Raw genomic sequence first — 54,839 nt, 5'->3', positions numbered from 1 at the left:
GGTGTACTGGCCGTAGACCAGCTCCGGGTCCCGCAGCCGTACCGCCCTGAGGAGACCGAGGGCCTGCCGGCGCGCCTCGCGCCGCTTCACGCCCTTCTTGACCCGGATGACCTCGGCTATCTGGGCGCCCACGCGGATCGACGGGTTGAGATACGACGCCGGGTCCTGGAAAACGGCACCGATCGTGGTGCCGCGCAGGGCGGTCCACTGCCGGGACGTCAGGGTCGCGATGTCGGTTCCGTCGATCTCGACCGAACCGCCGGAGACCTCGAAGTGCGGGGGCAGGATCCCGAGGACGGCCCGGCAGGTCAGGGTCTTGCCGCTGCCGGACTCGCCGACGATGCCGACCGCCCTGCCGGCGGCGAGCTCGAAGCGGACGCCGTGGACGATCTCCCGGTCGGTGACCCGGTCGGTGATCTGCACGTCGCGGACCGCGATCACCGGGGGAGCGGCGGGGGCGGCTGGATTCGCGGCCCCGGCGGGCGCGGACTCCTCGGTACGGTCGGGGACGGTGTTCTGGAACAGGGTCCTCATCGGGAGCCTCCCACGGAGACGGGGGCGGATGTGCCGGTGCGGGCCCGGGCCTTGCGCCGCTTGACCAGGGCGCGGCCCGCCTCACCGGAGACGTCGCGGATGGCGTCGGCGAGCAGGTTGCACGCCCAGACGGTGACCATGATCAGCAGGGCGGGCGCCACCGGCGCCCAGGGCTGGTGGCTGAGGTAGCCCAGGTCGGAGGCGAGCAGACCGCCCCAGGTGGGAGCCGGGGGCTGCACACCGATGCCGAGGAAGGTCAGGCTGGAGACGATGACGAAGCCCACGCCTATGGTCTGGGCCAGCGCCACCGCGATCGGCGGGAGCACCTTGACCCATACGTGGCGGCGTACGACCCAGCCGACCGAGGCGCCGGAGACGATCGCGGCCTCCACGTACGGCGAGCGGGCCACGGCCAGCGTCGCGGCGCGCGCCACCCGGTAGAAGAGCGGTGAGACCAGTGCGCCCGTGACGAGCATGGCCTGCGTGATTCCGTTGCCGAGCAGCGCGATCACGGCGATGGCGAACAGCATGAACGGCAGGGCGACCAGGGTGTCGGCCAGACGGAGGGTCAGCCATTCGAAGACTTGGCCCGAGTAGACCGACAGGATGCCGGGGGCCGCACCGACGACGAGGGCCGTCAGCGCGACCTCCAGGGACCCGAGCACGCTGATCCGCGACCCGTCCAGGAGGCGGCTGAACACGTCACGGCCCAGGTAGTCCGTCCCCAGCCAATGGGCGCCCGAGGCCGATGCGAGCGTGTTGTCGCTGGTGGCCAGGGGATCCTGCGGGGCGAGCCAGGGGCCGCAGACGGCGAGCAGGGCGATCAGCAAGAGGATCACCACGGCGATCCGGCCGGATGTGAGTGAGAGGACGCGGCGCACCATCGTCATACCCCCCGCTGGGATGCCGGCATCACACGCGCCAGCACCAGGTTGATGATCAGGTTGAAGGAGACGACCAGCACGATCGACACCGCGAGCACGCCCTGCACCGCCGGCACGTCACCGGCCTGGGCCGAGTCGTTGGCGAACCGGCCGAAGCCCTGGAGGCCGAAGATCCACTCCGTGACCACGGAAGCACCCACCAGCGCCGGGAACTTCTGTCCGACCGTCGCGAGGGCGGGCCCGAGGCCGTTGCGCAGGACGTGGGTGAAGAAGATCCGCCGTGGGCTCAGGCCCCGGACCACCGCGCCCGTCACGTAGTTCTCGCCGTAGGCCGCGATGAGGCTGGACCGCAACTGGCGGGCTACGTCGGCGATGACGTCGAAGCTCAGCGCGAGCGCGGGGAGCGTGATGTGGGCGAGCCAGGGACCGACACCCTGTGCGGCCGGGATGTAACCGGCCGAGGGGAACAGATCGAGTCCCACCGCGAGGACCGCCACCAGCACGATGCCCACGACGAAGGCAGGCATCACCGAGATCACGGTGACGAATCCGGTGATCGCCCGGTCCACGACGGTGGTGCGCCGGAGCGCCGCCACCGTGCCGAGGAGGAAGCCCACGACCACACCGATGACCAGTGCGAAGGTCGCGACCGAGAGGCTCACCCCCAGGCCGAGGCCGATCAGTGTCGAGATGTCGGCCCCGTTGACCCAGCTGGTGCCGAGCTGTCCGTGCAGGACCCCGCTGAACCAGTCCCAGTACTGGGTCAGGAAGGGCTTGTCGAGCCCCCACTCGGCCTCGACGCGCTGGATCGCCTCTGGGGTCGCCTCCTCGCCCAGCTGGATGCGCGCCGGGCTCAGCCCGCTCATGGACCGCAGCGCGAACGTCACGAAGGTGGCCACCAGGAACACCGGCACGAAGATCGCGACCGACCGGCCGAGTACGGCAGCCACCCGCCCCGCCGCATGCCGCGCCCTGGTCGTGGGGACCCGGCCGCGCTCAGGAGTGACGCGCTCCGGTGTGAGCTCCGGTGTGGTCGTCGTCATGGGGTTTCCTCCTCCTTTCTGCAGTGGTGGACGGGACGGTCAGGAGCCGTCGGCGATCTGCACGCCGGTCCAGTCGATGTGGGCGGGGTTCTTCGGCAGATCGGAGAGCGCCTTGCTCTTGGCGAAGAGGTTGGGCGACGAGAAGGTGAAGATCAGGGCCTTGCTCTCCAGGCCCGCACGCGTCGCGGCCTGGAGCACCCGCCGGTAGTCGGGTGCGTCCAGAGGTGTCTGACGGACCTTGGCGACGGCCTCCTTGAAGCCCTCCGGCTCGTACGGAGTGCTCAGGTTCAGCGGGCCGTTCGGACCGAAGTGGGCGGTGAGGGTCTGCACCGCGGAGTCGCGGCCCGTCGTCGAGTACAGGGAGAAGACCAGGTCCTTGGCGAAGAAGGGGGTGGCCCAGTTCTTGTCGATCTTGATGGTGACCTTGACGCCCACGGCCGCCAGCTGCGACTGGACGATCTCGGCCTGCGGATCCTCCGCCGGGATGACCAGGTTCAGCTTGATGTCACCGGGCCCGTGGCCCGCCTCGGCCAGGAGCTTCTTCGACTTCGCCGGGTCGTATGGATAGGCGTTCTCCGACTCGGAGTCGTAGGCCTCGTACCCTCTGGGGAAGGGCTGGTCGGTGGCCTCGCCATGACCGAACGTCAGCTTGTCGACGAACTCCTTGCGGTTGACCGCGTAGCGGAGCGCGTCGACGACCCTGTCGTCGTCGAACGGCGCCTTGTTGACGTTCAGGCTGATGTTGGAGGCGTTGAAGCCGGGCTGGGAGAACACGTCCAGGCCCGCCTTCTCGGCGGCGGATGCCTGGCTCGGGTCGAGGTCGGCGAAGTTGTAGACACCGGTCTGGAGACCCGAGACCACGGTGGAGGCATCGGGTGCGGAGACCAGCTCGACGTTGTCGATGTGGATGTTCTTCGCGTCCCAGTAGTCGGGGTTCTTCCGCAGGACCGCCTTGGTGCCCGGGATCAGCTGGTCGATGACGAACGGCCCGGCACCGACAGGGGCCTGGTCCAGCTTCGCGGGGTTCGCGGCCGCCTTCGGGCTGGCTATCTGCAGGACGCGCTCCCCGAGCAACTGCGGTATCTGGTAGTCGACCTGGGTGAGGTCGAGCGTGGCGTCGAGCCCGTCGGCCCTCACCGACCCGATGGACGTCAGGTCGCCGAAGAGCGCGGAGTTCTCCTGCTTCTGCGCTCGCTCGATCGCGGCCTTCACGGCCGCACCGTCGACCGGCTGACCGTCGCTGAATTTCAGCCCGGGGCGCACGTGGAAGGTGATCCGGTCACCCTTCTCGTTGTACTCCCAGCTCTCGGCGAGGTCAGGGACCGCCTTGCCCTCCTCGTCGGTGCGCGTCAACGAGGCGTATACGAGCGCCAGTTCGCGGAACTGCGCGCCGCTTCCCCCCACCACCGGGTCCCAGTGGCCCGGGAAGTAGGAGGAGGCCCATTTCAGGGTGGCGCCGCCGGCCGACGACGAGGCGCTGCCGCCGCAGGCGCTCAGAGCCGGCACGAGCAGGGCGATGAAGGCGGTTCCGAGGGCAGTGACCCTCAGGCCGCCTGCCTGTCGGGCCGACCGGGCGTCCGGTCGGCGTCGGATCGTGAGTCGTGCGGGCATCTCGTTCTCTCTGATGAGTCCCGGCCCGGAGCAGGGCAGGAGGAGGCGGGGGAGCGCGGAGGGAGGCGCGGCACTCGCACGGAACCGTCGTCGCGTCTGCGGGCATGCGTCGTCGGCGCACGGCTGGGCAGGAGCGGGTCCGGGCGGGGGCGTCGAGGAACTCACGGCCCCGTACGGGGATGCGACGGAAGGCGGGGAGCCGGCGCGACGCACAGGCGCGGATCAGCGGACCGGCGGACAGCCGGTGCTGCCGTCAGAGGTCAGGCAGCGCCTGTGGAGCGTGGGCGGTCAGCGACAGAGTGCGCTGGAGGTGCGCCGCAGGTCCACGTAGCGGCACACCACACCGGGGTGCGTCGTGAGCATGGGCTCATCCTTGCGGCAGCCGTCCTCGCCTGTCAATGGACACCCTTTGGTGTCTCATTCGGCGGGACGGGACTCAACCGCAGCTCAGTGCGGTGCGGCGGTGAACTCAGCGGCCAGCAGGGTGCGCTGACGCCTCGTCGGGGTGCAGCCAGAGGAGGCCGTTCGCCGTCTCCAGGGAGACCGCTCCCGGCGGAGGCCACGCGCCCTCCGCCAGCAGGCCTCGCTCCGGTCCGGTCAGGCTCCGGTGCCGCTCCAGTGCTTCGGCGGGGGAGAGCGGCGCGGAGAGGTCGAGAAGCCCCGGGCAGAGCTCGTCGACGGCAGCCGCGTACGTCCCGTACGGCCGCCAGCCGGGAACCGCGCGATACCCCGCGGGGCCGCGCAGCAGGAGCGTCGGCAGCGCGTAGCGGTACCCGCCGTCGGGGGTCTCCTTGGCCGTGCCGGGGTGCGGTGATCCGCTCCGTACGGACAGGACTTCGGGGACCGGGCGCCGCGCCTCCGCACGGTCGGCGCGCACCCGCTCCAGTACACCGGGCGAGGCCGCGTCCGCCCTCAACCGGCCCGGGTCCAGGCCCGGGACGCCACGCGTGGCGGCCACCGCGGCCTCCAGGGTGTCCGCCGGCTCGCCCAGGACGAAGACGGTCTCCCGAAGGCGCCGCAGGACCCGTTCGGCCACATCGGCGCCCTGGAGCTCGGCGGCCCCGGCCACGAGCGACGACGGCCAGGAGCTCGCCGCGACGCGGCTCAGCCGGGCCGCCCGTGGGGCACGGGTGTGCGCGCTGATCCTCTCGACGTAGCCGGCGTAGTACGCGGTTTCGGCCGCCGGATCGGGCGCCGGGTCGTCCTCGTCGTCGAAGAGGATCGCGTACGCCCGCCGCCAGCGGACCCGGCCGGCCAGCGCGGTCCGCAGTCTGCGGAAGGCGGGCTCCGACCCCCAGGCCCAAGGGCACATGGGGTCGGTGTACTCCACCACCTCCACCGGCGGCGCGTCCGGTCCGCCGGTCACGCGGCACCGATCGCGGACGGCTGTTCGTGCGCCTCGGCGGGCAGCAGCGAGGCCAGGGTCAGCCCTCCGAGGACCGCCGCGGCGTCCGACTCGACCCGCCTCCACACCCCGGGCAGACCCACCGCGGGGCCCGGGTAGTCGAGCCCTCTCAGTGACTCGCCCCGGAGAGTGATCAGCTCACCGTCGACGGCGCGCACGACATCCAGCAGGGCGATCTCCCCGGCAGGTCTGCCGAGCCAGTAACCGCCCTCGCAGCCGCGCTGGCTGCGCACCAGACCGGCCCTGCGCAGCTCGCCCACCACGGACTTCAAGAACCTGAACGGAATCTCCTGCGAGGAGGCGATGGCTTCGCAGGAGAGCGGACGGCCGGGATCACTCGCGAGCTCCAGAAGGGCACGCGTGGCGTAGTCCGCCTTCGCGGAGATATGCATGCCCACATCATGCCCCGGTGGTGCGCCGCAGGCGAGGCGCCGCCGGCCGTTCCCCGCCTGCGTCGCGCCGTGCATTGCGGGAACATTGCCGCAGATGAAGGGGAAAGGATACCTGTTGACATCCTTTTCGCCGCCGACCTAACGTCCCTGCCATGAGCGAGCCGTTGACGACCCCCGGAGAAGGGTTCCACCCTCACCTCCACGAAACCCCGGGCCGCGCGGCGGCCCCCCTGCGCGCCCGTCTGCACCACATCCGCGCGGACGCGCTGGACGGGGACACGGCGCAGACCGGAGGCATGCGGAGATTCAGTGCCGTCAGCGGCCGGACCGTGGGTTCCGAGAAACTGTGGATGGGCCAGACCCACGTCGCCCCCGCGACCGCGTCCTCCGACCACCATCACGGCGAGTCCGAGACCGCCATCCATGTGGTCGGCGGACACCCGGAGTTCGTCTTCCTGGACGACTCGGGGGACGAGCCGGAGGAGGTGCGGCTGCGCACCTCACCGGGCGACTACATCTTCGTCCCGCCGTTCGTGCCGCACCGTGAGGAGAACCCGGACCCCACCGAGGAGGCCGTGGTCGTCATCGCCCGCAGCACCCAGGAGGCGATCGTGGTCAACCTGCCGCGTCTGTACGCCCTGGACCTCGACGCGAACGCCTGACGGGCCCTGTCACCCGTGGACGAGCAGGCGGCACGGCCATGCCCGCTCGCTCGCTCGGCCGTCCCCATCGCGCTCCACCCGGTACAGGTGCGCGTCCGGGACCCGGGTGACGGATTCCCGAAGGCCGAGCCCGTCTCGCAGGAACGTCAGCGGGCCGAAGGAGTCGGTGTGCGAGCCCTCGGCCCAGCAGTTGGCGTCGGCACTGATCCCGCACAGCAGCGTCCCCCGCTCGGCCGCCTCCCGCAGCAGCTGGTCCACGCCGTGCACGCGCCAGACCGCGAGCATGTTCGCAGTGTTGCCGCCGCCGACGTACACCACGTCCTGCGAGAGCAGAAACGTCCGCAGAGCGGCGTCGTTCAACTCCCGCCGGAACAGCGGCAGTACGGAGGGCTCGCAGCGGCGTGACCGGAAGGCGCTCTCGAACTGCCCGACATAAGCCGGGGCGTCCCCGCTCGCCGTGGGGACGAAGCACACCTTGGGCCGGGCAACGCCCGCGTGGGAGAGCAGCCAGTCGTCCAGCAGCCCGTCCCCATCCATGGAGAAGCCGCCTCCGAGGAGTGCCACACGGTGAGCGGGGGCGTCGGCCACGGGAGGGTCCTCTCGACTGGCGGGGCCGGTGCTCCGCACTGTGCCCGGCCATGCGCCCCTGGCACATGGACAACCTGGTACAGGAAGCCCTGGGGCGCGAGGCCGCCCGGAGATTACCTCAGCGGTAATCGACCCTCTGCGACGAGTGCGGCAGGCTGCGGAGCGCAAGGCAGGGCGGCACACAGCCGGTGAGCCGCCGCCCGGCCAGGCTGCCCGCCGGTGAGGCGGGAGCACGGCCGTTGCCGCAGGCGCGCCGTCCGGCGCACCCGCAGAGACGAAAGGACACCGCTGTGACCATGCACGAGGACGCCGTCGAGCGCTACTTCACCGCTTGGAACGCTGCCACCTCCGAGGATCTGGCCAAGGCAGTCGCCGACGCGTTCACCGAGGACGGCACCTACACCGACCCGTTGGGTGAGGCGAAGGGGCACGAGGGGATCGCTGCGGCGATCACGGGCGCCCACCAGCAGTTCCCCGGCTTCGCGTTCGAGCTCACCGGTACGCCCGACGCCCACCACAACCTGGTGCGTTTCACATGGGACCTGGTCTCCACCGCAGACGGGTCCGCTCCCGCCGCCGGCTTCGACGTGATCACGCTCGCCGACGACGGCCGCATCAGCAGCGTCGCCGGCTTCCTGGACCGCCTGCCGGGTGCGTGACCCCTCCCTCAGCCGGCCTCCTGAAGGGCAGCGGCGGTCTCCGTGTCCGCGGGCAGGAACGTCTCGACCGCCAATTCGGCAACGGTCACATCCATCGGTGTGTTGAAGGTCGTCGCCGTCGAGATGAAGGACAGCACCCGGCCGCCCGCCTCGATCCGGAGCGGCAGTGCGTACGGGTGGGCTGCCGGGCCCCGCCCGTCCGTACGCTCACCCGGGCCGGCCGACGTGTCGCCCGACGGGTCCGGATATGCGGCCACCTCCTCGTAGAGGCCGCGCAGCGCTTCGGAGGAACGCAGCGCGGCCTGCCGCTCCATCCGTTCCAGGAGGTGGCCACGCCATTCGCCCAGATTGCGGATCCGCGGGGCCAGGCCCTGCGGATGCAGCGTCAGGCGCATGGCGTTCATGGGCGGCCGCAGCAGGTGACCGGCCACCCCGTCGAGCAGCAGTCGCACGCCCTTGTTCGCGGCCACCACGTCGTACATCCCGTCCATCACCAGGGCGGGAAAGGGATCGTAGGCGGTCAGCAGCTGGTCCAGTCCGGCCCGCAGCGTCGTCATCGCCGGTGCGGTCAGCGCTGTCTCCGGATACGAGGGGGCGTAACCCGCCGCCACGAGCAGCGCGTTGCGGTCCCGTACGGGAACGTCGAGGTGCTCGGCAAGATGTAACACCATGGACCGGCTCGGCGTGGACCGGCCGGTCTCGATGAAGCTGATGTGGCGTGCGGAACTGTCGGCTCTGAGGGCCAGTTCGAGCTGGGTGATGCCTCGCAGCTTGCGCCAGCCCCGCAGCAGGCTTCCGGCGTTCACGTCATCGACCGTCCTGGCCATGGCAGTCGTCATGGCCAGGACGGTACTAGAGGGCCTCAGGACCCCGCTCGCCCGTGCGGACCCGCACAGCGGTCTCCACGGGCATCGCCCACACCTTGCCGTCGCCGATCTTGCCGGTGCGGGCGGCGCGGACCAGTGCTTCGATCACCGGCTCGGCGTCCGCGTCCTCGACGAGGACCTCTATACGGATCTTGGGCACCAGGTCCACCCGGTACTCCGCACCCCGGTAGACCTCGGTGTGGCCGTGCTGGCGCCCGTATCCGCTGGCCTCGGTGACCGTCAGCCCGTTCACACCGAGGTCCTGCAGAGCGGTCTTCACCTCGTCGAGGCGGTGCGGCTTCACGACGGCGGTGATGAGCTTCATGGGGCGGTGCTCCTGTCCTGGGGAAGAAGTGCGGAGTGGCCCTGGGTCTGCGCGGCGGCGTGACCCAGGCCGCCGTGATCGTAGGCGCTCTCCGCGTGCACTGTCTGGTCCAGGCCCGTGAGCTCCTCCTCCTCGGACGCCCGCACACCCATCAGCCGGTCGATCGCCTTGCCGATCCCGTACGTCGCCAGGAAGGTGTACGCGGCCACGGCGAGCACCGCCACGGCCTGCCGGACGAGCTGGCCCGCTCCGCCGCCGTAGAGGAGGCCCTCGGCGCCCCCGGTCATCGTCGCCGTCGCGAACAGCCCTATGAGCAGCGTGCCGACGACGCCTCCCACGAAGTGCACACCGACGACGTCCAGGGAGTCGTCGTAGCCGAACCGGAACTTCCACGCGACGGCGTACGAGCACACGACTCCGGCCGCGAGCCCCACGACGGCCGCGCCGAGCACCCCGACGGTCCCGCAGGCGGGTGTGATCGCGACCAGGCCGGCGACCACACCAGAGGCCGCGCCGAAGGTGGTCGGGTGGCCGTCGCGCCGCTGTTCGACGAAGAGCCAGCCGAGCAGCCCGGTGCATCCGGCGACGAGGGTGTTGAGGACCGAGGCGGCGGCCAGGCCGTTGGCGCCGAGAGCCGAGCCGCCGTTGAACCCGAGCCAGCCGAACCAGAGCAGGCCCGCGCCGAGCATCACCATCGGCAGGTTGTGCGGCCGCATCGCGTCCTTCTTGAACCCGATGCGGGGGCCGATCACCAGGGCGAGGGCCAGGCCCGACGCTCCGCAGGTGATCTCCACGACGAGACCGCCGGCGAAGTCCAGGGCGCCGAGCGAGTCCTTGATCCACCCGCCGGGCCCCCATACCCAGTGGGCGACGGGAACGTATACGAGCAGGGTCCACACCGGCACGAAGACCAGCCACGCCGCGAACTTCATACGGTCCGCGATCGCTCCGCTGATCAGCGCGGCGGTGAGGATCGCGAAGGTCAGCTGGAAGGTGGTGAACAGCAGGGTCGGGACGCTGCCGGTGAGGTCGTCGGGGCCGATGCCGACCATGCCCGCGTGGCCGAGGCCGCCGATCAGCCCGGCGAACGTGTCGTCCCCGAAGGCCAGCGAGTAGCCCGCGACCAGCCACACTACGGTGACCAGCGCGATCGACACGAAGCTCATCATCAGCATGTTGAGGACGCTCTTCGTGCGCACCATGCCGCCGTAGAACAGTGCGAGGCCCGGAGTCATCAGCAGGACGAGAGCGGTGGCGGCGAGGAGCCAGGCGGTGTCGCCGGTGTCGAGGCCTGCCGAGGCCAGGGTGGTGGGGGTCAAGACGGGGTCCCTCCTCGGGGCACGGTGAGGTCCGGCCCAGAGAGGGTCGCGGGCGTGCGTTTCGCGGAGGACGCCGTCACGTTTCCGGAATGTTTCATTGCGGGAAGGTGACCGAAACCTCACCGGGAAACGACGCGACGGCCTCCGCCGCCCCGTCCGGATCGGACGGACGGACCGGCGGAGGAGTCGGTGGCTACGGCTGCGGCGTCACCTTGTTGCCCCCGAAGGTCACGACCAGGGAGCCGTCCGAGGCGAACGACCAGTCCATCGCACCGGCGTAGGCCGAGCAGGACAAGCCGTTCGAGCCGGTCCAGAACTGGTTGGAGCTGTCCGCGTCGCCCACCGTCTTGTCGTTGGAGCCGTCGTCGCTGCGGCAGGAGACGTTGCCGCGGAACACCGAAGTGCCCTTGTCGAAGGAGAAGTTGCGTTCGGCGTTGTCGATGCTGACGTTGCCCGACACCGTCATCGAGCCTGGGTTGCTGTTGTAGGTGAATCCGTGGTGGCCGTTGTCGTAGGCGATGTTGCGCCGGACGATGTGGTCCACCTCGATGTCGTCACCGCCGAGCTTGTAGCCGTTGCGGTCGCCGTCGGAGTTCACGGTCCCGTCGGACAGGGTCCCGTTCTCGTAGGAGAGGGAGTCCTCGATGGTCACCGGGCCGATCGGGCCCGTCTCGGACTTGGTGTAGAGGTCCCAGCCGTCGTCGATGTTGTTGTGGGACACGGTGTAGCGGAAGACGTTGCCGGGGCCCGAGGTGAGCTTCGATGCGAAGCCGTCGGCGTCCTCACCGTCGGAGTCCGCGTTGTCGTGCGACTCCGAGCTCAGGATGAGGTTGTCGGCAGGCCACTCGTCGTCGGGGGTGTCGGAGGCGATCCGGGAGATCTGCAGGCCCGAGTCGTGGTTGAAGCGCGTCACGACATGCTCGATGACGTTGTCGCTGCCGCCGACGAAGATCCCGTTGTCACCGGCGTGCTCGACGATGATGCCGTCGATGTGCCAGTACGCGCCGTTCACGGCGAGCCCGCGGTTCGCCGGATCCTCGCTCATGGCGGCGAAGTTGAGGACGGGGGTTTCGTCCGGGTAGGCGGCGAGCGTCGTGCGTGCGCTCGACGTGCCGTCGTTGCCCGGCGGGATGGTGACCGTCTCGGAGTACTCGTACGTCCCGCCGCGCAGGTAGATCGTCCCACCGGAGGTGACGCGGCTGATCGCCGACGAGAGCGTCGTCGGGGCCGACTCCGTGCCCGCCGCGTCGTCGCTGCCGTCGGGCGCCACGTACAGGGCGTCGGCGGCCACCGCGGCCGAGGCGACGGCCTTTCCGGTCGAGGTGGCCGCGTGGGGGGCGGACGTGGCCTGCGCCATGGTGCCGGACAGCGCGATGGTCGATCCGGCGAGCAGGCTGATACACGCGATGACGGACTTCTTCTTCTGCATCGATCGTCTCCAGGTCGGTTGGTTCGTCCGGCCGGTGGGCGCCGGGGCCGCGAATCCGGAACTCGGGCCAGGGGTGCGACAACGCGTCCTGTTCGAGCTTCTGAACAGACCGTGCCACCGGTGCCACACTGGGTGGGGGGCAAGCGCTTTCTAGGACCGTAAGCTTGTGTCGTGAACGCGTCAATAGATCTGTACGTGATCACCATTCATGAATCTGAACATCGACTCCGGCCGGGAGAACCGTGGGCGGCCGCAAGCCGTGTCGGATTTCCGCGCGACGTCGATGTCGGATTTCCGCCAGCCGACCGGCCTCTCCGTGCCCGATGCTTGGACCATGCACACCGACACCGAGCGCTGCGTGAGGGCCGTCCAGTCGAAGGACGCCCGCTTCGACGGCTGGTTCTTCACGGCGGTCCTGACCACCCGGATCTACTGCCGGCCCAGCTGCCCGGTGGTGGCACCGAAGGCCCGGAACATGACCTTCTATCCCAGCGCCGCCGCGTGCCAGCAGGCCGGGTTCCGCGCCTGCAAGAGGTGCCGGCCCGACACCAGCCCCGGCTCCCCGGAGTGGAACGCCCGCGCCGACTCCGTCGCCCGGGCCATGCGGCTCATCCAGGACGGCGTCGTCGACCGGGAAGGCGTACAGGGACTCGCCGCCCGGCTCGGATACTCCGCCCGGCAGGTCGAGCGCCAGCTCCTCGCCGAGCTCGGTGCGGGCCCGCTCGCGCTGGCGAGGTCCCAGCGCGCCCAGACCGCCCGCGTCCTCATCGAGACGACCGGACTCCCCATGGCCGAGGTCGCGTTCGCGGCCGGGTTCGCATCGATCCGTACGTTCAACGACACCGTGCGGGAGGTCTTCGCGCTCGCCCCGGGCGAACTGCGCACCCGGGCGGAACGCGGGGCCCGTAAGCCCGTGGCCCCGGGGGTCATAGCTCTCCGGCTCCCGTACCGCGCCCCGCTCAACCCGAGCAACCTCTTCGGGCACCTCGCCGCCACCGCCGTCCCGGGCGTCGAGGAATGGCGCGACGGCGCCTACCGCCGCACCCTCACCCTGCCGCACGGGCACGGCATCGTGGCGCTGTCCCCGCAGCCCGGCCACATCGACTGCCGGCTCTCCCTCACCGACCCCCGCGATCTCACCCAGGCCATCAGCCGCTGCCGCAGACTCCTCGACCTCGACGCCGACCCGGTCGCCGTGGACGGCCAGCTGCGCTCGGATCCGCTGCTCGCCCCGCTGGTCGACGCGGCCCCGGGGCGCCGGGTGCCGCGCACGGTCGACGCGGCGGAGTTCGCCGTACGCGCGGTGCTCGGCCAGCAGGTCTCCACGGCCGCCGCCCGCACCCACGCGGCCCGTCTGGTCCGCGCCCACGGGATCCCGGTGGAGGACCCCGAAGGCGGCCTGACCCATCTCTTCCCGACCCCCGAGGCGCTGTCCGGGCTCGACCCCGAGGCGCTCGCCCTGCCGCGCAGCCGCCGCGCGACGCTCACCACCCTGGTGGCCGCCCTCGCCGACGGGTCCCTGGACCTGGGGGAGGGGACCGACTGGGAGAGGGCCCGCGCGGAACTGGCCGCGCTGCCGGGCTTCGGCCCCTGGACGGTCGAGGTCATCGCCATGCGCGCCCTCGGGGACCCGGACGCCTTCCTCCCCACCGACCTCGGGATCCGCAGGGCGGCCGGACAACTCGGACTCCCGGCCACCCCCGCCGCCCTCACCGCGTCCGCCACGCGGTGGCGCCCCTGGCGGGCGTACGCGGTGCAGTATCTGTGGACCGTCGACGACCACCCCGTCAACCACCTGCCCAGCTGAGGACGACCATGACCACCACACCCACGGCGACCAGGCAGCACACGGTCGTCGACAGCCCGTACGGGGCGCTCACCCTGGTCGCGACCGACGGCGTGCTGTCCGGTCTCTACATGACCGGGCAGCGGCACCGCCCGCCCGAGGAGACCTTCGGCGTACCCGACGCGCGGCCCTTCGGCGAGACCGTCCGCCAGCTGCACGCCTACTTCGCGGGCGAGCTGAAGGAGTTCGACCTCCCGCTGCGCCTGCACGGCACCGACTTCCAGCGCGGCGTCTGGTCCGAGCTCGTACGCATCCCGTACGGCGAGACCCGCTCCTACGGGGAACTGGCCGACCGCCTCGGCAGGCCAGGAGCATCCCGCGCGGTGGGCCTCGCCAACGGCAGGAATCCGGTCGGGATCATCGTGCCCTGCCACCGCGTCATCGGAGCCTCGGGGAGCCTGACGGGGTACGGCGGCGGGCTGGACCGCAAGCAGCGACTGCTCGACTTCGAGCGGGGGAGTGAGTGCGAGGTGCCGGCCCTGTTCTGACCGGGGCGACGGCCGGGGCGGTCGGGGCGGGCCGCCCGGGCCGGAACAGGGCCCAGGGCGCCGGCCCCGGGGGGCCGGCGGCGCCGCTCAGGCCGTGAAGATCTCGACGACCGACCAGATGGCCAGACCGAGCATGCACAGCCCGCCGATGCGCTGCACCGTCTTCAGCGGCACCCGCTTGGCGATGAACCGCCCGGCCAGCAGCGCCAGCGCCGACACCGACATCAGGGCGACAGCCGCCCCGACGGCCGTGGACCAGGTGCCGTTGCTCGCGGCCAGGTTCGCGGTGGTGATCTGGGTCAGGTCGCCCCACTCGCTGATGAACACCGCCATGAAGGCGGTCGAATAGACCGGCCAGAAGCCGGTGACGGTCTTGATCTCGCCGTCCTCGTCGTCGTCACCGCCACCACTGCGCAGCAGCATGAACGCGCCGAAGGCGAAGAGGGCGGCCGAGACCAACTTGACGATCCAGTCGGGCAGCAGGCCGATCAGACCGCCCGCCCCGACCGCGATGGCGACGTGCACGATGAACGCGGACGACGTACCGAACCAGACGTAGAGCGGACGCATTCGCGTGCCCATGGCCAGCGAGGCGAACATCGTCTTGTCGGGGAGCTCCGCGAGGAAGATCAGCCCGAAGGCGGTGAGGATCGCCAGGGGGTCGAGAGACATTCCGGGTGGCCTTCTGTGAGAGCCGGGCTCCGGGACTTCCGCGAAGCGCCGCTCGGGCTTTTCGGAGGACCACTCGGCCCGGCATGACGGCAACGCCCGCAGGGCGCGGACGTGTCATACCTGACCGAAGGTCTCGCCCGCCCGTGGAAATCCACGAACCCGGCCACCGGGAACCCGGAGGCTCCAGTGTGTCGACGACCGGTTTGCAGGGCTACTCCCCTTCGCAGCCGTCAACACTACCTCACCGGACCCGTGGGGGAGCGGCTCGGTAGAGTCCTACGGTGATCAGCCACGCAGCCCCTGGGAGCGCACCCGCATGAGCCGCCGACCGCACAAGGCCGCCGGGACCGGCCCGTCCCGGCCCACGGTGAGCGTCTGCCGGGGCTGCTGCTGCGGCACCGAGAAGATCCCGGGAGTGGACCACGCCGGGCAGCTCGCGCAACTGCGGCAGTCCGCGGGCGCGGCCGCGACGGTGCGCGCGGTGGAATGCCTGGACGCCTGCGAGCACGGCAACGTCATCGTCGTACAGCCCTCGGCCGAGGGGCGCCGAGCGGGCGGCCGACCGGTCTGGCTGGGTCTGGTCAACGATCCGCACGCCGTCGCCGACATCGCCGCCTGGGCGGCGGACGGCGGGCCCGGCCTCGCGGACGCCCCGGAGATCCTGGACCTGTACGCCTTCAGCCCTTCCCGCCGGATCCGGGCCGGGCTGGAGGACTGAGCGCCTGCCGGGCGGCCTCCGGCCCGGTCCCCCCGTCGGACACTCCCCTCCAGCGCGGCAGCGTCTCGTGTTCGAGGTCCCTCAGTCGCAGTCCGGTGCGCGAGGCGGTGGTCGCGGGGCAGGATCGCGACGCGCCCCTCGACGTGCAGCGTCTCGTGCGCCAGGCCCGTGAGGTCGTCGAAGGGCGTGTGGAGCAGTGCCACATCCGCCCGGCCGTCATGCAGGCGTTCGACCCGGTCGGTGGCCCCGCCGAACAGGATGTCCACCTGGCGCGCGTCGGGCTGAAGGGAGTACCGGGCGAGGGTGCCGGACAGCAGGCCGGCATGGCCGCCCGCCTTGATCACCAGGCGCGACTCGACGCGTCGAACCGCCTTCGACAGCGCCGGCTGGGCGATCGACAGACGCTGGGCGGCACGGCCGAAGTGCAGCTCCTCGGCGACCGCGACGGCAATGACCCCGTCCCGGACGCCGAGCTCGACCGATTCCTGAAAGACATCGAACAGCTGATGCGTGACTCCGGGACGATCCGGACCTTCGAGGCCGAGCGCCACATCCGCGTGCCCGCCGACGACCACAGTCCGGTGTTCGCCGCCACGGCCGTCGTCCAGTTCGGCTTCGCCGACCTCGACGCCTCTCCTGACCGGCCCGACGTCCACCGCCGGCCCTGCCGGCCCGCGGTCAGAGGGCGCCGCTCCCCGCGGAGAGCCGCTCCAGCAGCGCCGGCAGGGCCGTCCCGATCGGTTCGCGTACGGTCTCCTCGGCCAGGTCGTCGTACGGGGTCGGCTCGGCGTTCACCACGACGAGCCGGGCCCCGTGCTCCACCGCGATCCCCGCCAGCGAGGCCGCGGGCTGCACCTGGAGCGTCGTACCCACGGCGATGAACACCTGGCTGGCCTTGGTGATCGCCATGGCCTCCGCGAGCACCCGCGGATCCAGGCGCTCGCCGAACATCACCGTCGCCGGCTTCAGGATCCCGTCGCAGACCGTGCACGGCGGGTCCGCCTCGCCGGCCTCGACCCGGGCCAACGCGTCAGCCATGGCCGACCGGGCGTGGCACCGGGTGCAGACCACCTCGCGTGCCGTGCCGTGGAGTTCGACGACCTTGCGGGCGGACAGCCCTGCCCGCTGGTGCAGTCCGTCGATGTTCTGGGTGATCACCCGGACCGGGGTGCCCGACCGTTCGAGCGCGGCCACCGCGCGATGGGCGGTGTTCGGCTCGGCGCCCCACGACGCGCCGGCGCGACGCATCTGCCAGGAGCGGCGCCGGATCTCCGGATCGGACATGTAGAAGTCGTAGGTGACGAGCTTCTCCGCCTCCGGGTCCTTCCGCCAGAGGCCCTGCGGCCCGCGGTAGTCGGGGATGCCGGAGTCCGTGGAGATGCCGGCGCCGCTGAGGATCGCGACGAGAGTCATGGCCCGAGCCTACGGACGGCTCCCGGCACCCGCGACGGTATTTCCGCGGGGGCACGGTTCAGGGCTCCTCCGTGTCCGTCGCCACCATGGACTCCGTCGTGCCGGCCGACAGCAGTCTCTCCGCGAGTGCGTGACACCGTCCCGCCAGCTCCGGAGGGTCGAGTACCTCGAAACCGTGTCCCAGCAGGAGTACCCGCATGAGCACGAAGTCGAGGTCGTCGGCGCCGCACAGGACCTCGCAGCGCTCGTTCTCCCGCGGTCGCACGACGGCCGCCGAGGCGGGGATCTGCGCACGCACCGTGCCGGCCGGCGCGTGCACGAGGAAGCGTGCCTGATGGGCGTAGACCCGGCTCGCCACACCCTCCTGCACGTACGTCGCCGCGTCGGGCGCCGCGCGCGGGGTGAAGCGCCAGGTCCGCGCGGAGACCTCGGTCATCCGGTCGACGCGGAAGCTGCGCCAGTCGTCGCGGTCGAGGTCATAGGCGAGGAGATACCAGCGGCGGTCGGAGGCGACCAGCCGGTAGGGCTCGACCCGGCGCCGTCGCACCTCGCCGCTCCCGGAGGGATAGCCGAAGCCCGCCTCGACCTCGTCGCGGCAGGCTCCGGCCAGCGTCATCAGGGCCCCGGGGCCGACCGGCACCCGGCCTCCGTCGAAGAACTCCACCGAGCCGGAGAGCGCGCGCACTTCGTGCCGCAGCCGGGTGGGCAGCACCCGGTCGAGCTTGGTCAGCGCCCGGAGTGCTGCGTCCCCGGCGCCGGGGACCGCGCCACCCGCGCCGGCGAGCAGCGAGACGGCGGTGGCGATCGCCTCCTCGTCGTCGAGGAGCAGCGGAGGCAGGTCCTGCCCGGGGCCGAGCCGGTAACCGCCGCCGACACCCAGGCCCGCGTGCACCGGATAGCCGAGCCTGCGGAGCCGCTCGACATCGCGGCGCACCGTGCGCGGCGTGACCCCGAGCCGGTCCGCGAGTTCGGGGCCGGTCCAGACATGGCGCTGCTGGAGCAGCCCGAGCAGGGTGAGCACCCGCTCCGTCGTGCTCCGCTCGTCACCGCCCGCCACGCCCATATGGCTCACCCTGCCAGAGAAGGCGGACCGATCCTGTCCTCCAGGGGTGCCAGGGTGGTTCCATGGAAGCAGACGAAATGGACTGGAACCGGACGTTGTGCGAGCAGTGGGAGTACCACTGGAACCATCAGATCCGAGCCCGGCTGAAGGGCCTCACCGACGACGAGTACGTCTGGTCGCCGGTGCCGGACTCCTGGAGCGTGCGGCCGCGCTCCACCTCGACGGCACCCGTACAGGCCGGTGCCGGGGACTTCACGATCGACTTCGCCTTCCCGCAGCCCGTCCCGGAGCCCTTCACCACGATCGCCTGGCGGCTCGGCCATGTCATCGTCGGCGTCCTCGCCGCGCGGAACGCGGCACACTTCGGCGCGCCGGCGGCGTCGTACGAGAGCTGGGAGTACGCCGGGGACGCGGCCACCGCGCTCGACCAGCTCGAGACGCAGCTCGACGTCTGGCTGGCAGGGGTGCGGAGCCTCGGCGACGCCGGGCTCCGGGTGCCGGTCGGCGAGAAGGAGCCCTACCCCGAGGCGCCCATGGCCGACCTGGTGCTGCACATCCACCGTGAGCTGATCCACCACCTGTCCGAGGTCTGCCTGCTGCGCGACCTCTACCTCCACACGCATCACGCTACGAACGGAGCAACCCGATGAGCCGCCACTTCCAGGTCACCTTCGACGCCCACGACCCGCGGGCGCTGTCCTCCTTCTGGCGCGACGTACTGCGCTACGTCCACCCCGGCCCGCCCGGGGTCGACCTGCCGGAGGGCGCCGACCCCCTGGCCGCCTGGGACGACTTCCTCGCGCGGATCGGCGTACCGGAGGAGCAGCGCAACTCGAGATCGGCGATCGAGGACCCCGAGGGTCACGGCCCGCGCGTGTTCTTCCAGCAGGTCCCGGAGGACAAGACCGCCAAGAACCGTGTCCACCTCGACGTCCGCGCGGCCCCCGGACTCCAGGGAGAGGAGCGGATGGCGGCGCTGGAGGCCGAGTGCGAACGGCTCGTCGCGCTGGGAGCGACGCGGGTACGCCGCGACGAGCCCGCTCCTCCGATGGGCGCCGGCTTCATCGTGATGACCGACCCCGAGGGCAACGAGTTCTGCCTGGACTGACGGCGCCGCAGGGCCGGTCACGTGGTTTCGGACAGCCATGGGCAGATCAGGGGTGGTCCGGATAAGGTCGGGGCGGCGCGACTGCCTGTTCGAAAGCAAAGGGATACAAGGTGACGGACGGAGCAGTGATGGAGACCCCCCACGTGCTCGTGGCGGCGGACAAGTTCAAGGGCTCGCTGACGGCCGTGGAGGTCGCGGAGCGGGTGACGGCCGGGCTGCGGCGCGCCGTGCCCGGGGTGCGGGTCGAGACCCTGCCCGTCGCGGACGGCGGCGACGGCACGGTCGCGGCGGCGGTGGCCGCCGGATTCGAGCGCCGCGAGGCGCGGGTGACCGGACCGCTGGGGGACCAGGTCACGGGGGCGTACGCGGTGCGCGGCACCACCGCAGTGGTGGAGATGGCCGAGGCCTCGGGCCTCCAGCACCTCCCCGCGGGGGAGTTCGCCCCGCTCACGGCGACCACGTACGGCTCCGGGGAGCTGCTGGCGGCCGCGCTCGACGCGGGCGCCCGGACGATCGTGTTCGGCGTCGGCGGCAGCGCCACGACGGACGGCGGCGCGGGCATGCTCGCCGCGCTCGGAGCCCGCTTCCTGGACGGCGACGGCAAGCCCGTCGGCCCCGGGGGCGGGGCGCTCGCCGAGCTGGCCGAGGCCGACCTGTCGGGGCTCGACCCCCGGCTCGCGGACATCGACCTGATCCTGGCCAGCGACGTGGACAACCCGCTGACCGGCCCGAAGGGCGCCCCCGAGGTCTACGGGCGGCAGAAGGGCGCCACCGAGGACGACATCGCGGTCCTCGACGCGGCACTCGTCCACTACGCGTCGGTGCTGGGCCCCGAGACCGCCGAGCTTCCCGGAGCCGGCGCCGCCGGAGGCATCGGCTACGGCGCACTGGTCGCGCTGGGGGCGCGCTTCAGGCCCGGCATCGAGGTCATGCTCGACGTCCTGGGCTTCGCCCCCGCTCTGGCCCGCGCCACGCTCGTCGTCACCGGCGAGGGCTCGCTCGACGAGCAGACCCTGCACGGCAAGGCCCCGGCGGGCGTCGCCGCCGCGGCGCGTGCCGCGGGGGTGGATGCCGTCGCCGTATGCGGACGCCTCGCGCTGCCGCCGGACGCCCTGGGCAAGGCGGGCATACGCCGGGCCTACGCCCTGACGGACCTGGAACCGGACCCCGCCGTCTGCATGGCACAGGCCGGCCCCCTGCTGGAACGCGCGGCCGAGGCGATCGCCCGCGACTTCCTGTCCTGACGTGCCGTCATGGGGGGGTGCCGGGCGGCCGGTACCCCCCTCACGGCTGCGAAGCCGTCAGTGTGAACGCGTCCAGCGCCAGCATCATCTCGATCAGCTCACGCGGCCGTGACAACGACCGAGAGGTCAGCCGCTCCAGCCGCCGCAGGCGGTTGAGCACGGTGTTGCGGTGGCAGCACAGCCGGCCGGCCGCCCGCCCCGCCGACCCCCCACACTCCAGCCACGCCTCGAGCGTCCGCACCAGCAGTGCCCTGTCCGCCGGATCCAGCTCCAGCAGCGGGCCGAAGACATCCACGACCAGCCGGGCCGCCAGCTCCGGCCGGCTCACCACCAGCGCCGCGGGCAGCCGCTCCTCCAGCCGGACGATCTCCGCCGTGCCCGGTGGACAGGTCAGCAGCGCCACCTCCGCCAGCCGGCGCGCGGCCCCCAGCCCCGCCAGGCCGTCCGCCACCGGACCGATTCCGCCGGGGCCAGGGCACCCCACCAGCAGGGCGGTGAGCACCGTTGGATCCCTGTCACCCAGAGCGACGACGACGGTCTCGCGGTCTCCTCGTCCCCGCCGGAAGCACCGCAGCCCCTCCGCCTCCAACGCCACGCACACCGGCCCGCCCTCGCCCGCCCGCACCACCGCCACCGCGTAACGCCCGCGCTCCGGCAGACCGAGACCGCTCGCCGCGCGCGCCGCGAGGCCCGGCTCCGACCGGCCCTCCAGCAGTGCGTCGAGCAGTGCCCGGCCCTGCTCGTCACCGCGCCGCCGCATGTCTTCGCTCCGTTCCGCAGCCGAGCCGCTCATGGCTGGTGAGGATGCCACCGGCCGCACCGGGGAGGACCGCGCATCACCTCCCTCTGTGCACCCGCACAACCTGGCCGTTCGAAGACTGGTCACCCGCAGCGATTGCGCCCGGGACCGTGGACGCGCGCCCCGCCCGCTGCTGGTCTGTGGCACCACAACGACCAGTCGGAAGGAGGAGGACGCATGGCAACGCTCGAGATCCGCGAACTGTCCGTGGGCTACGGCCCGGTACGGGCACTGCGCGACGTCTCCGTCGACGTGCCGGCCGGCGCGATCACCGCTGTACTCGGTGGCAACGGCGCCGGCAAGACCACGCTGCTGCGGGCCGTGTCGCGGACCCTCGGCTTCCACCGCGGCACGGGCACGGGCACCATCCGCTTCGACGGCCGTCCCCTGGACGGGCTCCGCCCCGCCCAGGTGGTGGCGGCGGGAGTGATCCAGGTACCGGAAGGGCGGCAGGTGTTCGCCCGGATGACGGTGGCGGACAATCTGCGGGCGGGCGCACTCGGGGCACGCGGCGGGCGGAAAGCGGCGGCCACCGCCCTCCGGCGCGTGCACGAACTGTTCCCCGTGCTCGCCGAGCGCGCGCACCAGCGGGCGGGTCTGCTCTCCGGCGGTGAGCAGCAGATGCTGGCCATGGGCCGGGCGCTGATGGCCGCCCCCCGCCTGCTGCTGCTCGACGAGCCGTCCCTCGGGCTCGCCCCGCTGATGGCGGCCAGGATCGCCGAGACGATCCAGGAGATCAACTCGGGCGGCACCTCCGTCATGCTCGTCGAGCAGAACGCGGCCATCGCGCTACGGCTCGCCTCCACGGCGTACGTCCTGGATGTCGGCGAGGTGGCGCTCGACGGCCCGGCCGACGAGCTCGCCGCCTCCGACGAGGTGCGCCGGCGCTATCTCGGTGTCGTCGACGAGACGGCCGCCGAGGACGCCGCCCAGGCGGAAGGCGTCACCCGCACCCTGAGCAGGTGGTCCGCGTGACGACCGCTCCGGCCCCTCTCGCCGTGCGCGACGTGACCGTGCGCTTCGCCGGGCTCACCGCCCTCGACGCGGTGTCCTTCACCGTCGAACCGGGCAGTGTGCACGCCGTCATCGGACCCAACGGCGCGGGAAAGTCCACCACGTTCAACGTGCTCTCCGGCGTCTACCGCGCCACCTCGGGCAGCGTGCACCTCGGTTCCACCGAACTCACCGGTCTCGCCCCGCACAGGATCGCCGACCTCGGCGTCGCCCGCACCTTCCAGAACCTGGCCCTGCCGCCGCACGCCACCGTCGCCGAAAGCCTCATGCTCGGCCGGCACCGGCTCACCCGCGCCGGGTTCATGGCCTCCGGACTGAGGCTGCCCTCCGCGACCCGTGAGGCCCACCGGCATCTCGAACGGGTGCGTGAGATAGCGGAGTTCATCGGACTGGACAAGGAACTCGACTTCCCCGCAGGTTCCCTCCCGTACGGGAAGCAGAAGCTCGTCGAGCTCGGCCGCGCCCTGTGCATGGAGCCCGAGGTCCTGCTCCTGGACGAGCCCATCGCGGGCATGACCGCCGACGAGCGCCGCCGCACCGCGGCCGTCGTCGCCGGTGTGCGCGACAGCCTCGGCATCTCGATCGTCATGGTCGAACACGACATGGGGGTGGTGATGCGGCTCGCGGACGCCGTGACCGTACTCGACTTCGGACGCAGGATCGCGGGTGGCACGCCCGCCGAGGTGCAGAACGACCCGGCCGTCGTGCAGGCCTACCTGGGGGCACAGGAATGACCACCTTCATCGAACTCCTCCTCGGCGGCCTCTCCATAGGGTCGGTCTACGCACTGATCGCCCTGGGCTTCGTCGTCATCTTCAAGGCGACCGAGGTCGTCAACTTCGCCCACGCCTCGCTGCTGCTGGCGGGCGGTTACGTCACCGCCGTGCTCCACGACGACATCGGCTTCTGGCCGGCCCTCGGCGTCGGCATCGCGGGCGCGGCGGTCGTCGGCTCGGCGGTCGAGTTCTTCGTCATGCGCCGCTACCGGGGGAGCGACCAGAGCGTCCTGGCCATCGTCACCATCGGCGTCGACATCATCCTCACCACCGAACTCACCCGGCGCATGGGGACGGACGTCATGTCACTGGGCGACCCGTGGGGCGACGACGTCGTCACCATCGGGGGCGTCACCCTCGCGGAGACCCGCATCGCGGCGTTCCTCGTCGCGGGGCTGCTCATCACGGTGTTCCTGCTCGCCTTCCGCTTCACCTCGTGGGGCGTCTCCATGCGGGCCGCCGCCGAGAACCCGCAGACCGCCGCGCTGATGGGCATCCGCCTCGGCCGGGTCTCCCTCTCCGCCTGGGCGGTCGCGGGAGCACTCGCCGCCGTCGCCGCGCTCTTCCTCACGGTGTTCCCGACCCCCGGCCTGGAACGGGCCACCTCACTCGCCGCCCTCAAGGCGTTCCCCGCCGCGATCCTCGGCGGCCTCGACTCGACGACCGGGGCGCTCGTCGGAGGCCTCGTCGTCGGAGTCACCGAGTCACTCGCCACGGGTTACCAGAGCGACCTCTCCTTCCTCGGACGCGGCATCGGTGACCTCGCGCCCTACCTGGTGATGGTGGTCGTCCTGCTCGTCCGGCCGGCGGGACTCTTCGGTACGAAGGAGCTGTCCCGTGTCTGAAGCCGTCAAGGACGTCACGGGGGCCGCACCCGCCGCCGGAGCGTCGTTCACCGACCGGCTGCGCCGGCCCGCCCCGTACCTCTGGCTCGCCTGCTCGGTGCCGCTCCTCCTGTTCCCGTTCTACCTGGACAGGTTCTGGCTCCAGGCCGGACTGTTCGCCATGGCCGCCGCGATCGGGGCGATCGGGCTCAACCTGCTCACCGGCTCCACCGGCCAGCTCTCCATGGGGCACGCCTTCTTCCTCGCCGTGGGCGCGTACGGCTACTGCATCCTGGGGGGTGAGGGCAGCACGGAGAACGGGCACGCCCTCACCGGCCTCGGCCTGCCCACCTGGCTCGCGGCCGTCCTCGCCGTGCTCCTGGCGGGTGCGGCCGGGGGGCTCTTCAGCCCCATCGCGGGACGGTTGAGCGGCGCCTACCTCGGTATCGCCACGCTCGCGCTCATCTTCATCGGCCAGCACGTGCTGTTCAACGCGGGCTCGCTCACCGGTGGCTTCAACGGCCGCCCGGTGCCGCCCCTCTCGCTCTTCGGGTTCACCTTCGACGACGCCGAAGTGGTCGTCGCCGCAGTGCCCTTCCAGTCGTCCGAGAAGCTCTGGTACCTGGGGCTGGCCGCCCTGCTGGCGAGCGGGCTCTTCGCCCGCGGGGTGCTGCGCGGCAGGCCCGGCCGGGCGCTCAACGCCATCCGGGACCACCGGATCGCGGCCGGCGTGATGGGGGTGCCGGTCGCCCGGTACCGGGCGGGCGTCTTCGTCCTGTCCTCGATGTACGCGGGCCTCGCGGGCGTCCTGCTCGCGCTGGTCTTCCAGCGGACCGTGCCCGAGTACTTCGGCATGATCCTGTCCCTCGAATACCTCGCCGTGATCGTCATCGGCGGGCTGGGCAGCGTCGCGGGAGCCGTCATCGGCGCCGCGTTCGTGTCGCTGCTCCCGCAGGTGCTCACCCACTACAGCGACTCCCTCCCCCTGGTGTCCGCCCCTGGTACGGGCGGCATCGCACCGGGCGAGGCGTCCCGCTATCTGTACGGCGCCGCGGTCGTCGCGGTCGTCCTGTTCCTGCCCGGCGGCATTGCGCGTCTGAAGAATCCAGGGGAGAAGAAGAAATGAAGCTACGTGTTGTCGGAGCCGTTGTGGCGGCTCTCACCCTCACCCTCGCGGGATGCAGCGAGAAGGCGAAGTCGTCGGACGACGGCGCCGCTGACAAGAACGGTGTGAAGAGCGGGGAGGGCGTCACCGACTCGAAGATCACCCTCGGGGCCCTGACCGACATGACCGGGGTGTACGCCTCGCTGGGCAAGAGCGTCACCCAGGCCCAGCAGCTCTGGGTGAAGGAGACCAACAAGGCCGGCGGTATCTGCGGCCGGCAGATCGAACTGGCCGTCCGTGACCACGGATACGACCCGCAGAAGGCGATCGGCGCCTACACCGAGCTGGAGCCGGAGGTGCTGGGCTTCACCCAGTTCATCGGCTCCCCCTTCGTCGCCGCCGTCGAGTCGCGCATCGACGGCCAGGACAAGGGCATCGTCCTGCCCCAGGCCTGGTCCGCGAATCTGGTCGGATCCAAGTACGTCCGCGTCATCGGTGCCACGTACGACGTCGAGACCATCAACCTGATCGACTTCCTGCTCGACGAGAAGCGCATCGCCAAGGGCGACAAGATCGGTCACGTCTACTTCGAGGGCGACTACGGCGAGAACGCCCTGGCCGGTTCCAAGCACGCGGCCGAGGAAGCGGGTCTCACCGTCGTCGAGCAGAAGATCAAGCCGACGGACAACGACATGACCGCCCAGGTCTCCGCGCTGAAGCAGGCCGGCGTCAAGGCGGTCGTCATCAGCGCCGGACCGCGCCAGGCGGCCTCCCTGGTCGGCGTCGCCGCGGCCACCGGCTTCGACGTCCCCGTCGTCGGCAACAACTCGGCGTACGCCCCGCAGCTCCTGGCGACCCAGGCGGGCGCGGCCCTGCAGAAGGACTACTACATCGGCGCCTCGACCCTGCCCATCGGTGACGCGGCGGTGGGTCCGGCGAAGCTCGCCAAGGCGTACGCCGCCCAGTACCCCAAGGACGGCCTCGACAACGGCGTCATCGCCGGATACAACGCGGCGTCCGTGTTCGGCGAGGCGCTGAAGAAGGCCTGCGAGTCGAAGGACCTCACCCGTGAGGGCGTCGACAAGGCCCTGCTCACCATCAAGGACTTCGGCGCCGACTTCGGTATCTCGCACGACTTCAGCGACCCCGCCGCGCCGTCCACCCGGCAGTCCGTCGTCATGAAGCCGGACGCCAAGACGCCCGGAGGCCTCAAGGTGGTCCGCCCGGCCGAGGTGGCCCCGGCCGCCGAGTCCTTCACGCTCAAGCCCTGACCTCCCCGCACGGAGACGGGCCCGGCCGCGGAGGCCGGGCCCGTCGTCATGTGCGCGATCAGCTGGTGTAGGCCTCCAGCTCGGACAACTGGCCTGCGGGCCAGCCGGTGTTCGCGGTGAACGTCAGCCGCAGATAGCGGACCGGCGTCCCCGGCAGCGTCACCGTCGCCGTGTTGCCGCTCGACGGGTTGAACGTGAATCCCGCCGGCGCCTTCAGCGAGCTGTACGCGGAGTTGTCGGTGCTGCCCGTGACGCCGATCGTCTGCGTCCGTGTCGCCCAGGAGGCGGCCGGAGGCAGCTTCAGCACCAGCCGCCTGACCGCCTTCGCGGCACCGAGGTCCACGGTGACGGACTGCGGGAACGCGTTGTTGCGGCTCTCCCAGTAGCTGTCGGCGTTGCCGTCCACCGCGTTGCCGGCGCCGTACACGTCGGCGTGGCTCGTCTCGGTGATCGGGCGCCCCTGAGCGAGGTTGCCCGTCTCCTCGGGCGGGTCGGTCGGGTCCGTCGGGTCGGTGGGCCCGCCGCTCCCGGGGACGCCGCCGTTGGTCCACACCGGGGCCGGCCAGACACCGGTGCAGGCCGGCGGATTCGCGTACCAGCCCGAGTTCCCGGTGCCCTGGGTGATCTGGAAGCCGCTTCCGACACAGTTGTGGATCGGGTTGGACTGGGCGATGTGCGTGGCGACGACCTTGTTGAACGAGGCGGTGCCCGGAGCCTGGATCTGCAGGGCGTACGTGCCCGCGCCGTCGATCTTGATGTTGTCGAAGTGCAGCCCGTTGCTCGCGCCCTCGATCAGATGGATCGCGGCGTAGGAGCTGTCCAGGATCTCGCTGTCCGTGATGTTGACGGTGGCGCCGCTGATCGGCTCGTTGAGTCCGCTGAACCAGATCGCGCCGACGCCGAAGCGCCAGTTGAAGTCGTTGTTCCCGGTGCGGATCAGGGTGTTGCGGGCAGCGGTGTGCGTGCCCGAGACAGCCGTGCCCTGGCCGGAGTTGACGCCCGGATAGCGGTTGGCGATGTGCAGTCCGCCGCCGTTGGTGACGGTGTCCGACATGACGTTGTCGGAGATCGTGATGTCCTTGCCGCCGTAGGTGACGATGTTGTTGGCGAGGATCGGCAGGATCACCGTGTTGAACGTGAACGTGTTCTTCACGTTCGGGACGTTCTCCGCCCACATGGCCAGGCCGTCGTCCCCGGTGTTGCGGACGAACGTGTTGGTCACCGTGGAGTTCGTGACGCCGTAGTGGAAGTTCACCCCGTCGGCGGTCTGGTCCAGGATCCGGCTGTTCCTGATGGTGAAGTCGTCCATCGGGCCGTCCATCCAGGCACCGCACTTGGTGTGCTGCATCCAGACGTTGTCGACGACCGAGTGGGACATGGCCCCGCCGATGGCGTTGACCTGGTCGTTGTCCACCCGCTCACGGATGTCGCCGATGATGGCGAAGTCCTTGAGCGTGACGTTGCTGCTGCCGCCCTGCGCCGAGTATTTCCCGTAGACCCCGACCGCCTTGCTGCGATCCGTGGGGTGACGTCCCGTCAGCACGCTGTACCAGGGACCGGCGCCGCGCAGGGTCACCTTGTCGACGACGATGTGGTCCTGGACCTTGAAGGTGCCCTGCGGGATGTACACCTCCCTGCCCTGCGTCCGGCCGGCGTCCACTGCGGCCTGGATCTTCGCGGTGGAGTCGGCCGCCCCCGTCGGGTCCGCGCCGAAGTCGCTCACCACGTCCAGCGCCCCGGACGGCTTGCCGACGGGGGCGCCCACCTGCTCGAAGTCCGCCAGGTCGATGGTGAACGACGGTGAGGCGGAGGTCGAGGTGACCTGGAGCCTGACCTTCGTGCCGGCGGCCAGGGTGGACCCGAACATGGTCCGGGTCTCGTCGTAGAAGTGGTGCGGGTTGGTGTCGCCCGGGTTGTTGTTGAAGGGATAACCCCCGTAGTACCAGCCGTACTTCGACGTCACGGGCACGCTCTTGAGCGAGGCGCCGCCGACCCGCAGGTCGAGGGAGGCGTCCCGGCCCGTCCCGGCCGCGTCGTCCGGCAGCGAGTAGCGGAACGTCATGGCGTTCGCGGGGGCGGAGAGCGTGAACTCGACGTACTCACCTGCGGCGTCGAGGGTCACCGCCTGCCGGCCGGACGCCTCGGAGGGCAGGGCGCCGTAGAGGCGGTCGGGGCCGATCAGGGTGCCGTTGGTGGCGGCGTACTCGGCTTCCTGTTCCTTGAAAGGGACGGTGGCGCCCCGGCCGGATATGCCGACCGGGGAGGGCGCGGGGACCGCGGCGGCCTGAGCGGCCGGAGCGCCGGCCATGACCACCGCCGCCGCGGTGCCGACGGCGGTGAGGGCCAGGGAGAGGCAGGCGGACACGGAGCGTCTGAACAGACGGTGTCTGGGTGGTGGGGTCACGTGTGGGTCGTCCTTGCGGCTCGTGGGGGCACTTCGGACGCCCCACAGGCTAGGAGCATCGATGCAAGGAAGTCCACGCTGCTGCGCAAAAATATGTCTCCCGAGCTCAAATTCATGACTCCACGCCGTGAAAACCGACCTCCCCGATCCGGTGGTCAACTGTCCACGCGATCCGGCAGTCCATGAATAATTCCTTCTGGTAGGTTTTTTTTGGGGATCCGGATCGGCCGAGGGGGAGATCATGGGTGTGGGGAACTGCGGGTCGGGGGAGTGCGGCGGGCGATACCTCGTCTTCTCCGACGTGGACGAGACCCTGGTGGGGCTGAAGACGATGTTCGACTTCCTCCGCTTCGTCTCGGTGCCGTGGTACGAGCAGGTGGCCGGCGGGATACGCGCCCTGAGCGCGGCCGGGATACCGCGGTCGGAGGTGAATCGCGCGTTCTACCGGCTGTGGGCCGGCCGGAGCGTGGAGGAGACCGAACGACTGGGTACGGAGTGGTATGCGCTGCGGTCCGCCGGAGCGGACTTCTTCCTCCCCGGCACCCGGGCCGAACTCGCGCGGCACCGCGCGGCCGGAGCGGGCGTCGTCCTCGTCTCCGGATCGTTCCCGCCGTGCGTCACGCCGATCGCCGCGGAGGTCGGCGCGGCGCACGTCCTGTGCACCGAACTCCTCGTCGAGAACGGGACGTACACGGGTGAGATCCGGGATGCGGTCATCGGCGAGGGGAAACGGTCCGCGGTGCGACGGACCCTGCGGCTCCACCCCGGCATCGACGCCCGCGAATGCTATGCCTACGGGGACCATGTCTCCGACATCCCGATGTTCGACTGTGTGGGCCGGCCGTACGCGGTCGGTGACGATCCGGCACTCGCGGCCTACCCGCGGTCGCCCGGGGCCGAGTCCACGCCGGACCCGTCAGCAGCCGCGCACGGGGCGGGCGGCCAGGAGGTCCGCGATGTGGGCGGTGATCGCGCGCCGGTGCCTGTGCAGGAAGAAGTGCCCCCCGGGGTACAGGCGTTGATGGAAGCCCGCTGATGTCAGCGTGCTCCATTTGCCGACTTCGGCAGGGCCGGCCAGGGGGTCCCCGCTGCCTCCCAGGGCCAGGATCGGACAGTCGAGCACGGTGGGGCGGGCCCGGTCGGTGAAGGCGGACGTCAGCCTGAGGTCGGCGCGCACCGCGGGCAGCCACAGGGGTCTCAGCGCCCGGTGGCGCAGGAGTCCGGGCGGCGTGCCGCCGAGCTTTTCGAGGCGGTCCAGGAGCTCCTCGTCCGAGAGGGCGGACGCAGCCGTGCGGCCACCCGTTCCCACCGGCCCGCTGCCGGACACCACCAGGAGCCGCGGCAGCGCACCTCCCGCTGCCCGCAGACGCCGGGCGGTCTCGTAGGCCAGACAGGCTCCCATGCTGTGGCCGAGCAGCGCGAAGGGCTCGTCGGAAGGCCGCCGGGAGAGATGGTCCAGGACCCCGTCCGCCAGCTCCGTCATCGTCTCCGCCAGAGGCTCGTCGCGGCGGGCCCCACGGCCCGGGAGTTCCAGGGGGACGAAACACGGACCCGTCCCCGTCGTGGACGGCAGCCACTCACGGTAGGCCTCGGCACTCCCTCCCGCGTGCGGCAGACAGTAGACGCGGATCCGGTCCTGCGGGCTCGGCCTACGGGGTGTCACGGTCCTGCCTGTACCGGGTGGAGGGCGGGAAGGGCGGTCGAGGGAGCGCGGTCCCTCGCACGGGAGGCGCCGGCCTTGCCCGGGGCACGGTGGATGGCACCCGACACGGCGGACAGCGGCAGGCAACTGCCCCCGCTCCGCAGCGCGATGATCTCGGCGGCGACGGAGACCGCGGTCTCCTCCGGCGTACGGGCACCGAGGTCGAGGCCGATCGGCGAGCGCAGCCGCGCCAGTTCGGCGGGGCCGAGCCCGGCTGCGCGCAGCCGCGCCAGCCGGTCCGCGTGGGTGCGGCGCGACCCCATGGCCCCCACGAAGCCGAGCGGCAGCCGCAGGGCCCTGACCAGCAGAGGGACGTCGAACTTCGCGTCGTGGGTGAGTACGCACAGCGCGGTGCGGCCGTCCAGCGCGGACGACTGCGCGTCCAGATAGCGGTGGGGCCAGTCCACCACGACCTCGTGCGCGTCGGGGAAGCGGGCGGTGGTGGCGAACACCGGGCGGGCGTCGCAGACCGTCACGTGATAGCCGAGAAAGCGGCCGGCGCTCACCACCGCCGCGGCGAAGTCGACAGCGCCGAAGACCAGCATGCGTGGCGGATGTGCCCACGTCTCCACCAGCACCGTGACCGTCCCCGGTACGTCCCCGGGGCACGGGCGGCCGTCCGGGGTGAGAGTGAACATGCCCGTGCGGCCTGCTTCCAGCAGGGTGCGCGCCTCGGCCTCGACGGCGTGTCCGAGGACGGTGCTCCACGACGGGAACATGCCGTGACAGCCCTCGGGTGTGACGACGAGCCCGAGTCCGAGCAGGCGGTCAGGACCGGCGGCCACCCGTGCCAGCGCGACCGGGAGCCCGGCCGCGATCCGGGCCAGCACGGTGCCGAGGAGCGGAGTGACGTCCCCTGTGTCCGCGGCCGGTCCTGCGTGTCCGACCGGCTGGACGAGGATCTCCAGCTCCCCGCCGCAGGTCAGCCCCACGGCGAAGGCATCGGTGTCGCTGTACCCGAACTGTTCACGCAGAGGCCGGCCCTCCGCGAGGGCCCGCAGGCACAGTTCGTACACCGACGCCTCCACGCAGCCGCCCGAGACGCTGCCGACGGCGCTGCCGTCCTGGCGGACGGCCAGTGCCGCGCCCGGACCGCGAGGGGCGCTGCCCGACACCCGCGTGACGGTGGCGACGGCGTACGGGTCGCCGGCCGCGTGCCAGGTCCGCAACTGTTCAGCTATGTCGCGCATGTGAGGCCTCTCTCCTTCTCGGAGCCGGCGGGAGCAGCAGTGCTCCGTACGGTGCGCCCGGCTCCTGCTCGCGCAGCCACTCCAGGGCGAGCGACCTGGCCGTCACCGGAGTCCCGGCGGCGCCGCGCCAGGCCACAGCGGCGACGTGGCCCGGGTCGCAGGGCAGGTCCCGTACGGCCCAGCCATCGGGGTGCCGTGCGGCTTCGGTGCCCAGGTAGTCGGCGCTCAGGCCGCGGCTCAGACCTGTGCCGATGCCCTTCAGGTAGGCCTCCTTGCGGGTCCAGAGGCGCCCGAAGGCCTGTCTTCGCGCGGTCTCGCCGAGAGCGGCCAGTTCCGTGTACTCGTCGGGGTGCAATGCCGGGGCGCAGATCTGTACCGTCTCCGCGCCGGGCAACTGTTCGACGTCCACGCCGATGGGCATGGACGAGAGCCCCAGCAGCACCAGACCGCTGCCGTGGGACAGGGAGAAATGGGTCGGCACGCCGCCGGCGCGCCCGGCCTGGTCCGGATGCACGGCTGGTCTGCCGTGCGGTTCGCCGCAACCGGGGCACGGCTCGCGTACGAAGAGGACCTCCCCGGCGGGCAGGCCGAGCCGGTGGCCGAGCAGACGGCGCAGGGCGACGTGTGCCAGCGCGTACAGCCGGCCGCCCGCGGAGCGGCGGCAGGCCCCGGCCCGTTCGCGCTCGGTGTCGTCGAGCACCGTGCGGTCGAAGTCGTCGGCGGCCGTGCCGGTGGAGGGCTGGCGGACCAGCCAGAGCTCCGTCCCGCCCGCGGCCCGGCCGGGCGCGCTCACGCCGCTGCCTGCTCGTACCGCGCGGTCACGTGGTCGATCAGGTCGTCGACGACGGCGGCGGTGAGCACGACGTGGAGGCTGACGGGGACGCCGAGCTCGGCTTCCAGGCGGCGTTGGAGCTCCAGGGCGGCCATCGATCCGACGCCCAGCTGCCGCAGGCCCGCCCGCCCGTCGGTCAGTCCGCCGGGCGGCACACCGAGCGTACGTCCCAGCGCGCGGCGCACCCGACCGGCGAGGTCCTCGCGAACAGGAGAGGTGGGAGAGACAGGAGGGGCGGGAGAGGCAGGGCGGGAGGAGTCGAGGCGGGGCATGGAGTTCTCTCTTTCTGTGCCGGGCCGGAGGGCCGGAGGCCGGGAACGGGGCCAGGAGGCCGGGAACGAGGTCAGCGCCGGGCGAGCAGGAGGTCCAGCACCCGCGGCGGGTGCAGCGGCAGCCTCCCGACGTCGCCCGTGAGCTGGAGGGCGTCACGCACGGCGTTGGCGACGGCGGCGCCCACGCCGGCGGTGCCGCCCTCACCGGCACCGCGCACGCCCAGCGGATTGCCGGGTGCCGGTGAGTCCTCGTACAACTCGACCTGGATGTCCGGCACATCGGCCGCCCGGGGCCACAGGTAGTCGCGGAAGGTGAGGGAGAGCGGTCTGCCGCGTTCGTCGTAGCGGAATTCCTCGAAGAGCGCCCCACCGATCCCCTGCGCGACGCCGCCGACGAGCTGGCCGTGGACGGATCGCGGGTGGACGGCGCGGCCGATCTCGTAACTGACCGCGTAACGCAGCAGGGTGACTCTTCCGGTACGGGGATCGACCTCGGCCTGCGTGTAGTGGGCGCCGTACGGATAGGTCATCCCGTCGGCGACGTACGTGCCACGCCCGATGAGGCCCGGCTCCTCCCCGGTGCGGATGAACCGCGGGGTGAAGCAGGCGGCGGCGACAGCCGCCAGTGGCACCCTCCGCTCCGGGGCGTCGGCCACGACCACCTCGCCCCCGGCCATGACCAGTCGGGACGTGTCGGTCTCCAGGAGCACGGCCGCCACCCGTTTCGCCTTGGCGACCACCGCCTCCGCGGCCAGTTTCACCGCCGTTCCGCCGACCACGGTCGAACGGCTGGCGAAGCTGCCCGCACCGTCCGGCAGGATGTCCGTGTCGGAGAGGACGACCTTCACGGTCCCGGCGGGAACATCCAGCTCCTCCGCCGTGATCTGGGCCATCACCGTCTCGATGCCCTGCCCCGATCCGGCCCCGCCCATCGACACACGCACCGCGCCGCCCACACCGATGTCCACCACCGCGCTGTCGTGGCCGAGCCCCGCCTTCTCCAGCAGGACCGCGCATCCGGTGCCCACCAGTCGGCCCGCCGCCCGCGCCGCACGGGCCTCGGCGCGCCAGGTCTCGTATCCCACGGCCGTCCGGGACTTGTCGAAGTGCTCCAGGTGGTCCTTGCCGTCCAGCAGCATCGGGGCTCCGAAGACCTGCATCGGCCGGCGGTGCGGAAGCTCCGTGGCGTCGAGCAGATTGCGGCGTCGCAGCTCGACCGGGTCGATGCCCAGGCGGGTGGCGGCCAGATCCATGGCGTGCTCGCGTACGAAATTGTTCTGGAAGCGGCCGGGGGCACGGTACGTACCGATCGGCGTCTTGTTCGTCATGACGATGTGGACGTCACTGCTGCACGCGGCGAGCCGGTAGGGGCCGCAGATCATGGCCGAGGTGAGGGCCGCGACGACCGCGCCGTGCGTGCGGATGTAGGCACCGCTGTCCAGCCACGCCTCGTCACGCAGCCCCAGCAGCGTCCCTTCGTCGTCGAAGGCCAGCTCGATGCGGTGGTGCTGCTCGCGGGCGTGGTTCGCCGCCAGGAAGTGTTCCTCGCGGTCCTCGGACCACTTGACCGGGCGGCCGGTCAGCCGGCACAGGAACGGAACGAGGAGGTCCTCCGGATAGAACTCGCCCCGTATCCCGAAACTGCCGCCGGCGTCGGACTCCAGCATGTGGATGCTGTGTTCGGGCAGGCCGAGCAGTGTGGTGAGCACCCTGCGGTTGAAGTAAGGGACCTTCGTCGCGCCCCAGATCGTCATGCGCTCCGCGCGCCCGTCCCACTCGGCGACCAGCCCGCGGGGCTCCAACGGGGTGCCGCTGTGGCGGCCGGTGCCGAGTTCGGCGGTCACCACGTGCGGGGCGGTGCGGAAGACCTCCTCCACGTCCCCGTACGCGAAACGCACCACGCCCACCTCGGCGTCCACGCCGCCCAGACTCTCCGGCCGCTCCCCGGTGGCGCCCCTGGCGTCCAGCGCGACAGGCAGCTCCTCCAGTTCCATGGTCACCAGATCGGCGGCGTCCTCCGCCACATAGGGGTCGTCGGCCAGGACGACCGCGACCGGTTCGCCCACGTAACGGACGAACCCGGCGGCCAGCGGGGACTGCAGGTAGGGCGTGAAGTCGAGCCCGGGGTGCGGCTGGCGCACCGGGATGCGCAGGTCACCCGGCAGGTCCGCGACGGTGTACACACCGGTGACACCGGGCAGTCGCAGAGCCTCCCGGGTGTCCACACCGACGAGCCGGGCGTGCGCGGACGGCGAGCGGACCACACGCATCCACAGCTGGCCGGGACGCGTCACGTCGTCGTGGAAACGCCCCCGGCCGGTCAGCAGGCGCTGGTCCTCCAGCCGGGTCACGGACAGCCCTATGGCGTTCATGAGGTCTCCTCGGGGGAGTCGGCCAGGGCGGCCACGGCGTCGACGATGCCGCCGTATCCCGTGCAGCGGCACAGGTTGGCGCTGACGCACTCCCTGATCCGCGCACGGTCGGCGGCGGGTTCCGCGCGCAGCAGACCGGTGCCGAGCATCAGGAAACCGGGGGTGCAGAAGCCGCACTGGAGGGCGCCGTGCTCGCTGAAGGACGTCTGCAGCTCGCCCAGTTTTCCGTCGGGGGCCAGCGACTCGACGGTTTCGACGACGGCGCCGTCCGCCTGCGCGGCGAGCATGAGGCACGACCGCACGGGGGCGTCGTCCACCAGGACGGTGCAGCTTCCGCACTCTCCCTGGTCGCAGCCGACGGTGGTGCCGGTCAGCCCCAGCTTCCGGCGCAGGGCGTCGGCGAGGCCGCGCCAGGGTTCGACCGAGATGGTCCGCTGCTCTCCGTTGACCGTGAGACGCACGGAGCGTTCCGCGGTGCCTGTGGGGGAGTCCATCGCCTGCCTGCTTTCTCTGGAACGTCGGGTGGGAGATAGGGAGTGACGGGCTTTCAGGAGGCCGGTACGGCGGCCCGGGCGCGGGAGACCGACCGCTCGAAGGCCTGCAGGAGCATCGCCTCGGCCGCGCGGCGGCGGTAGGAGGATTCCGCGAGTTCGTCGGACGGAGGCTCGGGCAGCTCCGCGACCGCCGCCCCGATCCTGTCCTGCCAGCCCCCGTCCGGCCGCGTGCCGCACAGGGCACGCTCCAGCACCGGCAGCCGCACCGGGCGGTCGGCGGCGCCGGCCAGGGCGGCCCTGACCGACACGGCGAGCCCGTCAGGACCGAGGCGCACCGCGGCACCGGCGGCCACCAGGGGCAGTCCGCCCTCCTGGAAGGCCGTTTCCAAGAGAGCGGCACTCGGCTCCGGCCGGGGCAGGTGCACGTCGGTCAGCAGTTCGTCATGGGCGAGGACGGTGCGCCCGCCACCCGCGAACAGGTCCTGTACCGGGAGCGATCGCGCCCCGTAGGCCCCGCGTACGGTGACCACCGCGTCCAGGAGGACGGCGAGCAGACACCACTCCGCCCGCGGGTCCGCGTGCGCCAGACTGCCGACCAGCGTGCCCCGGGACCGCACCGGCGGATGCCCGATGAGCCGCGCGGTCTCCGGCACCACCGCGAAGCCGGGCGGCATCCGCTCGGCCGTCTCCAGGTCGTGGTGGGTGGCGAGGGCGCCGATCCGCAGGCCTTCGCCCTCCCCGCCGAAGTGCCGCAGTCCGGGCAGCCGGCCGATGTCCACGACGGCCTCGGGCCGCACGGCGCGGCGGTTCAGCTGGGGGATGAGGCTCTGCCCGCCCGCGAGCACCCGCGCCGTGCCCCCGAGGGAGCCGAGCAGCGCGATCGCCTCGCCGACGGACGTGGGCTGGTGGTAGGCGAACCGGACCGGCTTCATGATCTCTCCTGAGCGGGGTGCGACGGGTACGGAGGGGAGGGACGGACGGTGGCGGCCCGCCGGGGCAGGGGGGCCGCCGGCCGGCTCAGGGCTGGGCGACGGGCGGCACCCGCAGGGACTCGTGTCCCAACTGCCGCATCAGGTCGACGATGTCGAAGTGGGCCGAACGCTCGACGACCTTCTCGCCGTCGAACCGGTCGATACCGATGGCGGTGAAGGTGACCCGCTTGCCGCTCGGCGGCAGGCCCCGGAACGGGCCCAGCTGGGTGCCGACGCACTCCACGCGGGTGACCACCAGGTCGCCTTCCGCGGTCTGCTCCTGGACGAGGTCGCTGATGTCCGGGAAGGCGGTACGGAAGGCACGCACCCACGTACGGACGCCCTCCGGGCCGCGCAGGTCGAACTGCGGCCAGTAGAAGTCCTCGGCGAAGATCTCGTCGGCCAGTTCCAGACGGTTGTTGGTGATGATCTCCTCGAACAGCAGCGCGATACGCCGCTTGCGGTCCGCGAGGACGGACGGGGCTGTCTCGGTCATGGTGAGGCTCCTTCGGGGATACGGGCAGGGGGCCGGGCGGGCTCGGCCCCCTCGGGCGGATGGTTCAGCGGGTGGCGGCCGGGGCGGTGGCCACGGGCGCCACGGGCTTGGGAGGACGCGGCAGCCGGGTGCTCATCAGGCAGGCGAGCAGGACCAGCGCCAGGTCGATGGCGGCGACCCAGGTGAGGGCGTCGCCGTAGGCGGCGGCACCGTGCCGGGTGCCGACCGCGGCGAAGAACACGGTGCCCAGCACGGCGACACCAGCGGCGCTGGCGAACTGCTGCGACGTGGTCAGCACTCCCGCGGCGGCTCCCGCCTGTGCCGGACGTGCACCCGCCAGCACGGCCCCGGTGACGGCCGGTACCGCCAGTCCGTTGCCGAGACCGATGAGGATCATGGGGGCGACCAGGCGCAGCGCCGTCGTGTCGTCCCCGGAGAGCTGGACGTCGATGACGAGTGCCAGCATGCCCACCGCGGCCACGGCCGTGCCGATGGTGATCAGCCTGGCGCCCTGCCGGGCGGCGATGCGGGGAGAGAGGATCGAGGCGATGGCGAACGCCAGGCCCAGCGGCGTGAACATGATGCCGGCCTTCAGAGGACTGAGGCCGAGGCCGGTCTGGAAGACCAGGGTCAGGGCGAACATGAAGCTGAAGAAGGCGCAGAAGGCTCCGAAGCACACGACGAGGCCCTGCACGAACACCTTGTTGCGCAGCAGGAGGGTGTCCAGCATCGGCTGCCCCCCTCGGCGCAGCAGGGCGTTCTCCCACTTCAGGGTCAGCGCCATCAGGGGCACCGACGCCACGAGGCAGATCCAGGCCCAGACCGGCCAGCCCTCACTGCGCCCGATGACGAGGGGCAGCAGGAAGAGGGCCAGCGAGACCGAGATCCCGAGGGCACCCAGCGGGTCGAGCCTGACGCCGGCGCCCGGCGCCCGGCGGGGCAGCAGACGCATCGCGAAGCCGACGGCGGCCAGCCCGATCGGCACGTTGACCAGGAAGATCACGCGCCAGCCGAGGCCGAGCACGTCCACCTGGAGCAGCACACCGCCCAGGACCTGGCCCGCCACGGCGCCGACGCCGATGGTGACGCCGAACCAGGCGAGTGCCTTCGCCCGCTCCGCCGCGGGGAAGACGCTCGTGATCGTGGCCAGAACCTGCGGCACCATGGCCGCGCCGGTGAGGCCCTGCAGCAGGCGGGCGCCGACGAGTTCGCCCGAGTTCTGCGCGAGTCCGCACAGCAGCGAGGCGAGGGTGAAGGCGAGCGTGCCGTAGAGGAACATCGCCCGGGAGCCGAGCAGGTCCCCGAGACGTCCGCCGGTGATCAGTCCGCTGGCGTACGTGAACCCGTAGCCGGCGACGATGAGTTCGAGTGCGGCCTGACCGGCGCCGAGGTCGTGTTCCAGCGACGGTGCGGCGACATTGACGACGTAGAGGTCGAATTGGGCCATGAACATGGCGGCGAGGAGGACGGGCAGCATCAGCCAGCGCTTCGCGTAGGGCGCCGGCGGCTGGGCTGCGGGTGGCTCCGGACGCGGCTGGGCGGCCGTGTCGGTGAGCTGGGACATGATGGTGTTCGCTTTCTCGGGATCCTGGGCGGTGCCCCGGACGGGCCGGTGCGGCGGGGGGCCGCACCGGCCGGCTGATGGGTGACGTGCGGTCAGGCGGCGGACACGGTGGGGCGTCGGGCCTTCTCCAGGCGCCAGTCGACCTTCGCGTAGTCGGCCTCGGCCAGGGTGATCGCCTCGTCCAGTCCGCGTACGACGGGCAGACCGAAGTGCCCGACGATCGTCGTGAGGCGCTCGGGAACGGAACCGCCCACGGGCAGGTACGGGATGGCCAGGTCGTCCAGGGCGCGCAGCAGCAGTTCGTCGCACCGTGCCCGGAAACCCTCGTTCATCGGCCGGTGGCCGTCGGCGCCGAGCGCGAACTCGTTGCGCAGGTGGACGAAGCCGTCGAAGCCCTCCTTGACGTGCTGGCGGAAGGCGTGGCCGAGCTGGTCGGCGACCTCGCCGAAGAAGAGCATCTCGGCCGTGGGAGGGGACGGCACACCGGTGTCCGCACCGGGGTCCATGCCGAACTCGACACGGGCCGCGGCGTACGTCCACTCCTGCAGCGACGAACCGTCGGCCACGAAGTTGTCGCCCAGCAGTGCCTCGCTGACGGCCCGGCCGACATGGCGGCGGACCGCGAGCTGGATGTACTCGGCGGGGGTGACCTCGGTCAGGGCCTTGCCGGGAACGGCGTCCGGCATGATCTCCCGGATCGTCCGTGCGGGCGATCGCGGAATGCCGGTGTAGTGGGCGAGGGCCATGGTGGTGAAGGTCTTGCCGGCCGAGTACGTGCCGGATATGGACAGTCGCATGGGTGTACTTCCTGTAGATGGGGGGCCGTTCAGGCCGTGGCGGCCTTGGCGTCGGCGGGCAGTTCGTGGGCGAAGGTGGCGCGCATCCGGATGCCCGCCAGCTCGCCGCTCAGCTCGACGCTGCGCCAGACCGCGCCGCGCAGCGGGAGCGTGCGCTTGGCCGTCACCGCGGTCGTGGCGGTGAGGGGCAGGGCATCCGCCTGGTCTCCGGCCGTCAGAGGCCCGGGGGTCCTGGCCGCCTCCAGCGAGGTCTGCATCATCCAGAGCGTGTTGCTGTTCTCCCGGGAGACGGAGTCGAGTTCGTACATGAGCACCTGGGCGAGCTGGAGGGTGACGACGAAGCAGTCGATCAGGGAGACGGAGGGCTGCCGCGCCCCCTCGATGCCCTCGGTGGGAGCCGAGCTGCCGGCGACCGGGGCGAAGGCGACCGCTCCGTGCGCCGTCAGTTCGGGGACGGAGACCCGTACGTCGCTCACCGTGTGCCTGCGGAGCTTGAAACCCTCGCCGTAGAAGCGGGGTTCCCCGGGGCCGAGGAGGTCGGCCAGGGAATCGTGGACGACGCCGGTCGTCGCCTCCGCCACGACCGGGTGGACCAGCTCGCACCGCACCCGCAGCCCGCCCACCGAGCAGTCGTAGACGGACCGGTGCAGGCCCGGCTCGTCCGGCTCGGGGCCGGTCCGCGTCAGGGAGGCGGACAGCGGGATGTCGGTGAGCACCTCCTGAGGAGCTGTTCCCGCACGCAGCACCACCTTGGCCAGCCGTACGGTCCTGCGCTCCGCGGCGCCCAGGCCCCAGGCGTGGGCCGTGTGGGCCTCTGCCAGCTGGACCCCCAGCACCAGCGCGTCGACGGTGCTCAGGTGGGGCCGCAGGTCGACACCGGCCTTCTTCTTCGACCAGTCGGCGGGATACGTGATGTCGGCGGTCGCGGTGACCCCGGCGTCGCACGCCCGGGCACCGGTGACGGCCACCGTGTGGACGTCGTAGACCGCGCGCTGGTAGCCCCGTGAGAAGAAGCGGCCCTCGGCCGGGCCCAGGTAGTCGTCGATGGAGCGCAGCAGCAGTTCGGTCACAGCCATGTCAGACCGCCGCACCGGCTGCGAGAGCCTGGTCGTAGGCGTCCACGAGGTCCTGCACCGTACGCACGTCGGTGATGGAGAACTGCTCCTCGAACGGGTCGACGTCCAGCTCCGCCTCCAGCTCGATGAGGAGCTGGGCGAGCATGAGGGAGTTCAGACCCAGCTCCATGAGGGGGACCGGCGGGGCGACGGCTTCGGCCAGCTCCGGATCGAGCACCAGATCGCGTACCCGGACGACGACGAGTTCGGTTATCTCGGCCTTGCTCAACATGTGATTCCTCCATCTATGACAAGGGACTGACCGGTGACGAAATGGGCGCGGGGAGAGGTGAGGAAGAGGATCGCGTCGGCGATCTCCTCCACGGTTCCGAGCCTCCCCAGCGGGGTGCGGTGCTGGATCTTCTCCCGGTTGCCGGCGGTGACCTCGGCGGTCATCTCGCTGTCGAAGAAGCCCGGGACGATCGAGTTGACCCGGATGCCGAACGCCCCGAGTTCGCGGGCGAGGCTGCGGCTGAACCCGTCGAGTCCCGCCTTCGCCGCCGCGTAGACGGAGACTCCCCGGTAGCCGCGGATGGCGTTGATCGACGAGACGTTGACGATGTTGCCGCCCTGACGGGTCATCAGCCGGGCGCACGCCTGGGTGAGCATCATGGGGGCGAGCAGATTGGTGGTGAGGAGGGTGTCGATCCGCTTGGGTGCGGTCGTCAGGAAGAGCTCCTGGTGGAGAACGCCCGCGTTGTTGACCAGCAGGTCGGCCCGCCCGAAGCGCCGGTTGACACCCCGTACGAAGGCCCGCATGGACGCCGGCTCGGTGAGATCGGCGGCCTCCCAGTGGAAACGGGTCGGGTGGAGCCGCTCACTGTCGGCCGTGAACTCGTTGGCCGTCCGGCTGAAGGTCGCCACCCGCCAGCCGTCGGCGAGCAGGCGCTCCACCACGACGCGCCCCAGACCACGGCTCCCGCCGCTGACCACCGCGACGCGGCCGTCGTCGGGAGCTCCGTCCGGAGTCGCGGACCCGGTCACGGTGCCGGCCGGCGCCGTCACACCAGGCTCCGGGTCTTCTTGAAGCGGTCGTTGTGGTGCTCGGCCTCGGAGATCTCCACGACCGCCGGGACCTTGTACGCTTCCAGCCTGCCCCGGCAGTGGACCCGGGCCCGGCGTCCGAACCCCTCGTGGTCGGCGCCGGCGATGAGGCGGACGACGGCCTTGACCACCATGCCGGTGACGTGGCTCGGACGCCCCGAGACCGTGACGTCCGCCACCTCGTCCAGTTCCAGAAGGACGTTCTCGACCTCGCCGGGGTAGACCTTCTCCCCGGCCACGTTGATGATCTCCGAACGCCTCCCCAGGATGCGGACGTACGGGCCGTCCACCTCCACCGCGTCCTGGGTGTTGAAGAATCCTTCGTCGTCGAAGGGCGCCGGGGCGTTGAGATAGCCGAGCATCGCCATGTCCGAGCGGATCCAGAGCACGCCCTCACGCACCTGGTACTCGAACCCGGGCCCTCCCAGGCGCACCCACAGGGTGTCGTCGTCCTTCGACCTGGTCGGCAGGATGCCGAGTTCGGAGAGACCGTACGTCTGCTTGAGGCGGACGGCGGGCAGTGCCGCCTTGAGCCGCTGGAGCGTGCCGAGCGGCATCGGCTCGGTGCCGTAGGTGACGAGGGTGAGGGAGCTGAGGTCGTGTCGCTGGTGCGCACCGGAGATCAGCAGCATGTTGAGGAACGTGGGGGTGGTCGGCAGTACCCGTATCCCGAAGCGCTCGATCGCCGCGCAGACGGTGTCCGGTGTGCGTTCCGGCAGGGTGACCACGGTGCCGCCCTGACCGATCGTGTGGAGCAGTGTGTTGATGCCGCCGATGTGGTCCAGGTTGAGGAAGGCCAGCGTGGACTGAGGCCTGGTGGGTTCGCCGTACCGGGCGAGTACCTTCGTGAAGTCCAGGACCGTCGCCTTGCTGCGGCCGGTCGTGCCCGAGCTGAACAGCACCAGACCGGCCCGCCCGGCCGAACGCAGCCGCCCGTACAGCTCGTGGTCCGCGGCCCGTCCGGACCGTGCGAAGGAGCGGCCGGTGCCGTCCGCGCCGATGGTGACGACTGCCTCGACCTGGGCGATCTCGTGGAACTCCGCCCGCTTGGCCTCGGGGAGCGGAGTCAGCGGCACGAGGACGACGCCGCGCTCGACGAGAGCGAGCAGGGCGGCGCAGGTCTCGAAGGACCCGGCCCCCTCCAGGGCCACGACCTGGCCCGCGGTGACCTCGTGGTCGTCCAGGAACGCCCGCCATCGCGCTATTCCGGCGACCAGACCGGTGTACGTGTACCGCACCGAATCGAAGACGATCGCGTCCGCGTCACCGAATCGGTGCAGACGCGCCAGGAATGATGTGATCATTTCGTTTCCCCCTTTTGTGCCGCAGCTGTGCGCCGACTGCTCGGGTCGCGTGGTGAACACGGCGACCGTGACGAGAGCGGCGGGAACGTGAGAAAGGTGTGTCGGGGACACCGGACCGCACGGTCCGGGGAGGACTTCGTCGTCCCCCCGAGGAGGCGGTCGTCGGGCCGGGGACGGCGCCGCGGTGCGTGCTCCGGCGCAGCTTCCGGACGCCGCCTGCGAGCGCGGCTTCCGTGCTGTGACGATGACGCTACGAAGTTCAAGTGCGCCTGAAGCAAGCCCAGTTGTGAGTGTCGAGCGTCACTCGGTGCTGCCGCGGGCGGGCCGGCGGCCATCTCCTCAGGCGTAGGCCGGGACAGACGCCCCGGTCGGACGGCCCGTCGCGGACGCCGGCGGGACCGGATGGCCGCTCCGGCCGCTCGTCTGCTCGGCGATGAGGGAGAGTCGCTGTTCCGCCCGCCTGTAGGACGCGAGCCTGTCGTCGACGTGACGCAGACACCGCTCCAGGCGGGCGGCCTGGTCGTCCAGCCGGCACCTGTGGGCCTCCAGGAGGGCGAGGCGCTCGGCGACACTCTCCTCGCCCTCGCGCACCAGCTCCACGTACCGCGTCAGGTCGGCCACGGTCATCCCCGTCTCCCGCACCTGAGCGAGGAAGTCGAGCCAGCGCAGATGAGAGGCCTCGTACGACCGGCGCCCGCCCGGGCCGCGGCCCACATCCGTGACCAGCCCCATCTCCTCGTACCAGCGCAGCGTGTGTGCCCGCAGCCCGGTGAGCTGTGCGACTTCGGTGATCGTGTAGCGGTGTTCGTCCGGCGGACGGTTTCGCTCAGGCATCGTCTGACCCCCTGGTAAGGACAACGCGTAAGAACCTGACCGGCGGACTCAGCCGATCGATGAACACGATGCTATCTAAAAATTCGTCCGCGAAGGTTTGTTTATGCCCCGGAACGGCGTGACATTGCCTTCCCTTGGTGTGCCCTGAGTGCGGCTTGGTTGCGTCTCACCTGGGGGTACGGTGCTCCGTGCCTGACCTGTACTCACATTCGTTCTTGAACGTTTATTTACAGACGGCTCGTCCCCGCTCGCACGCATGCGAACGGGGACGGGTGGTGGGCGCTACCTGGGCCGACCCGCCACTCAGCCGAGATCCGGCCAGGACTCCTCCGCCCGCGCGTACGAGGTGGCGGCCGGCTCCATGCGGAGGACGCCGTGGCGGGCTGCGGTCTGCACGTCGCGCCACAGGCGCTGGACGTCGCCGGCGGCGTCGCGTACGTGCGAGCCGCCCGCCCCGAAGAGCTGGTTCGCCGCCTCCAGCAGGAGACCGGCGGCGAACGCCGCGTCCCGCTGGTTGGCGGCCGTGAGGGACTCCGTGACCGGTTCCGTGTCCGCGCGGAACGCGGCACGCGCCAGCAGGAGATGCGCGGCGTCGATGCGGGCCGAGGACACCGCCAGCGCATCGCGCACGGCCGGGCTGTCGTACGGGCCGCGCCCGCCGGTGCCGACGGCGCCTCCCGTAGCCCAGCCGGCCCACGCCCTCCGGAGCGCGTGTGCGGCGCCCAGCGCGGTCGCGCAGAAGATCAGGCCGCCCGCCAGCTGCGCCGGGGCGCGGTGGGGGCGGTCGGCGCCGTGGTTGCCGGTGCCGTCCAGCATGCCGGCGAGGGGGAAGGAGCGGTGGGCGGGCACGAGGACGTCGCACACCTCTACGGCATCGCTTGCCGTAGCCCGCAGCCCCGTCGCGTTCCAGGTGCCGTGGACGGTCAGCTCGCCAGCCGGTACGGCGAGAACCCGGGTTTCCGGCCGCCCGTGGTCCGGAGTGTGCCCGGTCACCGGCGTCGCCAGCAGGACCCAGTCCGAGTACCGGGCGCCGCTGACGCACTCCCACACGCCGTTGAGCCGCAGGCCCGTCGCCGTCGCCACCGCGGAGCCGGCCGGGGGCGCGACCGCCGAGGCGATCCGCACATCGGGGCCGGAGGCCCACAGTTCGTGCCGGCCGCGCTCAGGAAGGCAGGACGCGAAGCGCCCGTGCGCGGCCCACAGCGCACCGCACCAAGCGGCCGACGGGCATTCCTGGGCCAGAGCGGTGACGTCTGCGAACAGTGTGGAGAAGCTCCCGGCTCCCTGTCCGCCGCGTCCCACGAAGTGGGCCGGCAGACCGGCATCCGTCACCGCCTCGACGGTCGCGGGGGACAGCCGTCCCTCCCTGTCGGCCCGACAGGCGTCCGCGCCTGCGACGGATGCCGCCCGCAGGACCTCCGGGCGGGGTGCCGGAAGCCAGGCCCCCGGGACGGCCGGCGGGGTGAGGAGGGGGTCCGTGGCGTACGGGGGCGTGATCGCTTGTTCCGTCATGTGAAGTGCTCCCTGGATCCGGCTTCCGATGTGGACTGAACATTCATGGGAGAAGGTATTTTTATGTACGATGGTCGTTCTCCAGGTCTGCGGAGGTAATGGGATGGCAAAGCAGGAGCGTTCGCGGCGTACCTACGAGCAGTTTCTGGACGCCGCCGCGGAGGAGTTCGCGCAGTACGGCTACTCGGACGCCAACCTGCAACGCGTGGTCGACCGGACCTCCCTGACGAAGGGAGCGCTCTACGGGCACTTCGCGCGGAAGGAAGACCTGGCGGAAGCGCTCAGCGGTCATCTGGCAGCGTTCCTGGACGAGCTGGGCGAGCGCTGTGCAGGGCGGGGCCTGGTCGAACTGCGGTCGATGACACTTGAGTTCGCGCGTGAGGTGGAGGCCGATCCGCGGGTCAACGCGGGGCTGCGCCTCATGCTCGACGCCGCGCAGACGGAGCCGGGGGTGCCCGGCCGTCTACGGTGGCCGCCGCGTTCCGCGCACTCCGCGAGCCGCGCCTCGCCGGATGCCGCGGCATCCGGCGAGGCGCACCCGCATCAGGCCGGCGGGCCGGCCGACCTGGCCCTGGTCATCCTGGTGGGCGCGTACGTCACCGCCTCCGCGACGGACCGGAAGGGCCTGGCCGAGCGCGTGGCCGCGCTCTGGGGCGCCGTCCCGGCCGCGTCGCGCGACGAGGGTCAGGCCGGGCCGTGATCGGCGGCCGCCCCGCTGGCGGCGAGCTCCCCGGGCGGGCCGGGAGGGCAGGCCCACGTGGAGAGGCAGGTGGCCAGCAGTGTGCCGTTCTGGACCGCCTCGACGGTCAGCGTGCCGGACGTGTCCGGGCCTTCGCACGGCTGCCGCCCGGACACCACCAGGCTGATCGGCGCGTTGAGTTCGCCGAAGGCCCGGCAGTCGACCGACATCCCGGTCAGCACGGTCTCGCCGTCCGCGGCCCGCGCGTCCGTCGTCGCGCTCCCGGCGTCCCCGTTCACCAGGAGGTGGCCGAGCTGCCGGAAGCCCTCCAGCATGACCATGAGCGGCACGTGATCGCTGGGGTGGTCGAAGTAGATGGCGTGCCGGAGGTCGACCAGCAGCTGCCAGGACCCGTCGGCGCCCAGGCCCAGAACACTGTCCTTGGTGCGCAGCCGCCCGACGGACGACGGCGGGATCCGCGTCGTCCCGATCGCCGGGCTGCCGGTGTCCGCCGATGCCGTGCCGTGCCCGCGCAGGGCCTTGTACGTACGGTCGTTGACGGCGACCGCGCTGATCTCCCCCTCGCCGCACACCTGGCCGCCGATCGTCAGCACCACCGTCAGGCGCATCCCGTAGCGGCGTGGCGGACGGTTGCCCACCCACTCCCAACGGGCGTCGAGCACCACCGGCAGTGGCGCGTCCCCGATGCGCAGCAACTCCGGCCGGGTGATGCGGAATGCCGTGCCGCTGCCGACGAACCGGTGGGTGAGCGGCACCCCGTAGAAGCGGTGGGCGAGATAGACCAGGGTCTGACGGACCGTCTCCGCCAGCAGCAGCGGATCGCTGATGCCGGAGGAACTCGGTGAGTAGAGGGCGTGATCCCGGGGCCACTGTGCCGCCACCAGGAACCGGTCCTCGCCGGTGCGGACCGAGTCGGTCACGAACACCTCGGCGACGGCGGCGCGGTGCACCATGTGCCGGGGGACGGGCTGGAGGTAGTCGAGTGCGCGCGGGGCGAAGCCGTTCGTCGGCTCGCCGCCGCCCGCACCGGGTCTGGTGCCGACTCCCTGGTTCTCGTGGTCGTCCGTGCGCTGATCACTGCTCCGAAGCATCTCAAGTCCCCCCAGGTGGACCAGCGGAGGCAGAGCGCCTCAGCGGGCGAGCAAGATGATACCGTTACGAAGGTATATTTCAAGAAGGTACTTGGATCCGGTGGTCCGCATACCGAGAGGTAGCGATCTCCGAACCGACCACGACCCACCAGGAAGGTCGCTGATGGCCGCCGAGAAGAAGACTGCGACGCCTTCCCCAGCCGCGCGAGAGGGCGGCCGGGCGGAGCAGGCGTCAGGACCCAAGCAGCAGCGCGCGGTCCGTACCCGCCTGCAGGTACTGGACGCGGCCGCGGAGGCCTTCGCCGCCCGCGGCTATCCGAGTGTGACGATCATGGACGTCGCCGAACTGGCCGGGATGACGAAGGGCGCCGTCTACTTCCACTTCGCCAACAAGGAGGCGCTGGCGCAGGAGGTGGCGGCGAAGTTCTACGAGAGGCTCGGCGTGGTGGTCGAGTCGGTGCGGCAGGACGGGCTGTCGCCCCTGGACGAGGTCTCCGAACTGCTGATGCGCACCGCCCAGGCGTTCCGCGAGGACGTGGTGGTCCAGGCCGGTGCGCGGCTGCAGATCGAGTACGCGCTCATCGGTGCCGACCTCCCCGCGCCGTTCGAGGGGTACACGGAAGCTCTGTGTGCGAGCTTCCGCCGGGCGCGGGCCGCCGGCCTCCTGGCTCCCGGAGCCAACCCCGAGGTGCTCAGCAGGGTGCTCGCGGCGGCCTTCTTCGGTGCGCAGCACATCTCCTGGATCCAGCGGGGCCGTGCGGACCTGGGGGTCCGAGTCCAGGAGCTGCTGTCCACGCTCCTGCCCCGGGTCGAGGTGCTTCCCTGACCGCTCCGGCGGACACGTCCGGCGGGGCGGGCGGAGGTGCGTGGGCTGTCCGCCTCCGCGGTCCTGCGCGGGGGCCCGTCGGCCGCGGCGTCTTCAAGAAGTGAAGTTTGACATGTCCATTGACACGTCGACCGTCGTGCTGGCTTCATGTGGGTAATGCGTGGGAGCGCTCCCAGGCGTCTCTGCCCGCCTTACCCCCCTGAAGGGCGACGACGGATGAAGTCACCGACGAGAAAGTGGCTGGGCCCGGTCCTGGCCGCCATCACCGCGACAGCCCTGCTGATGGCGCTGTCCGGACCTGTCGCCGCGCAGCCGGCGGACCGGGACCCCGCGCCCGGGGCAGCCGCCAGCACCGGCACGGACTGGCTCCACACCGAGGGCAACCGGATCGTCGACAAGCAGGGCGACCGGGTCTGGCTCACCGGTGCCAACTGGTTCGGCTTCAACGCGACCGAGCGGGTCTTCCACGGTCTGTGGTCCGCCAACCTGGACACGATCACCCGGCAGATGGCGGAGCGCGGCATCAACATCATCCGCGTACCGATCTCCACCCAGCTGCTGCTGGAGTGGAAGAACGGTCAGGCGGCCGTCTCCAGCGCGGTCAACACCTGGGCCAACCCCGAGCTCGAGGGCGAGACGACGCTGGGGGTCTTCGACGCCTTCCTCGGGGTGGCGGAGAAGTACGGCATCAAGGTGATGCTCGACGTCCACAGTGCGGAGGCCGACAACTCCGGCCATGTCCACCCGGTGTGGTGGAAGGGCGCGATCACCACCGAGCAGTTCTACTCCGCCTGGGAGTGGGTGACCGCCCGCTACAAGGCGAACGACACCCTCGTGGCGATGGACGTCAAGAACGAGCCCCACGGCAAGCAGTCCGACAGTCCCCGGGCCAAGTGGGACGGCACCACCGACCAGGACAACTTCAAGTACACCTGCGAGACGGCCGGCAAGCGCATCCTCGCGATCAACCCGGATGTCCTCGTCCTGTGCGAGGGCATAGAGATCTACCCGAAGGACGGCGCGAACTGGTCCTCCACCTCCGCGGCCGACTACCACGGCATGTGGTGGGGCGGTAATCTCCGCGGGGCGAAGGACCACCCGGTCGACCTCGGCGCCCAGCAGGACCAACTGGTGTACTCCCCGCACGACTACGGGCCGCTGGTGTACCAACAGCCCTGGTTCGCGGGGGAGTGGGACCGCACCACGCTGGAGCGCGACGTCTGGGACCCCAACTGGCTCTACCTGCACAAGGACGGCACCGCGCCGCTGTTCATCGGTGAATGGGGCGGTCACCTCGACGGCGGCCCGAACGAGAAGTGGATGAAGGCGCTGCGCGATCTGATGGTGGAGAACGGCATCCACCACACCTTCTGGTGCCTCAACCCCAACTCCGGCGACACCGGGGGACTTCTGGGCTACGACTGGGCCACCTGGGACGAGGCCAAGTACGCCCTGCTCAAGCCGGCCCTCTGGCAGTCCGGCGGGAAGTTCGTCAGCCTCGACCACGAGGTCAGGCTCGGTGGCGAGGGCAGTGCCACCGGTATCAGTCTGGGTGACCTGTACGGCGGCTGAACACCGCCCCCGCGCCCTCCGCACCATCCCCTGAACGCCCTGGGGTGCCGATGAAACCCCACCGCCTCGGCACCCCAGGGCTCTCCATCGCTCAAAGGACTCGGCGTTCTTAGGGCGGCCCGGCCGACTGCGCCGCCAGGAATTCCCGGCATCTGCACGCCTGCGCCAACCGCCTGCCGGACGCGATCCGCGACGCGACGCGCGGTGCGACGCATCCGCAACGGCCGCCACGGTCGCCGCCCCCACCCCCTGGCTCCACGCGGCCCGCACCGGCATCTGCCCGTGGCCGTCGGCGACACCGCCGTCCGCCGCGCGGACCGGGTCGCCCTCAGCCGCCCTGCCGCAGGGCGTTGATGAGCAGCAGCGCGATGTCGTCGGTGCCGGGTGTGGCCCGCTTCGCGTACCGCACGAGCGTGTCGGCGACGGATTCCATGTCCTGTTCCAGGGCCAGGGCGAAGTGCGCGGCCAGCTCCGCCGTGGCGTCGTCGAAGTCCACGCCGGGCGCCTCCACGAGCCCGTCGGTGTACAGGGCGAGCGCCGCGCCTGGAGGCAGTTCGACGGTCGTCGTCGGATACCGGGAGGCGGGGTCGATGCCGAGCAGGAGGCCGGGCGGCAGGTCGAGGACCTCGGTCTGTCCGTCGGGCTGCCGCCTCAGCGGCCCGGGATGGCCCGCGGTGGCCAGGCAGGCACTGTGCCCGGCCAGATCGAGGTGCGCATAGAGGCAGCTGGTGAACAGGCCGGGGTCGAGGTCGGTGAGCAGCCGGTTGGTGCGGGCGAGGACCTCGTCGGGCGGAGCGCCGGCGGAGGCGTGCACGGCGGTGCGGACCTGTCCCATGAGGGCGGCGGCGTTCTCGTTGTGGCCCTGTACGTCGCCGATGGCCGCTGCGGCCGTCGTGTCGTCGAGCCGGATGAGGTCGTAGAAGTCCCCGCCGACGCCCATGCCCCGGGTCGACGGGAGGTAGCGGGCCGCCACGTCCAGACCGGCGATCGCGGGCAGCGTCTGGGGCAGCAGGTGGGCCTGCAAACTGTGCGCGAGCCGTTCCTTGGTGTCGTAGAGGCGGGCCCGGTCCAGTGCCTGGGCGAGCAGGCCCGCGATCGAGGTCAGCAGGGCGCGTTCCTCGGGCTCGAAGGGGTGCGGCCGGTCGTAGGCGAGGACCAGGCAGCCGATCGGGCGTCCGGAAACGATCAGCGGGAGGAAGGCGCAGGCGGCCACGGCGTTGCGGAGTCCCGCCGACGGGTAGGCCCGCTCCAGATCGCCGAAGGTGGGGTAGAAGTCGGGAATGCCTGTCGTCAGCACGTGCGCGGCGGGTGTGGCCGAGACCAATGGGGCGCCGTCGAAGCGGTCCATGAGCGCCGGATGGCTGCCCCTGCCGCCCTCGACCCGCAACCGCCCCTCCACCGACGTCATGACCAGGAGTGTCTGTACCCGGAAGGCCGGCATCAGCTGGTCGCCCGCCAGCTCGATCACCTCCTCTGCGCCGACCGTCTCGGTGAGCGACGCAGCCAGATGCATCAGGTGGTAGAGGGCGGTGGCCCTGCTGGGCGCCGCCGAGGTGGTGGGCAGCGCGGGGGCGGGCACGTCGCGGGGCCCGGGCCGTGAGGTGGGTACGATCCGGGCGCTGATACCCGTCTCGTTCGGGAACAGGTGGAAGGACAGCCACCGGTCCGGTGGCCGCAGAACCGTGAAGGAGGTCTGCTGACGGCCGATGACAGCAGCCCGGTAGTGGTCCTCGACGGCCGGGTTGTTCATCCAGGGAAGAGACACCCAGGGCAGTGTTCCCATCACGTCCTCGGCCCGGGCCCCCAGGAGGGCCGCGGCGGCGTCGTTGAGGAAGACGACCGTCCCGTCGATCGCCAGCGAGCAGCTTCCGCCGGGCAGCCGCCGGACGAACTCCGCGATGGCCGTGGCCTCGAGGGGGCCGGGGGTGGCCGGCCTCGGTGGGGACAGCACCCGTGGCTGGGCGCCGGGCGTGATCGGGTAGCCGCTGCTCTCCGCCTGCTGCAGGAGTGTGCCGATGCCGTGGCAGCCCCTGACGACAGCCTCACGCTCGTCGGGCAGCAGTTGCGACGCGTGTGAACCGGGCCACAGCAGAGTGAGACCGCCCCGGACCGTGGCGCCGGCATGGATGGGGGCGGCGCCCAGAGCGAATTGGTACGGCAGGACGAGTGCCGGGCGCGGATAGCGTCGAGCAAGCTCCTCCTGGCTGCCGAGCCAGATCAGGCAACCCAGACGCACGGAGTCTGCCACCGGTATCGGGGCGGACAGCGGCACCCTGGTCCACGGAGTGGCCAGCTGGCCGGGCACCCCCGCGAGCACGGCCAGGTGCAGTGTGGTCTCGTTCGGCGGCAGCAGGTACAGCATCGCCACGGACGCGCCGGTCTCCTCCACGACGTGGGCGACGGCGCTGTCCAGCAGCTCCGTGCCCGAGCCCGTGGCGGCGACAGAGGCGGCATGATCCTGCACGCCTTCCAGCGTCCCCCGTGACAGGCGGCCGCGCACCTGCTGCGGGTCACGGTGTGCAGGCACCCACGGTCACGACACGACGTGGACGAGCGCAGGTGATCCACGCTCCGTCGACCCCTGGTGTGTGGGATGGGTCACATTGACACGCCCCAGGATTCTAGATCCTATATGAAATAGAGAAAGGGAGCCCGAGATGACTCACACCGCAGAAACCTGGCCGATCGCCGCTGCCCTCCTGCAGTTCCCGAACGTGGGCGCCGACGGTGTCTCGACACAGGAGCAGACACCCCAGCAGTGGGCGGAGACGCTGCAGGAGGTCGCGGACGCCGGGTTCACCGAGGTCGACCTCACGGACGGCTGGCTGCGACCGGGCGACCTGGCCCCCGCACGCATCGAGGAGCTGAGGAAGACGGTCTCCGGAGTCGGCCTCACGGCTCCGGCCATCTCCGCCATCCGCCGCAGCGTCATCGACCCCGTCGACGGCGATGAGAACCTCGCCTATTCGCACCGCACCATCGAGGCGGCCGCAGCCCTCGGCGTCCCGCTGGTCTCGGTCGGCCTGCACCGGCCGCTCACCCCCGAGCAGAAGGCCGTCCTCTGGTTCTGGACGGTGCCGGGTCCCAAGGACCCGGTAGGTGACCGCGAGACCTGGGACAAGGCCGTCACCCGGCTGCGTGAGCTCGCCGACCACGCGGCCTCGGTGGGCGTCGAGCTGTCCCTGGAGATGTACGAGGACACCTACCTCGGCACCGCCGACTCCTCCGTCGCCCTGCTCACCGACATCGGCCGGGACAACGTCGGCCTCAATCCGGATCTCGGCAACCTCATCCGGATGCAGCGCCCCATCGAGTCCTGGGAATCGATGGTCACCAAGACGCTGCCGCACGCCAACTACTGGCATGTGAAGAGCTACTACCGCGTCGAGGACCCCGCCACGGGGACCGTGCTGACCTCCCCCGCCCCCATGGAGTCCGGCTTCGTCAGCTACCGCCAGGCCGTCCGGATCGCTCTCGCACACGGCTACACCGGCGCGTTCTGCGTGGAGCACTACGGCGGCGACGGCCTCAGTGTCGCCGCTTCCAACCGCGACTACCTCCGGCGCATCCTGCCCCGCCGTTCCGGCGCCTGAGCAACGCACCGCCCACGACCTTCGGCCGCCCGCGCCTCTCCGACAAGGAGCCCACCTTTCATGACCCGGCTGTTCGACGACCCCGACCGCTTCAGCGAGGACCAGTTGCGAGGCTTCGCCGCTGCCTATCCGGAGCACGTCACCGTGGTGCCCGGGGGTGTCGTCCGCACCCGCCGGCCGGCTGCGGGCCGGGTCGCGGTCGTCGTCGGCGGAGGTTCCGGCCACTACCCGGCGTTCAGCGGGCTCGTGGGCGAAGGGCTCGCGTCGGGCGCTGTGGTCGGCAACATCTTCACCTCGCCCTCCGCACGGCAGGCCGAGACCGTCGCACGGGCCGCCGAGACCGGTGGCGGGGTCCTCTTCTCGTTCGGCAACTACGCGGGTGACCGCATGAACTTCGGCATGGCCCAGGCACGCCTGCGTGGCGCCGGCATCGACACCCGTACCGTCCGGGTCACCGACGACGTGGCCAGCGCACCGGCCGGGGGACGCGACGAACGCCGGGGCATCGCAGGTGACTTCACCGTCTTCAAGGTTGCCGGGGCAGCCGCCGAGGAAGGGCTCGGCCTGGACGACGTCGAGGCCGCCGCCCGCCACGCGAACGACCGTACGTACTCCTTCGGCATAGCCTTCGACGGCTGCACCATGCCCGGCGCCGACACCCCGCTCTTCACGGTCCCCGAGGGCAAGATGGCCATCGGCCTCGGCATCCACGGTGAACCCGGTGTGCGCGACGCCGACATGGCCGATGCCCCCGCCATCGCCCGCACCCTCGTCGAACGACTGCTCGCCGAGCGCCCCGAGGGCTCCGGACCGCGCGTCGCGGCGATCCTCAACGGACTGGGTGCCACGAAGTACGAGGAACTGTTCCTGCTGTGGGGGCACGTCGCCGGCCTCCTGGCCGACGCCGGACTCACCGTGGTGCGGCCCGAGGTCGGCGAGCTCGTCACCAGTCTCGACATGGCCGCCTGCTCACTCACCCTGATGTGGCTCGACGAGGACCTGGAACGCTGGTGGTGCGCCGACGCCGACACCCCCGGCTTCAGCCGTCTGCCCCTGCCCGAGCCCTCGGACCGGGCCCACGTCCTGCCCGACGCACAGCCGGGTGTCCAGGTCACCGAGGGGGACGTCGCGTCGCGCGCGGCATCCGCCGACGTCCTGGCCGCCCTGCGTGTCCTGCGCACCGCACTGCACGAGGCCGCCCCGGAACTCGGCCGCGTCGACGCGGTCGCCGGGGACGGTGACCACGGACGTGGCATGAGCAAGGGGATCGACGCCGCTGTGCGTGCCGCCGGGGAGGCGGACTCGCGGAAGGCGGGCGCCCGTTCGCTGCTGAGCGCGGCAGCGGACGCCTGGGCCGACGAGGCCGGCGGCACCTCAGGAGTGCTGTGGGGTGTCGGTCTGCGGGCCCTCGCCCAGGAGTTGGGCGACACCGGCCGGGCCGACGGCGTACGCTTCGCGGCCGGTGCCCGTGCCGCACTCGACGCCGTGACCTCGCTGGGCGGCGCGAAGCCCGGGGACAAGACCCTTGTCGACGCCCTCACCCCTCTCGTCGACACCTTCACCACCGGGGTCGCACGCGGTGGCGACCCCCGGACGGCCTTCGCGGAGGCCGCCGTTGCGGCCACCGAGGCCGCGGCATCCACCGCCGCCCTCACACCGCGCCTCGGTCGTGCCCGCCCGCTTGCCGAACGCAGCATCGGCACCCCCGATGCCGGGGCGCTCTCCCTGGCCCTGTGCGCCCGCACCGTCGCCGCACTGCTCGGCGGCTGAGCGGAAGCCGCGCAACCGGCCCCACCCCCGCGAACCACATCCACCACACCACGGGACATCCGACATGACGCAACCTCAGCCCCTCGCTCCGCTCCGCATAGTCATCGGCTGCGACGACGCCGGATACGAGTACAAGGAAGCCCTCAAGGCCGATCTGGAGGCCGACCCGCGCGTCGCGTCCGTCCTCGACATCGGTGTGACCGCCGACGAGCACACCGCCTACCCGCACATCGGCGTGGCCGCCGCCCGCCTGGTCGCGGGCAAGGAGGCCGACCGCGCCCTCCTGCTGTGCGGTACCGGACTCGGCGTCGCGATCAGCGCCAACA

At 71.4% G+C, this 54,839-nt stretch carries 54 protein-coding genes and 1 pseudogene (2 of these 55 running past the window's edge); 20 read left to right on the top strand and 35 right to left on the bottom strand.

Features of this window, described 5'->3' with window-relative positions; all coding sequences use genetic code 11:
- The 6 genes from ACIBCU_RS13915 to ACIBCU_RS13890 all read right to left on the bottom strand — a co-directional run.
- Window positions 1–534: the 5' portion of an ABC transporter ATP-binding protein gene (locus tag ACIBCU_RS13915; RefSeq protein WP_399231420.1), read on the bottom strand. It extends 438 nt beyond the left edge of the window; only the first 534 of its 972 coding nucleotides appear in the window; it begins with the start codon at window positions 532–534; the stop codon falls past the left edge of the window.
- Entirely contained in the window at window positions 531–1,418 is an 888-nt protein-coding gene (locus tag ACIBCU_RS13910) for an ABC transporter permease (protein ID WP_399231418.1), read from the bottom strand. Before ACIBCU_RS13910 ends, ACIBCU_RS13915 begins: the two co-directional genes overlap by 4 nt.
- A 2-nt stretch (window positions 1,419–1,420) precedes the next feature.
- Window positions 1,421–2,461, bottom strand: coding sequence for an ABC transporter permease (locus tag ACIBCU_RS13905; RefSeq protein ID WP_362932228.1), 1,041 nt, complete (start codon window positions 2,459–2,461; stop codon window positions 1,421–1,423).
- A gap of 39 nt (window positions 2,462–2,500) precedes the next feature.
- Window positions 2,501–4,072, bottom strand: coding sequence for an ABC transporter substrate-binding protein (locus ACIBCU_RS13900; protein ID WP_399231416.1), 1,572 nt, complete (start codon window positions 4,070–4,072; stop codon window positions 2,501–2,503).
- A gap of 469 nt (window positions 4,073–4,541) precedes the next feature.
- On the bottom strand, window positions 4,542–5,384 hold the full coding sequence (locus ACIBCU_RS13895) for a DsbA family protein (RefSeq protein ID WP_399231686.1): 843 nt from the start codon (window positions 5,382–5,384) through the stop codon (window positions 4,542–4,544).
- A gap of 50 nt (window positions 5,385–5,434) precedes the next feature.
- A complete protein-coding gene (locus ACIBCU_RS13890; RefSeq protein WP_362932232.1) occupies window positions 5,435–5,869 on the bottom strand; it encodes an Rrf2 family transcriptional regulator in 435 nt (144 codons plus the stop codon).
- A gap of 152 nt (window positions 5,870–6,021) precedes the next feature.
- On the opposite strand from ACIBCU_RS13890, the gene ACIBCU_RS13885 reads away from it, so the two are divergent.
- Complete coding sequence (locus ACIBCU_RS13885; protein ID WP_359475943.1) at window positions 6,022–6,531, top strand: cupin domain-containing protein; 510 nt, start codon at window positions 6,022–6,024, stop codon at window positions 6,529–6,531.
- A 9-nt stretch (window positions 6,532–6,540) separates the two neighbouring features.
- On the opposite strand, the gene ACIBCU_RS13880 is transcribed toward ACIBCU_RS13885, so the two are convergent.
- On the bottom strand, window positions 6,541–7,119 hold the full coding sequence (locus ACIBCU_RS13880; protein WP_399231413.1) for a Type 1 glutamine amidotransferase-like domain-containing protein: 579 nt from the start codon (window positions 7,117–7,119) through the stop codon (window positions 6,541–6,543).
- Between the two features lie 290 nt (window positions 7,120–7,409).
- Between ACIBCU_RS13880 and ACIBCU_RS13875 the strand changes: the two genes are divergently transcribed.
- On the top strand, window positions 7,410–7,778 hold the full coding sequence (locus tag ACIBCU_RS13875) for a nuclear transport factor 2 family protein (RefSeq protein ID WP_362932238.1): 369 nt from the start codon (window positions 7,410–7,412) through the stop codon (window positions 7,776–7,778).
- A gap of 8 nt (window positions 7,779–7,786) precedes the next feature.
- Here ACIBCU_RS13875 and ACIBCU_RS13870 read toward each other — a convergent pair whose 3' ends face one another.
- The 4 genes from ACIBCU_RS13870 to ACIBCU_RS13855 form a co-directional block, all read right to left on the bottom strand.
- A complete protein-coding gene (locus ACIBCU_RS13870; RefSeq protein WP_399231684.1) occupies window positions 7,787–8,605 on the bottom strand; it encodes a helix-turn-helix domain-containing protein in 819 nt (272 codons plus the stop codon).
- 25 nt (window positions 8,606–8,630) lie between these two features.
- Window positions 8,631–8,969: a P-II family nitrogen regulator gene (locus ACIBCU_RS13865; protein WP_362932240.1), complete on the bottom strand. Its 339-nt coding sequence runs from the start codon at window positions 8,967–8,969 to the stop codon at window positions 8,631–8,633.
- Window positions 8,966–10,288 carry an ammonium transporter gene (locus ACIBCU_RS13860; protein ID WP_399231410.1) on the bottom strand — a complete coding sequence of 441 codons (1,323 nt, stop codon included), beginning with the start codon at window positions 10,286–10,288 and terminating at the stop codon, window positions 8,966–8,968. The genes ACIBCU_RS13865 and ACIBCU_RS13860 overlap by 4 nt, the downstream gene beginning before the upstream one ends.
- A gap of 193 nt (window positions 10,289–10,481) precedes the next feature.
- A complete protein-coding gene (locus tag ACIBCU_RS13855) occupies window positions 10,482–11,717 on the bottom strand; it encodes a right-handed parallel beta-helix repeat-containing protein (RefSeq protein ID WP_399231408.1) in 1,236 nt (411 codons plus the stop codon).
- 334 nt (window positions 11,718–12,051) lie between these two features.
- Between ACIBCU_RS13855 and ACIBCU_RS13850 the strand changes: the two genes are divergently transcribed.
- Both ACIBCU_RS13850 and ACIBCU_RS13845 read left to right on the top strand, forming a co-directional pair.
- Window positions 12,052–13,524 carry an AlkA N-terminal domain-containing protein gene (locus ACIBCU_RS13850; protein ID WP_399231406.1) on the top strand — a complete coding sequence of 491 codons (1,473 nt, stop codon included), beginning with the start codon at window positions 12,052–12,054 and terminating at the stop codon, window positions 13,522–13,524.
- Window positions 13,525–13,532: 8 nt separating this feature from the next.
- Window positions 13,533–14,051, top strand: coding sequence for a methylated-DNA--[protein]-cysteine S-methyltransferase (locus ACIBCU_RS13845; RefSeq protein ID WP_399231404.1), 519 nt, complete (start codon window positions 13,533–13,535; stop codon window positions 14,049–14,051).
- A gap of 87 nt (window positions 14,052–14,138) precedes the next feature.
- On the opposite strand, the gene ACIBCU_RS13840 is transcribed toward ACIBCU_RS13845, so the two are convergent.
- A complete protein-coding gene (locus ACIBCU_RS13840; protein WP_362932250.1) occupies window positions 14,139–14,723 on the bottom strand; it encodes a TMEM165/GDT1 family protein in 585 nt (194 codons plus the stop codon).
- 316 nt (window positions 14,724–15,039) lie between these two features.
- Here ACIBCU_RS13840 and ACIBCU_RS13835 point away from each other — a divergent pair, with 316 nt between their 5' ends.
- Window positions 15,040–15,441 carry a (2Fe-2S) ferredoxin domain-containing protein gene (locus ACIBCU_RS13835; RefSeq protein ID WP_399231402.1) on the top strand — a complete coding sequence of 134 codons (402 nt, stop codon included), beginning with the start codon at window positions 15,040–15,042 and terminating at the stop codon, window positions 15,439–15,441.
- Window positions 15,442–15,451: 10 nt separating this feature from the next.
- Here ACIBCU_RS13835 and ACIBCU_RS13830 read toward each other — a convergent pair.
- The 3 genes and pseudogenes from ACIBCU_RS13830 to ACIBCU_RS13820 all read right to left on the bottom strand — a co-directional run.
- Window positions 15,452–15,944, bottom strand: a pseudogene (locus tag ACIBCU_RS13830) (LysR substrate-binding domain-containing protein); the annotation flags it as partial.
- 175 nt (window positions 15,945–16,119) lie between these two features.
- Window positions 16,120–16,854 (bottom strand): SIR2 family NAD-dependent protein deacylase, encoded by a 735-nt coding sequence (locus ACIBCU_RS13825; protein WP_399231400.1) that lies wholly within the window; start codon window positions 16,852–16,854, stop codon window positions 16,120–16,122.
- 58 nt (window positions 16,855–16,912) lie between these two features.
- Window positions 16,913–17,917 (bottom strand): YafY family protein, encoded by a 1,005-nt coding sequence (locus tag ACIBCU_RS13820; protein ID WP_362932326.1) that lies wholly within the window; start codon window positions 17,915–17,917, stop codon window positions 16,913–16,915.
- A gap of 62 nt (window positions 17,918–17,979) precedes the next feature.
- On the opposite strand from ACIBCU_RS13820, the gene ACIBCU_RS13815 reads away from it, so the two are divergent.
- The 3 genes from ACIBCU_RS13815 (at window position 17,980) to ACIBCU_RS13805 (ending at window position 20,269) form a co-directional block, all read left to right on the top strand.
- Window positions 17,980–18,567 carry a DinB family protein gene (locus tag ACIBCU_RS13815; protein WP_399231398.1) on the top strand — a complete coding sequence of 196 codons (588 nt, stop codon included), beginning with the start codon at window positions 17,980–17,982 and terminating at the stop codon, window positions 18,565–18,567.
- Complete coding sequence (locus ACIBCU_RS13810; RefSeq protein ID WP_362932258.1) at window positions 18,564–19,025, top strand: VOC family protein; 462 nt, start codon at window positions 18,564–18,566, stop codon at window positions 19,023–19,025. Before ACIBCU_RS13815 ends, ACIBCU_RS13810 begins: the two co-directional genes overlap by 4 nt.
- Window positions 19,026–19,153: 128 nt before the next feature.
- Window positions 19,154–20,269, top strand: coding sequence for a glycerate kinase (locus tag ACIBCU_RS13805; protein WP_362932260.1), 1,116 nt, complete (start codon window positions 19,154–19,156; stop codon window positions 20,267–20,269).
- Between the two features lie 40 nt (window positions 20,270–20,309).
- Here ACIBCU_RS13805 and ACIBCU_RS13800 read toward each other — a convergent pair whose 3' ends face one another.
- Entirely contained in the window at window positions 20,310–21,062 is a 753-nt protein-coding gene (locus tag ACIBCU_RS13800) for a helix-turn-helix domain-containing protein (RefSeq protein ID WP_362932262.1), read from the bottom strand.
- Between the two features lie 183 nt (window positions 21,063–21,245).
- Between ACIBCU_RS13800 and ACIBCU_RS13795 the strand changes: the two genes are divergently transcribed.
- The 5 genes from ACIBCU_RS13795 to ACIBCU_RS13775 are packed head-to-tail and all read left to right on the top strand — an operon-like array spanning window position 21,246 to window position 26,058.
- Entirely contained in the window at window positions 21,246–22,043 is a 798-nt protein-coding gene (locus tag ACIBCU_RS13795) for an ABC transporter ATP-binding protein (protein ID WP_362932264.1), read from the top strand.
- Window positions 22,031–22,816: an ABC transporter ATP-binding protein gene (locus tag ACIBCU_RS13790; RefSeq protein ID WP_362932266.1), complete on the top strand. Its 786-nt coding sequence runs from the start codon at window positions 22,031–22,033 to the stop codon at window positions 22,814–22,816. The genes ACIBCU_RS13795 and ACIBCU_RS13790 overlap by 13 nt, the downstream gene beginning before the upstream one ends.
- Window positions 22,813–23,703, top strand: coding sequence for a branched-chain amino acid ABC transporter permease (locus ACIBCU_RS13785; RefSeq protein ID WP_362932268.1), 891 nt, complete (start codon window positions 22,813–22,815; stop codon window positions 23,701–23,703). The genes ACIBCU_RS13790 and ACIBCU_RS13785 overlap by 4 nt, the downstream gene beginning before the upstream one ends.
- Window positions 23,696–24,808, top strand: a complete 1,113-nt coding sequence (locus tag ACIBCU_RS13780) for a branched-chain amino acid ABC transporter permease (protein ID WP_399231394.1) — start codon at window positions 23,696–23,698, stop codon at window positions 24,806–24,808. Before ACIBCU_RS13785 ends, ACIBCU_RS13780 begins: the two co-directional genes overlap by 8 nt.
- Entirely contained in the window at window positions 24,805–26,058 is a 1,254-nt protein-coding gene (locus ACIBCU_RS13775; RefSeq protein WP_399231392.1) for an ABC transporter substrate-binding protein, read from the top strand. The genes ACIBCU_RS13780 and ACIBCU_RS13775 overlap by 4 nt, the downstream gene beginning before the upstream one ends.
- Before the next feature lie 58 nt (window positions 26,059–26,116).
- On the opposite strand, the gene ACIBCU_RS13770 is transcribed toward ACIBCU_RS13775, so the two are convergent.
- Window positions 26,117–28,462 (bottom strand): discoidin domain-containing protein, encoded by a 2,346-nt coding sequence (locus ACIBCU_RS13770; protein WP_362932274.1) that lies wholly within the window; start codon window positions 28,460–28,462, stop codon window positions 26,117–26,119.
- A 241-nt stretch (window positions 28,463–28,703) separates the two neighbouring features.
- Here ACIBCU_RS13770 and ACIBCU_RS13765 point away from each other — a divergent pair, with 241 nt between their 5' ends.
- Entirely contained in the window at window positions 28,704–29,498 is a 795-nt protein-coding gene (locus ACIBCU_RS13765; protein WP_362932276.1) for an HAD-IB family hydrolase, read from the top strand.
- Here ACIBCU_RS13765 and ACIBCU_RS13760 read toward each other — a convergent pair.
- The 16 genes from ACIBCU_RS13760 to ACIBCU_RS13685 form a co-directional block, all read right to left on the bottom strand.
- Window positions 29,379–30,125 carry a thioesterase II family protein gene (locus tag ACIBCU_RS13760; RefSeq protein ID WP_399231389.1) on the bottom strand — a complete coding sequence of 249 codons (747 nt, stop codon included), beginning with the start codon at window positions 30,123–30,125 and terminating at the stop codon, window positions 29,379–29,381. The two genes, ACIBCU_RS13765 and ACIBCU_RS13760, sit on opposite strands and share 120 nt — an antisense overlap.
- Window positions 30,122–31,354 (bottom strand): XdhC family protein, encoded by a 1,233-nt coding sequence (locus ACIBCU_RS13755; protein ID WP_399231387.1) that lies wholly within the window; start codon window positions 31,352–31,354, stop codon window positions 30,122–30,124. Before ACIBCU_RS13755 ends, ACIBCU_RS13760 begins: the two co-directional genes overlap by 4 nt.
- The gene (locus tag ACIBCU_RS13750; RefSeq protein ID WP_399231385.1) at window positions 31,338–32,147 is read right to left on the bottom strand and encodes a 4'-phosphopantetheinyl transferase family protein; all 810 of its coding nucleotides are present in this window, start codon (window positions 32,145–32,147) and stop codon (window positions 31,338–31,340) included. The genes ACIBCU_RS13755 and ACIBCU_RS13750 overlap by 17 nt, the downstream gene beginning before the upstream one ends.
- The gene (locus ACIBCU_RS13745; protein WP_362932284.1) at window positions 32,144–32,458 is read right to left on the bottom strand and encodes an acyl carrier protein; all 315 of its coding nucleotides are present in this window, start codon (window positions 32,456–32,458) and stop codon (window positions 32,144–32,146) included. Before ACIBCU_RS13745 ends, ACIBCU_RS13750 begins: the two co-directional genes overlap by 4 nt.
- A gap of 71 nt (window positions 32,459–32,529) precedes the next feature.
- The gene (locus ACIBCU_RS13740) at window positions 32,530–34,830 is read right to left on the bottom strand and encodes a xanthine dehydrogenase family protein molybdopterin-binding subunit (protein WP_362932286.1); all 2,301 of its coding nucleotides are present in this window, start codon (window positions 34,828–34,830) and stop codon (window positions 32,530–32,532) included.
- Window positions 34,827–35,324 (bottom strand): (2Fe-2S)-binding protein, encoded by a 498-nt coding sequence (locus ACIBCU_RS13735; RefSeq protein ID WP_393766356.1) that lies wholly within the window; start codon window positions 35,322–35,324, stop codon window positions 34,827–34,829. Before ACIBCU_RS13735 ends, ACIBCU_RS13740 begins: the two co-directional genes overlap by 4 nt.
- Window positions 35,325–35,377: 53 nt before the next feature.
- Window positions 35,378–36,256: an FAD binding domain-containing protein gene (locus tag ACIBCU_RS13730; protein ID WP_399231382.1), complete on the bottom strand. Its 879-nt coding sequence runs from the start codon at window positions 36,254–36,256 to the stop codon at window positions 35,378–35,380.
- A gap of 85 nt (window positions 36,257–36,341) precedes the next feature.
- Complete coding sequence (locus ACIBCU_RS13725; protein WP_362932292.1) at window positions 36,342–36,791, bottom strand: ester cyclase; 450 nt, start codon at window positions 36,789–36,791, stop codon at window positions 36,342–36,344.
- Between the two features lie 64 nt (window positions 36,792–36,855).
- Complete coding sequence (locus ACIBCU_RS13720) at window positions 36,856–38,355, bottom strand: MFS transporter (RefSeq protein WP_399231380.1); 1,500 nt, start codon at window positions 38,353–38,355, stop codon at window positions 36,856–36,858.
- A gap of 92 nt (window positions 38,356–38,447) precedes the next feature.
- The gene (locus ACIBCU_RS13715) at window positions 38,448–39,152 is read right to left on the bottom strand and encodes an AAA family ATPase (protein ID WP_362932296.1); all 705 of its coding nucleotides are present in this window, start codon (window positions 39,150–39,152) and stop codon (window positions 38,448–38,450) included.
- Between the two features lie 29 nt (window positions 39,153–39,181).
- Window positions 39,182–40,228: an AvrD family protein gene (locus ACIBCU_RS13710; RefSeq protein ID WP_399231378.1), complete on the bottom strand. Its 1,047-nt coding sequence runs from the start codon at window positions 40,226–40,228 to the stop codon at window positions 39,182–39,184.
- A gap of 1 nt (window position 40,229) precedes the next feature.
- The gene (locus tag ACIBCU_RS13705) at window positions 40,230–40,499 is read right to left on the bottom strand and encodes a phosphopantetheine-binding protein (RefSeq protein ID WP_362932300.1); all 270 of its coding nucleotides are present in this window, start codon (window positions 40,497–40,499) and stop codon (window positions 40,230–40,232) included.
- A complete protein-coding gene (locus ACIBCU_RS13700; RefSeq protein ID WP_362932302.1) occupies window positions 40,493–41,272 on the bottom strand; it encodes an SDR family oxidoreductase in 780 nt (259 codons plus the stop codon). The genes ACIBCU_RS13705 and ACIBCU_RS13700 overlap by 7 nt, the downstream gene beginning before the upstream one ends.
- The gene (locus tag ACIBCU_RS13695; protein ID WP_399231375.1) at window positions 41,269–42,615 is read right to left on the bottom strand and encodes a class I adenylate-forming enzyme family protein; all 1,347 of its coding nucleotides are present in this window, start codon (window positions 42,613–42,615) and stop codon (window positions 41,269–41,271) included. The genes ACIBCU_RS13700 and ACIBCU_RS13695 overlap by 4 nt, the downstream gene beginning before the upstream one ends.
- A 339-nt stretch (window positions 42,616–42,954) precedes the next feature.
- Complete coding sequence (locus ACIBCU_RS13690) at window positions 42,955–43,449, bottom strand: MerR family transcriptional regulator (protein ID WP_399231372.1); 495 nt, start codon at window positions 43,447–43,449, stop codon at window positions 42,955–42,957.
- Between the two features lie 303 nt (window positions 43,450–43,752).
- A complete protein-coding gene (locus ACIBCU_RS13685; protein WP_399231370.1) occupies window positions 43,753–44,961 on the bottom strand; it encodes an acyl-CoA dehydrogenase family protein in 1,209 nt (402 codons plus the stop codon).
- A gap of 103 nt (window positions 44,962–45,064) precedes the next feature.
- Between ACIBCU_RS13685 and ACIBCU_RS13680 the strand changes: the two genes are divergently transcribed.
- Complete coding sequence (locus ACIBCU_RS13680; RefSeq protein ID WP_399231368.1) at window positions 45,065–45,661, top strand: TetR family transcriptional regulator; 597 nt, start codon at window positions 45,065–45,067, stop codon at window positions 45,659–45,661.
- Here ACIBCU_RS13680 and ACIBCU_RS13675 read toward each other — a convergent pair.
- Window positions 45,646–46,752 carry a ScbA/BarX family gamma-butyrolactone biosynthesis protein gene (locus ACIBCU_RS13675; RefSeq protein WP_399231366.1) on the bottom strand — a complete coding sequence of 369 codons (1,107 nt, stop codon included), beginning with the start codon at window positions 46,750–46,752 and terminating at the stop codon, window positions 45,646–45,648. The genes ACIBCU_RS13680 and ACIBCU_RS13675 overlap by 16 nt on opposite strands.
- A gap of 163 nt (window positions 46,753–46,915) precedes the next feature.
- Here ACIBCU_RS13675 and ACIBCU_RS13670 point away from each other — a divergent pair, with 163 nt between their 5' ends.
- Both ACIBCU_RS13670 and ACIBCU_RS13665 read left to right on the top strand, forming a co-directional pair.
- The gene (locus tag ACIBCU_RS13670; protein ID WP_362939932.1) at window positions 46,916–47,578 is read left to right on the top strand and encodes a ScbR family autoregulator-binding transcription factor; all 663 of its coding nucleotides are present in this window, start codon (window positions 46,916–46,918) and stop codon (window positions 47,576–47,578) included.
- A gap of 216 nt (window positions 47,579–47,794) precedes the next feature.
- Entirely contained in the window at window positions 47,795–49,150 is a 1,356-nt protein-coding gene (locus tag ACIBCU_RS13665; RefSeq protein ID WP_399231364.1) for a glycoside hydrolase family 5 protein, read from the top strand.
- 328 nt (window positions 49,151–49,478) lie between these two features.
- On the opposite strand, the gene ACIBCU_RS13660 is transcribed toward ACIBCU_RS13665, so the two are convergent.
- On the bottom strand, window positions 49,479–51,614 hold the full coding sequence (locus tag ACIBCU_RS13660; protein WP_399231362.1) for a PP2C family protein-serine/threonine phosphatase: 2,136 nt from the start codon (window positions 51,612–51,614) through the stop codon (window positions 49,479–49,481).
- A gap of 193 nt (window positions 51,615–51,807) precedes the next feature.
- Between ACIBCU_RS13660 and ACIBCU_RS13655 the strand changes: the two genes are divergently transcribed.
- The 3 genes from ACIBCU_RS13655 to ACIBCU_RS13645 all read left to right on the top strand — a co-directional run.
- Window positions 51,808–52,743: a sugar phosphate isomerase/epimerase family protein gene (locus ACIBCU_RS13655; protein ID WP_362939941.1), complete on the top strand. Its 936-nt coding sequence runs from the start codon at window positions 51,808–51,810 to the stop codon at window positions 52,741–52,743.
- 60 nt (window positions 52,744–52,803) lie between these two features.
- Entirely contained in the window at window positions 52,804–54,513 is a 1,710-nt protein-coding gene (locus ACIBCU_RS13650; protein WP_399231359.1) for a dihydroxyacetone kinase family protein, read from the top strand.
- Between the two features lie 64 nt (window positions 54,514–54,577).
- A protein-coding gene (locus ACIBCU_RS13645; protein ID WP_399231357.1) for a ribose-5-phosphate isomerase crosses the window boundary here: on the top strand, window positions 54,578–54,839 show its 5' portion. The gene runs 254 nt beyond the window's last position; only the first 262 of its 516 coding nucleotides appear in the window; it begins with the start codon at window positions 54,578–54,580; its stop codon lies off the right edge, out of view.

Origin of the sequence: Streptomyces sp. NPDC051064 (genome assembly GCF_044455985.1) — a bacterium.
Taxonomy (GTDB): domain Bacteria; phylum Actinomycetota; class Actinomycetes; order Streptomycetales; family Streptomycetaceae; genus Streptomyces.
This window is presented reverse-complemented; position numbering and strand designations above follow the sequence as displayed.

Excerpts from the sequence above, each read along its gene's own strand:
- ACIBCU_RS13910 (WP_399231418.1), bottom strand. The coding sequence starts at position 1,418 with ATGGTGCGCCGCGTCCTCTCACTCACATCCGGCCGGATCGCCGTGGTG.
- ACIBCU_RS13905 (WP_362932228.1), bottom strand. The coding sequence starts at position 2,461 with ATGACGACGACCACACCGGAGCTCACACCGGAGCGCGTCACTCCTGAG.
- ACIBCU_RS13900 (WP_399231416.1), bottom strand. The coding sequence starts at position 4,072 with ATGCCCGCACGACTCACGATCCGACGCCGACCGGACGCCCGGTCGGCC.
- ACIBCU_RS13895 (WP_399231686.1), bottom strand. The coding sequence starts at position 5,384 with ATGTGCCCTTGGGCCTGGGGGTCGGAGCCCGCCTTCCGCAGACTGCGG.
- ACIBCU_RS13890 (WP_362932232.1), bottom strand. The coding sequence starts at position 5,869 with ATGCATATCTCCGCGAAGGCGGACTACGCCACGCGTGCCCTTCTGGAG.
- ACIBCU_RS13885 (WP_359475943.1), top strand. The coding sequence starts at position 6,022 with ATGAGCGAGCCGTTGACGACCCCCGGAGAAGGGTTCCACCCTCACCTC.
- ACIBCU_RS13870 (WP_399231684.1), bottom strand. The coding sequence starts at position 8,605 with ATGGCCAGGACGGTCGATGACGTGAACGCCGGAAGCCTGCTGCGGGGC.
- ACIBCU_RS13865 (WP_362932240.1), bottom strand. The coding sequence starts at position 8,969 with ATGAAGCTCATCACCGCCGTCGTGAAGCCGCACCGCCTCGACGAGGTG.
- ACIBCU_RS13855 (WP_399231408.1), bottom strand. The coding sequence starts at position 11,717 with ATGCAGAAGAAGAAGTCCGTCATCGCGTGTATCAGCCTGCTCGCCGGA.
- ACIBCU_RS13850 (WP_399231406.1), top strand. The coding sequence starts at position 12,052 with ATGCACACCGACACCGAGCGCTGCGTGAGGGCCGTCCAGTCGAAGGAC.
- ACIBCU_RS13845 (WP_399231404.1), top strand. The coding sequence starts at position 13,533 with ATGACCACCACACCCACGGCGACCAGGCAGCACACGGTCGTCGACAGC.
- ACIBCU_RS13840 (WP_362932250.1), bottom strand. The coding sequence starts at position 14,723 with ATGTCTCTCGACCCCCTGGCGATCCTCACCGCCTTCGGGCTGATCTTC.
- ACIBCU_RS13835 (WP_399231402.1), top strand. The coding sequence starts at position 15,040 with ATGAGCCGCCGACCGCACAAGGCCGCCGGGACCGGCCCGTCCCGGCCC.
- ACIBCU_RS13825 (WP_399231400.1), bottom strand. The coding sequence starts at position 16,854 with ATGACTCTCGTCGCGATCCTCAGCGGCGCCGGCATCTCCACGGACTCC.
- ACIBCU_RS13820 (WP_362932326.1), bottom strand. The coding sequence starts at position 17,917 with ATGGGCGTGGCGGGCGGTGACGAGCGGAGCACGACGGAGCGGGTGCTC.
- ACIBCU_RS13815 (WP_399231398.1), top strand. The coding sequence starts at position 17,980 with ATGGAAGCAGACGAAATGGACTGGAACCGGACGTTGTGCGAGCAGTGG.
- ACIBCU_RS13810 (WP_362932258.1), top strand. The coding sequence starts at position 18,564 with ATGAGCCGCCACTTCCAGGTCACCTTCGACGCCCACGACCCGCGGGCG.
- ACIBCU_RS13805 (WP_362932260.1), top strand. The coding sequence starts at position 19,154 with ATGGAGACCCCCCACGTGCTCGTGGCGGCGGACAAGTTCAAGGGCTCG.
- ACIBCU_RS13800 (WP_362932262.1), bottom strand. The coding sequence starts at position 21,062 with ATGAGCGGCTCGGCTGCGGAACGGAGCGAAGACATGCGGCGGCGCGGT.
- ACIBCU_RS13795 (WP_362932264.1), top strand. The coding sequence starts at position 21,246 with ATGGCAACGCTCGAGATCCGCGAACTGTCCGTGGGCTACGGCCCGGTA.
- ACIBCU_RS13785 (WP_362932268.1), top strand. The coding sequence starts at position 22,813 with ATGACCACCTTCATCGAACTCCTCCTCGGCGGCCTCTCCATAGGGTCG.
- ACIBCU_RS13775 (WP_399231392.1), top strand. The coding sequence starts at position 24,805 with ATGAAGCTACGTGTTGTCGGAGCCGTTGTGGCGGCTCTCACCCTCACC.
- ACIBCU_RS13765 (WP_362932276.1), top strand. The coding sequence starts at position 28,704 with ATGGGTGTGGGGAACTGCGGGTCGGGGGAGTGCGGCGGGCGATACCTC.
- ACIBCU_RS13755 (WP_399231387.1), bottom strand. The coding sequence starts at position 31,354 with ATGCGCGACATAGCTGAACAGTTGCGGACCTGGCACGCGGCCGGCGAC.
- ACIBCU_RS13745 (WP_362932284.1), bottom strand. The coding sequence starts at position 32,458 with ATGCCCCGCCTCGACTCCTCCCGCCCTGCCTCTCCCGCCCCTCCTGTC.
- ACIBCU_RS13740 (WP_362932286.1), bottom strand. The coding sequence starts at position 34,830 with ATGAACGCCATAGGGCTGTCCGTGACCCGGCTGGAGGACCAGCGCCTG.
- ACIBCU_RS13735 (WP_393766356.1), bottom strand. The coding sequence starts at position 35,324 with ATGGACTCCCCCACAGGCACCGCGGAACGCTCCGTGCGTCTCACGGTC.
- ACIBCU_RS13730 (WP_399231382.1), bottom strand. The coding sequence starts at position 36,256 with ATGAAGCCGGTCCGGTTCGCCTACCACCAGCCCACGTCCGTCGGCGAG.
- ACIBCU_RS13725 (WP_362932292.1), bottom strand. The coding sequence starts at position 36,791 with ATGACCGAGACAGCCCCGTCCGTCCTCGCGGACCGCAAGCGGCGTATC.
- ACIBCU_RS13720 (WP_399231380.1), bottom strand. The coding sequence starts at position 38,355 with ATGTCCCAGCTCACCGACACGGCCGCCCAGCCGCGTCCGGAGCCACCC.
- ACIBCU_RS13715 (WP_362932296.1), bottom strand. The coding sequence starts at position 39,152 with ATGCGACTGTCCATATCCGGCACGTACTCGGCCGGCAAGACCTTCACC.
- ACIBCU_RS13710 (WP_399231378.1), bottom strand. The coding sequence starts at position 40,228 with ATGGCTGTGACCGAACTGCTGCTGCGCTCCATCGACGACTACCTGGGC.
- ACIBCU_RS13705 (WP_362932300.1), bottom strand. The coding sequence starts at position 40,499 with ATGTTGAGCAAGGCCGAGATAACCGAACTCGTCGTCGTCCGGGTACGC.
- ACIBCU_RS13695 (WP_399231375.1), bottom strand. The coding sequence starts at position 42,615 with ATGATCACATCATTCCTGGCGCGTCTGCACCGATTCGGTGACGCGGAC.
- ACIBCU_RS13690 (WP_399231372.1), bottom strand. The coding sequence starts at position 43,449 with ATGCCTGAGCGAAACCGTCCGCCGGACGAACACCGCTACACGATCACC.
- ACIBCU_RS13685 (WP_399231370.1), bottom strand. The coding sequence starts at position 44,961 with ATGACGGAACAAGCGATCACGCCCCCGTACGCCACGGACCCCCTCCTC.
- ACIBCU_RS13680 (WP_399231368.1), top strand. The coding sequence starts at position 45,065 with ATGGCAAAGCAGGAGCGTTCGCGGCGTACCTACGAGCAGTTTCTGGAC.
- ACIBCU_RS13675 (WP_399231366.1), bottom strand. The coding sequence starts at position 46,752 with ATGCTTCGGAGCAGTGATCAGCGCACGGACGACCACGAGAACCAGGGA.
- ACIBCU_RS13670 (WP_362939932.1), top strand. The coding sequence starts at position 46,916 with ATGGCCGCCGAGAAGAAGACTGCGACGCCTTCCCCAGCCGCGCGAGAG.
- ACIBCU_RS13665 (WP_399231364.1), top strand. The coding sequence starts at position 47,795 with ATGAAGTCACCGACGAGAAAGTGGCTGGGCCCGGTCCTGGCCGCCATC.
- ACIBCU_RS13655 (WP_362939941.1), top strand. The coding sequence starts at position 51,808 with ATGACTCACACCGCAGAAACCTGGCCGATCGCCGCTGCCCTCCTGCAG.
- ACIBCU_RS13650 (WP_399231359.1), top strand. The coding sequence starts at position 52,804 with ATGACCCGGCTGTTCGACGACCCCGACCGCTTCAGCGAGGACCAGTTG.